56 protein-coding genes (2 of these 56 running past the window's edge) are annotated in these 55,947 nt (G+C 67.5%); 46 read left to right on the top strand and 10 right to left on the bottom strand.

The window, feature by feature from the left end; translation table 11 throughout:
• The 22 genes from HMPREF1868_RS05685 to HMPREF1868_RS05580 all read left to right on the top strand — a co-directional run.
• On the top strand, positions 1-831 hold the 3' portion of the coding sequence (locus HMPREF1868_RS05685; protein ID WP_062531186.1) for a deoxyguanosinetriphosphate triphosphohydrolase. It extends 237 nt beyond the left edge of the window; the window shows 831 of its 1,068 coding nt (coding positions 238-1,068); the start codon falls outside the window, past its left edge; the stop codon is at positions 829-831.
• Positions 832-885: 54 nt separating this feature from the next.
• Complete coding sequence (locus HMPREF1868_RS05680; RefSeq protein ID WP_062531183.1) at positions 886-1,521, top strand: TetR/AcrR family transcriptional regulator; 636 nt, start codon at positions 886-888, stop codon at positions 1,519-1,521.
• Between the two features lie 107 nt (positions 1,522-1,628).
• On the top strand, positions 1,629-3,440 hold the full coding sequence (locus HMPREF1868_RS05675; protein WP_062531180.1) for an ABC transporter ATP-binding protein: 1,812 nt from the start codon (positions 1,629-1,631) through the stop codon (positions 3,438-3,440).
• Positions 3,441-3,444: 4 nt separating this feature from the next.
• Complete coding sequence (locus HMPREF1868_RS05670; protein WP_062531178.1) at positions 3,445-5,184, top strand: ABC transporter ATP-binding protein; 1,740 nt, start codon at positions 3,445-3,447, stop codon at positions 5,182-5,184.
• Between the two features lie 154 nt (positions 5,185-5,338).
• Positions 5,339-5,680 (top strand): 50S ribosomal protein L19, encoded by a 342-nt coding sequence (rplS, locus tag HMPREF1868_RS05665; RefSeq protein ID WP_009279187.1) that lies wholly within the window; start codon positions 5,339-5,341, stop codon positions 5,678-5,680.
• An 86-nt stretch (positions 5,681-5,766) separates the two neighbouring features.
• A complete protein-coding gene (locus HMPREF1868_RS05660; protein ID WP_062531176.1) occupies positions 5,767-6,555 on the top strand; it encodes a ribonuclease HII in 789 nt (262 codons plus the stop codon).
• A gap of 181 nt (positions 6,556-6,736) precedes the next feature.
• On the top strand, positions 6,737-7,228 hold the full coding sequence (locus tag HMPREF1868_RS05655) for a YraN family protein (RefSeq protein ID WP_009279189.1): 492 nt from the start codon (positions 6,737-6,739) through the stop codon (positions 7,226-7,228).
• Positions 7,225-8,724 carry a YifB family Mg chelatase-like AAA ATPase gene (locus HMPREF1868_RS05650; protein WP_009279190.1) on the top strand — a complete coding sequence of 500 codons (1,500 nt, stop codon included), beginning with the start codon at positions 7,225-7,227 and terminating at the stop codon, positions 8,722-8,724. Before HMPREF1868_RS05655 ends, HMPREF1868_RS05650 begins: the two co-directional genes overlap by 4 nt.
• 11 nt (positions 8,725-8,735) lie before the next feature.
• Positions 8,736-9,629 carry a DNA-processing protein DprA gene (locus tag HMPREF1868_RS05645; protein WP_156439426.1) on the top strand — a complete coding sequence of 298 codons (894 nt, stop codon included), beginning with the start codon at positions 8,736-8,738 and terminating at the stop codon, positions 9,627-9,629.
• A 39-nt stretch (positions 9,630-9,668) separates the two neighbouring features.
• Positions 9,669-11,000, top strand: coding sequence for a methylenetetrahydrofolate--tRNA-(uracil(54)-C(5))-methyltransferase (FADH(2)-oxidizing) TrmFO (gene trmFO / locus HMPREF1868_RS05640; protein WP_062531172.1), 1,332 nt, complete (start codon positions 9,669-9,671; stop codon positions 10,998-11,000).
• On the top strand, positions 11,000-11,989 hold the full coding sequence (locus HMPREF1868_RS05635; RefSeq protein ID WP_082719559.1) for a tyrosine recombinase XerC: 990 nt from the start codon (positions 11,000-11,002) through the stop codon (positions 11,987-11,989). Before trmFO ends, HMPREF1868_RS05635 begins: the two co-directional genes overlap by 1 nt.
• A 229-nt stretch (positions 11,990-12,218) precedes the next feature.
• Positions 12,219-12,980 (top strand): 30S ribosomal protein S2, encoded by a 762-nt coding sequence (gene rpsB / locus HMPREF1868_RS05630; protein ID WP_009279194.1) that lies wholly within the window; start codon positions 12,219-12,221, stop codon positions 12,978-12,980.
• A gap of 45 nt (positions 12,981-13,025) precedes the next feature.
• Positions 13,026-13,898 carry a translation elongation factor Ts gene (gene tsf / locus HMPREF1868_RS05625; protein ID WP_062531170.1) on the top strand — a complete coding sequence of 291 codons (873 nt, stop codon included), beginning with the start codon at positions 13,026-13,028 and terminating at the stop codon, positions 13,896-13,898.
• 197 nt (positions 13,899-14,095) lie between these two features.
• Complete coding sequence (pyrH, locus tag HMPREF1868_RS05620; protein WP_062531168.1) at positions 14,096-14,815, top strand: UMP kinase; 720 nt, start codon at positions 14,096-14,098, stop codon at positions 14,813-14,815.
• An 11-nt stretch (positions 14,816-14,826) separates the two neighbouring features.
• On the top strand, positions 14,827-15,372 hold the full coding sequence (gene frr, locus HMPREF1868_RS05615) for a ribosome recycling factor (RefSeq protein WP_062531165.1): 546 nt from the start codon (positions 14,827-14,829) through the stop codon (positions 15,370-15,372).
• A 1-nt stretch (position 15,373) separates the two neighbouring features.
• Positions 15,374-16,159, top strand: a complete 786-nt coding sequence (locus HMPREF1868_RS05610; protein WP_062531163.1) for an isoprenyl transferase — start codon at positions 15,374-15,376, stop codon at positions 16,157-16,159.
• Entirely contained in the window at positions 16,156-17,127 is a 972-nt protein-coding gene (locus tag HMPREF1868_RS05605) for a phosphatidate cytidylyltransferase (RefSeq protein ID WP_062531159.1), read from the top strand. Before HMPREF1868_RS05610 ends, HMPREF1868_RS05605 begins: the two co-directional genes overlap by 4 nt.
• A complete protein-coding gene (gene dxr, locus HMPREF1868_RS05600; RefSeq protein ID WP_197414961.1) occupies positions 17,124-18,320 on the top strand; it encodes a 1-deoxy-D-xylulose-5-phosphate reductoisomerase in 1,197 nt (398 codons plus the stop codon). The genes HMPREF1868_RS05605 and dxr overlap by 4 nt, the downstream gene beginning before the upstream one ends.
• Positions 18,317-19,693 carry a site-2 protease family protein gene (locus tag HMPREF1868_RS05595; RefSeq protein WP_062531157.1) on the top strand — a complete coding sequence of 459 codons (1,377 nt, stop codon included), beginning with the start codon at positions 18,317-18,319 and terminating at the stop codon, positions 19,691-19,693. Before dxr ends, HMPREF1868_RS05595 begins: the two co-directional genes overlap by 4 nt.
• A gap of 10 nt (positions 19,694-19,703) precedes the next feature.
• A complete protein-coding gene (gene ispG / locus HMPREF1868_RS05590; RefSeq protein WP_082719558.1) occupies positions 19,704-20,837 on the top strand; it encodes a flavodoxin-dependent (E)-4-hydroxy-3-methylbut-2-enyl-diphosphate synthase in 1,134 nt (377 codons plus the stop codon).
• Positions 20,838-20,924: 87 nt separating this feature from the next.
• Positions 20,925-22,643, top strand: coding sequence for a proline--tRNA ligase (locus HMPREF1868_RS05585; RefSeq protein WP_082719557.1), 1,719 nt, complete (start codon positions 20,925-20,927; stop codon positions 22,641-22,643).
• A 28-nt stretch (positions 22,644-22,671) separates the two neighbouring features.
• Positions 22,672-23,706 (top strand): alpha-hydroxy-acid oxidizing protein, encoded by a 1,035-nt coding sequence (locus tag HMPREF1868_RS05580; protein ID WP_062531153.1) that lies wholly within the window; start codon positions 22,672-22,674, stop codon positions 23,704-23,706.
• A 138-nt stretch (positions 23,707-23,844) separates the two neighbouring features.
• On the opposite strand, the gene HMPREF1868_RS05575 is transcribed toward HMPREF1868_RS05580, so the two are convergent.
• From HMPREF1868_RS05575 to HMPREF1868_RS09590, 5 genes are all read right to left on the bottom strand, one after another.
• Entirely contained in the window at positions 23,845-24,630 is a 786-nt protein-coding gene (locus HMPREF1868_RS05575; protein WP_062531151.1) for a ZIP family metal transporter, read from the bottom strand.
• 111 nt (positions 24,631-24,741) lie between these two features.
• Positions 24,742-25,149, bottom strand: a complete 408-nt coding sequence (locus HMPREF1868_RS05570) for a hypothetical protein (protein ID WP_062531149.1) — start codon at positions 25,147-25,149, stop codon at positions 24,742-24,744.
• 212 nt (positions 25,150-25,361) lie between these two features.
• Positions 25,362-25,988, bottom strand: a complete 627-nt coding sequence (locus HMPREF1868_RS05565) for a hypothetical protein (protein WP_062531146.1) — start codon at positions 25,986-25,988, stop codon at positions 25,362-25,364.
• 37 nt (positions 25,989-26,025) lie between these two features.
• The gene (locus tag HMPREF1868_RS09885; protein WP_197414960.1) at positions 26,026-27,585 is read right to left on the bottom strand and encodes an N-acetylmuramoyl-L-alanine amidase; all 1,560 of its coding nucleotides are present in this window, start codon (positions 27,583-27,585) and stop codon (positions 26,026-26,028) included.
• Between the two features lie 48 nt (positions 27,586-27,633).
• Complete coding sequence (locus tag HMPREF1868_RS09590) at positions 27,634-28,689, bottom strand: glucosaminidase domain-containing protein (RefSeq protein WP_082719556.1); 1,056 nt, start codon at positions 28,687-28,689, stop codon at positions 27,634-27,636.
• A 510-nt stretch (positions 28,690-29,199) separates the two neighbouring features.
• Here HMPREF1868_RS09590 and HMPREF1868_RS05550 point away from each other — a divergent pair.
• The 11 genes from HMPREF1868_RS05550 (at position 29,200) to HMPREF1868_RS05500 (ending at position 41,450) form a co-directional block, all read left to right on the top strand.
• Positions 29,200-31,719 carry a ribonucleoside-diphosphate reductase subunit alpha gene (locus HMPREF1868_RS05550; protein WP_062531144.1) on the top strand — a complete coding sequence of 840 codons (2,520 nt, stop codon included), beginning with the start codon at positions 29,200-29,202 and terminating at the stop codon, positions 31,717-31,719.
• Positions 31,720-31,823: 104 nt separating this feature from the next.
• The gene (locus tag HMPREF1868_RS05545) at positions 31,824-32,882 is read left to right on the top strand and encodes a ribonucleotide-diphosphate reductase subunit beta (RefSeq protein ID WP_062531142.1); all 1,059 of its coding nucleotides are present in this window, start codon (positions 31,824-31,826) and stop codon (positions 32,880-32,882) included.
• A gap of 9 nt (positions 32,883-32,891) precedes the next feature.
• Positions 32,892-33,695 carry a nucleoside/nucleotide kinase family protein gene (locus HMPREF1868_RS05540; RefSeq protein WP_197414959.1) on the top strand — a complete coding sequence of 268 codons (804 nt, stop codon included), beginning with the start codon at positions 32,892-32,894 and terminating at the stop codon, positions 33,693-33,695.
• 375 nt (positions 33,696-34,070) lie between these two features.
• Positions 34,071-34,514 carry a MarR family winged helix-turn-helix transcriptional regulator gene (locus tag HMPREF1868_RS05535; RefSeq protein ID WP_009279213.1) on the top strand — a complete coding sequence of 148 codons (444 nt, stop codon included), beginning with the start codon at positions 34,071-34,073 and terminating at the stop codon, positions 34,512-34,514.
• Complete coding sequence (locus HMPREF1868_RS05530) at positions 34,511-35,386, top strand: dioxygenase family protein (protein ID WP_082719554.1); 876 nt, start codon at positions 34,511-34,513, stop codon at positions 35,384-35,386. The genes HMPREF1868_RS05535 and HMPREF1868_RS05530 overlap by 4 nt, the downstream gene beginning before the upstream one ends.
• Positions 35,387-35,546: 160 nt before the next feature.
• Positions 35,547-36,488 (top strand): magnesium transporter CorA family protein, encoded by a 942-nt coding sequence (locus HMPREF1868_RS05525; protein WP_062531138.1) that lies wholly within the window; start codon positions 35,547-35,549, stop codon positions 36,486-36,488.
• A gap of 186 nt (positions 36,489-36,674) precedes the next feature.
• Complete coding sequence (locus HMPREF1868_RS05520; protein WP_062531136.1) at positions 36,675-37,286, top strand: pyridoxamine 5'-phosphate oxidase family protein; 612 nt, start codon at positions 36,675-36,677, stop codon at positions 37,284-37,286.
• A 7-nt stretch (positions 37,287-37,293) separates the two neighbouring features.
• Positions 37,294-38,841 (top strand): ABC transporter permease/substrate-binding protein, encoded by a 1,548-nt coding sequence (locus HMPREF1868_RS05515; RefSeq protein WP_062531135.1) that lies wholly within the window; start codon positions 37,294-37,296, stop codon positions 38,839-38,841.
• Complete coding sequence (locus HMPREF1868_RS05510) at positions 38,838-39,587, top strand: ATP-binding cassette domain-containing protein (protein ID WP_062531133.1); 750 nt, start codon at positions 38,838-38,840, stop codon at positions 39,585-39,587. The genes HMPREF1868_RS05515 and HMPREF1868_RS05510 overlap by 4 nt, the downstream gene beginning before the upstream one ends.
• An 8-nt stretch (positions 39,588-39,595) precedes the next feature.
• Positions 39,596-40,573, top strand: a complete 978-nt coding sequence (locus HMPREF1868_RS05505) for an alcohol dehydrogenase catalytic domain-containing protein (RefSeq protein WP_231782268.1) — start codon at positions 39,596-39,598, stop codon at positions 40,571-40,573.
• Between the two features lie 85 nt (positions 40,574-40,658).
• On the top strand, positions 40,659-41,450 hold the full coding sequence (locus tag HMPREF1868_RS05500; RefSeq protein WP_062531129.1) for a DUF1295 domain-containing protein: 792 nt from the start codon (positions 40,659-40,661) through the stop codon (positions 41,448-41,450).
• 145 nt (positions 41,451-41,595) lie between these two features.
• On the opposite strand, the gene HMPREF1868_RS05495 is transcribed toward HMPREF1868_RS05500, so the two are convergent.
• A complete protein-coding gene (locus HMPREF1868_RS05495; RefSeq protein WP_062531127.1) occupies positions 41,596-42,234 on the bottom strand; it encodes an NAD(P)-dependent oxidoreductase in 639 nt (212 codons plus the stop codon).
• 159 nt (positions 42,235-42,393) lie between these two features.
• On the opposite strand from HMPREF1868_RS05495, the gene HMPREF1868_RS05490 reads away from it, so the two are divergent.
• Together HMPREF1868_RS05490 and HMPREF1868_RS05485 are read left to right on the top strand one after the other, a co-directional pair.
• Positions 42,394-42,777 (top strand): winged helix-turn-helix transcriptional regulator, encoded by a 384-nt coding sequence (locus HMPREF1868_RS05490; protein ID WP_231782267.1) that lies wholly within the window; start codon positions 42,394-42,396, stop codon positions 42,775-42,777.
• A gap of 159 nt (positions 42,778-42,936) precedes the next feature.
• The gene (locus HMPREF1868_RS05485) at positions 42,937-43,593 is read left to right on the top strand and encodes a cupin domain-containing protein (protein WP_062531125.1); all 657 of its coding nucleotides are present in this window, start codon (positions 42,937-42,939) and stop codon (positions 43,591-43,593) included.
• 272 nt (positions 43,594-43,865) lie between these two features.
• On the opposite strand, the gene HMPREF1868_RS05480 is transcribed toward HMPREF1868_RS05485, so the two are convergent.
• The 3 genes from HMPREF1868_RS05480 to yedE all read right to left on the bottom strand — a co-directional run bounded on the left by HMPREF1868_RS05480 (position 43,866) and on the right by yedE (position 45,492).
• Positions 43,866-44,129 (bottom strand): putative Se/S carrier protein, encoded by a 264-nt coding sequence (locus HMPREF1868_RS05480; protein ID WP_231782266.1) that lies wholly within the window; start codon positions 44,127-44,129, stop codon positions 43,866-43,868.
• A complete protein-coding gene (locus HMPREF1868_RS05475; RefSeq protein ID WP_062531123.1) occupies positions 44,130-44,333 on the bottom strand; it encodes a sulfurtransferase TusA family protein in 204 nt (67 codons plus the stop codon).
• Between the two features lie 73 nt (positions 44,334-44,406).
• Positions 44,407-45,492 carry a YedE family putative selenium transporter gene (gene yedE / locus HMPREF1868_RS05470; RefSeq protein ID WP_062531121.1) on the bottom strand — a complete coding sequence of 362 codons (1,086 nt, stop codon included), beginning with the start codon at positions 45,490-45,492 and terminating at the stop codon, positions 44,407-44,409.
• 136 nt (positions 45,493-45,628) lie between these two features.
• Between yedE and HMPREF1868_RS05465 the strand changes: the two genes are divergently transcribed.
• From HMPREF1868_RS05465 to HMPREF1868_RS05455, 3 genes are all read left to right on the top strand, one after another.
• The gene (locus tag HMPREF1868_RS05465) at positions 45,629-46,780 is read left to right on the top strand and encodes an aminotransferase class V-fold PLP-dependent enzyme (protein ID WP_062531119.1); all 1,152 of its coding nucleotides are present in this window, start codon (positions 45,629-45,631) and stop codon (positions 46,778-46,780) included.
• Positions 46,781-46,865: 85 nt separating this feature from the next.
• On the top strand, positions 46,866-47,435 hold the full coding sequence (locus HMPREF1868_RS05460; RefSeq protein ID WP_062531116.1) for a C-GCAxxG-C-C family protein: 570 nt from the start codon (positions 46,866-46,868) through the stop codon (positions 47,433-47,435).
• Positions 47,428-48,384: a TDT family transporter gene (locus HMPREF1868_RS05455; protein ID WP_062531114.1), complete on the top strand. Its 957-nt coding sequence runs from the start codon at positions 47,428-47,430 to the stop codon at positions 48,382-48,384. Before HMPREF1868_RS05460 ends, HMPREF1868_RS05455 begins: the two co-directional genes overlap by 8 nt.
• Positions 48,385-48,449: 65 nt before the next feature.
• On the opposite strand, the gene HMPREF1868_RS05450 is transcribed toward HMPREF1868_RS05455, so the two are convergent.
• Positions 48,450-48,692 (bottom strand): putative Se/S carrier protein, encoded by a 243-nt coding sequence (locus tag HMPREF1868_RS05450; protein WP_062531112.1) that lies wholly within the window; start codon positions 48,690-48,692, stop codon positions 48,450-48,452.
• A gap of 140 nt (positions 48,693-48,832) precedes the next feature.
• Here HMPREF1868_RS05450 and selD point away from each other — a divergent pair, with 140 nt between their 5' ends.
• From selD to HMPREF1868_RS05410, 8 genes are all read left to right on the top strand, one after another.
• Positions 48,833-49,882, top strand: a complete 1,050-nt coding sequence (selD, locus tag HMPREF1868_RS05445) for a selenide, water dikinase SelD (RefSeq protein WP_082719553.1) — start codon at positions 48,833-48,835, stop codon at positions 49,880-49,882.
• Between the two features lie 46 nt (positions 49,883-49,928).
• Entirely contained in the window at positions 49,929-50,555 is a 627-nt protein-coding gene (yedF, locus tag HMPREF1868_RS05440) for a sulfurtransferase-like selenium metabolism protein YedF (RefSeq protein WP_082719552.1), read from the top strand.
• Positions 50,556-50,631: 76 nt separating this feature from the next.
• Positions 50,632-51,768 carry an aminotransferase class V-fold PLP-dependent enzyme gene (locus HMPREF1868_RS05435; RefSeq protein WP_062531108.1) on the top strand — a complete coding sequence of 379 codons (1,137 nt, stop codon included), beginning with the start codon at positions 50,632-50,634 and terminating at the stop codon, positions 51,766-51,768.
• A gap of 195 nt (positions 51,769-51,963) precedes the next feature.
• Positions 51,964-52,344 (top strand): GntR family transcriptional regulator, encoded by a 381-nt coding sequence (locus HMPREF1868_RS05430; protein ID WP_009279228.1) that lies wholly within the window; start codon positions 51,964-51,966, stop codon positions 52,342-52,344.
• The gene (locus HMPREF1868_RS05425; protein WP_062531106.1) at positions 52,344-53,318 is read left to right on the top strand and encodes an ABC transporter ATP-binding protein; all 975 of its coding nucleotides are present in this window, start codon (positions 52,344-52,346) and stop codon (positions 53,316-53,318) included. The genes HMPREF1868_RS05430 and HMPREF1868_RS05425 overlap by 1 nt, the downstream gene beginning before the upstream one ends.
• Positions 53,318-54,022: an ABC-2 transporter permease gene (locus tag HMPREF1868_RS05420; RefSeq protein ID WP_062531104.1), complete on the top strand. Its 705-nt coding sequence runs from the start codon at positions 53,318-53,320 to the stop codon at positions 54,020-54,022. Before HMPREF1868_RS05425 ends, HMPREF1868_RS05420 begins: the two co-directional genes overlap by 1 nt.
• A 204-nt stretch (positions 54,023-54,226) precedes the next feature.
• The gene (gene brnQ, locus HMPREF1868_RS05415) at positions 54,227-55,570 is read left to right on the top strand and encodes a branched-chain amino acid transport system II carrier protein (RefSeq protein ID WP_082719551.1); all 1,344 of its coding nucleotides are present in this window, start codon (positions 54,227-54,229) and stop codon (positions 55,568-55,570) included.
• 303 nt (positions 55,571-55,873) lie between these two features.
• On the top strand, positions 55,874-55,947 hold the start of the coding sequence (locus HMPREF1868_RS05410; protein ID WP_062531101.1) for a Sau3AI family type II restriction endonuclease. 1,264 nt of this gene lie beyond the right edge of the window; the window shows 74 of its 1,338 coding nt (coding positions 1-74); the start codon lies at positions 55,874-55,876; its stop codon lies off the right edge, out of view.

Here is a 55,947-nt window from a genome sequence, read left to right as displayed (position 1 = left end):
ACGCACACTCTCGAGGTCGCCCAGATAGCGCGCGACATAGCCCGGCCACTCGGACTGAACGAGGACCTCACCGAGGCCATCGCCCTGGGACACGACCTCGGCCACACCCCCTTCGGACACACGGGCGAACGCGCCCTCTCTCGTGCCATGGCACTCCATCGCGGCATCGATCCCGAGAGCGCGGAGGGAAGGGCGCTCTTCGAGCACAACGCGCAGAGCGTTCGAATATTGGAGAGGCTCGAGAAGGGCGGCAGGGGACTCAATCTCTCGAGGGAGGTCCTTGACGGCATCCGCTGCCACAAGGGCGGCCTTCGCGCCGCGACGCTCGAGGGGCGGGTGGTCGCCCGTGCAGACCGCATCGCCTACGTGTGCCATGACATAGACGACGCCGAGCGCGCGGGACTGCTCTCGGAGGACATGCTCCCCGTGCGGTACCGCGACTGCCTGGGACACTGCTCCTCCGAGAGGATCGAGACCATGGTGCGCGACGCCGTGACGACCAGTGCCGGTGCAGACGACATACTCATGTCCGAGCCCGTGTGGCAGGCCATGATGGGTCTTCGCGAGTTCCTCTTTGAGAACCTCTACACGCGCGGCGACGCTAAGTACGAGGAGCCCAAGGCGAACCGCATGATCGGAGAGCTGTTCGACTACTTCATCGCTCACCTGGACGAGGTGCCCGCCGAGCACAGGGGGCTCGAGCCCGACCGACCGGACGTCGAGGTCGCCGACTTCGTGGCAGGCATGACCGACCGCTATGCCGTGCGCATATACGAGGAGCTCAAGGTTCCTCATGCCTGGAGGGCGCCTGAGCTCCATAGGGACCCGTAAACGGCGGGCGCATGGTACGATGCCCTGGACGCGGAATCTGCGGGGGAGGCGGGCATGGTCCAGGCGAGCGTGGATACATTCGAGACCACCCGCGCGAGGCTCCTTTCGGTCGCGCGGGACGCCTTCCTGCGCAATGGGTTCCTGGGCGTCTCCCTGCGTTCCATCGCGGCGCTGGCACAGGTCACGACCGGTGCGATCTATGGCTACTTCTCCAGCAAGGAAGACCTCTTCGACCACGTTGTGGCGCCATCCGGCGACGGCCTCTTCTCCCTCTACCAGGCTCTCATCGACGAGTTTCTCGCGTTTCCTCCCGAGATGCGCTCCTTCGACGCCATGCTCGACTTTGAGCTCGAGGCGCGTACCCGCATCGTCGACTTCATCTACGACCATCCCGAGGACTTCCTCATCATCGCCAGGGGATCCGCGGGCACGCGCTGGGAGGGTTACCTCGATCGCTTCGTAGAGGCGGAGAAGTCCAGCACCGTGGAGTACGAGGCGACAGCGGGCGGCCAACTGGAGGGGATCGACGGGATGCTGCTCGAGGTGCTTGCGCGCTACCTCGTCCAAGGCCTCTTCGAGCCCCTCCTGTGTGGGCTCTGCCGCGAGGACGCACAGGCCTTCGCAAGGAGGTTCGGACTCTTCTTCCATCACGGCTTCCAGGCTCTCATGGAACCCGGCCAGACGGCCTGACCTAGTCCCAATCGGACTTTTTTCGCCTGCTTCCCCCTTTGCCTCCCAATGAAATAACGTTGTTATAACCTAGAGATAGTCTTGGTTAACTTAAGTTGGGAGGAAGCATGGAAGAAAGGGATGCTCGGGATACCGACGCCGCCACGGCGCTCGCGTCGGCGAACCCCCTGGCTCGTCTCCTCGATTGGGCGGGTCCCGGCGGCAGGGCGCTCTACGCGCTCTCCGTCGTGCTCGCCGTCGTGGGGGTGGCGGGCAGCGTGCTGCCGTACTTCGCGGCAGGCCAGATGGTCGTGGGCGTTCTGGAGGGGGAGCGCGACCTGTCCTTCTACCTGGGCTGGTGCTCTCTCGCCGCGGCAAGCTACGCGGCGTACGTGGTCTTTCACTACGCCTCCACCTCCATATCCCACATGGCGACCTTCAAGACCATCTCGTCCATCCGCAGGCGCCTCGCGTCGAAGCTCGCGCACGTCCCCATGGGCTACGTCCTGGACACCCCCTCTGGGAAGCTCAAGAACGTCATGGTCGAGAAGGCCGATGGAATAGAGACCACCCTTGCCCACGTCGTGCCCGAGATGACGAGCGACCTGCTCGTCCCCGTGGTGGTAGTGGTCTACCTCTTCACGCTCGACTGGCGCCTCGCCCTCGTCTCCCTTGTGACCATCCCCGTTGGTGCTTTCGTGTACGGCCAGATGATGAGGGACTACGAGCAGTGGTACGGCAACACGGTGGCCACGGGCAACGAGATGTCGTCCGCCGCGGTGGAGTACGTCAACGGCATCGAGGTCATCAAGGCCTTCGGGCGTTCCGCGAGCTCCTACGAGAAGTTCTCGAAGGCCGTGTGGGCCTATGCCCACTCCTTCATAGACTGGATGGCGCACTGCCAGATCTGGTCGGACATGGGTCTGGCCATCATGCCCGCGACCCTCGTCGGCGTGCTGCCCGCAGGCTGCCTCCTCGTTGCGTCGGGCCAGGTCAGCACTTCCACGTTCGTGCTGTCCGCCATCCTCTCCGTGGGCATCTTCCCCCCGCTCTATGCTGCCATGAGCTTCATGGACGCGCTGGCGCAGGTGGGCACTACGGTCTCGCAGATAGCCGAGGTCCTCGACCAGCGCGACCAACAGAGGGCCGCGGCCCCCTGCGCACGGCTCGACGCGAGGGGGGCCGTCGGAATCGAGCTGAGGGGCGTGCGCTTCTCGTACGGCCGCAGCGAGGTGCTCCACGGCGTCGACCTCACGGTCCCTGCGGGCCAGGTCTGCGCGCTCGTGGGACCCAGCGGCTCGGGCAAGTCCACCATCGCCCGCCTCATGGCAGGCTTCTGGGATGCCGACGAGGGACAGGTCAGCCTCGGGGGCGTGCCGCTCGCCGAGCTCTCCGCAGACCAGCTCGCCCATGAGGTCGCCTACGTGTCCCAGGACAACTACCTCTTCGACGCAAGCGTCATGGACAACATCCGCATGGGACGGCCTGACGCCACTGACGACGAGGTCGTCGAGGCCGCGCGCAGCTGCGGCTGCCACGACTTCATCATGGGTCTCGACCAGGGCTACCAGACCATGGTGGGCGGCGGGGGAGGCCACCTGTCGGGTGGCGAGCGCCAGCGCATCTCCATCGCGCGCGCCATGCTGCACGACAGCCCGGTGGTCATCCTGGACGAGGCCACTGCCTACACCGATCCCGAGAGCGAGGCCCAGGTCGAGGAAGCTGTCTCCAGGCTCGTCGCGGGGCGCACGCTCGTCGTCGTCGCGCATCGCCTGTCCACCATCACCGACGCCGACCAGATCGTGGTCGTGAGCGATGGGCGCATCGAGGCGACGGGCACCCACCAGGGGCTCATGGGGTCCTGCGGGCTCTACCGCTCAATGTATCAGGCCCACATCGGAGCCCGTGACATCGCCGTCACCAGCTCGAGGGGGGAGTAGTCCCATGATCTCGACCATTCTCAAGTACTTTCGCTTCGGGGGAAGCCATGCCGGGCGCCTGCGGCGGGGCATGGCGTGGTCTCTCGCCAACTCCGTCTTCGAATCGCTGCAGATACTGGCCCTCGCCCTGGTGCTGTCGGCTGCGGCGACGCAGTCCCTCGGACCGTCTGTCGCCGTCTCGTCCTTCGTCGTCATGCTCGTCTCCATCGCGGGCAGCGCCGTCTGCGCCCATTTCAAGAGCGAGAACTTCTGCGACGGCAACTTCTCGATGTGTGCCGAGAAGCGCGCGGAGATAGGCGACCACATGCGCTACCTGCCCATGGGCTACTTCAACGCCAACAGCCTGGGCGAGATCGCCAGCACGATGACGAACACCCTCGACGACGTGCAGAACGTGGGCGGCCTCGTCTACACCAACGTCATCTCCGGCGTGACCCTCTCCGCCGTCATGGCCCTCATGCTCGCGGTCATGAACCCCCTCTGCGGGCTAGTCGCCATCGCCACCATCCTCGTGGTCCTGGCCGTCAACGCCATCATGCAGCGCGCGTCGCGGGCCGTGTCGGACAGGCGCGTGAGGAGCCAGCGCGCCATCGTGGGCGCGGTCCTCGAGTACGTCCAGGGCATCTCGGTCGTGCGCGCCTTCTCGCTCCTGGACGGGGCCGAGAGCAGGATTGACGGCGCGATAGCGGACTGCGAGCGTGCGAACCTCGCCCTGGAGCTGAGCTTCATCGCCTTCATGGTGCTCGAGGCCGTGGCGTGCAAGGCGGCGAGCATCCTGATGTGCCTCCTCTCCGTGAGCCTCTGGGTCTCTGGCGCCATGGAGACGGGGACCTGCCTCACCATGATCGTCGCGTCGTTCATCGTGTTCGCCAAGCTCGAGCTGGCGGGCTCCTATGCCAGCCTCCTGCGCCAGATCGACGTGAGCATGGACAAGGTCACGGGCCTGCTCGCCACTCCGCCGATGGACGAGGGGGCGGGCCTGAGCTCGGGCGATGGCTTTGGCATCGAGCTCGACGACGTTTCGTTCTCATACGGGGAGCGTACTGTCGTCGACCACGTGTCGCTCTCCATACCGGAGGGGACGTCCTGCGCCATCGTGGGTCCCAGCGGCAGCGGCAAGACGACCCTCTCGCAGCTCATGGCCCGCTTCTGGGACGTCGGGTCGGGCAGGGTCCTCGTGGGCGGGCGCGACGTGCGAGACTGGGAGGTCGACGCGCTGCTCTCCAACTTCTCCATGGTCTTCCAGGGTGTCTACCTCTTCGACGACACCATCGAGAACAACATCAAGTTCGGTCGTCCCGAGGCCACGCACGAGGAGGTCGTGGAGGCCGCGCGGCGCGCCTGCTGCGACGACTTCGTCGGGAGGCTCGCGGAGGGCTACGGGACCCGCATAGGGGAGGGCGGCGCGACCCTGTCGGGCGGCGAGCGCCAGCGACTGTCCATCGCCCGGGCCATCCTGAAGGACGCCCCCATCGTGGTTCTGGACGAGGCCACGGCGAACGTCGATCCCGAGAACGAGCTCGAGCTCCAGCGCGCCATTGCCGAGCTGAAGAGGGGGAAGACCGTCATCATGATCGCGCACCGGCTCAAGACCGTGCGCGACGCCGACCAGATCGTGGTCCTGGATGCCGGACGCGTGGTGCAGTGGGGCACGCACGAGAGCCTCATGCGGGAGGAGGGCATATACCGCGACTTCGTCGGCATGCGCGAGCGTGCCATCGGATGGAAGATAGCACGGGGCTAGACATGCCGGGCGTTGTGGTGAGTTTATGCCCCGGAGGGCGAGGGCCCCGAGACGTCCTTGCCCCCCTGCGAGGCATGGCATATAATCGCTCACCGTGTGTGTAAAGCTATGTGTCGCTGCTAAGGCCACGGCACCTCTAGAGACGAGGAAGAACATGGACTACATCCGCGCAATCGAGCGCCAGCAGATCCGCGAGGACATCCCTCAGGTGCTGGTCGGCGACAACGTCAAGGTGCACTACCGCATCAAGGAGGGCGACCGCGAGCGCGAGCAGGTCTTCCAGGGTGACGTCATCCGCCTGAGCGGCTCTGGCGCACGCGAGACCTTCACCGTTCGCAAGATCAGCTTCGGCATCGGCGTCGAGCGCACCTTCCCCCTCCACAGCCCCAAGATCGCCAAGCTCGAGGTCGTCCGTCACGGCGACGTCCACCGCGCGAAGCTCTACTACCTCCGCGACCGCGTGGGCAAGGCCGCGCGCATCCGCGAGAAGCGCTAGTCCGTCTGGATTTGCCTCTTCGGGCCGTTCCGTTTCCTCGGGGCGGCCCTTTTTCTTAGACCAGGCCTCGACCAGGGGAGACGACCATGTCATCCGCAAGCCATGCAGCCAGCGCCAGGGAGGTGACGGCGCTCCTGAACGACGCCGACGCCTCGGAGCTCGACGCACTCGTCGCGCGCTATGGCGAGGACCCGCGCAAGCAGGTGCGGCACGCGGTCTCCTCGGCCCTCAGGCGCAGGGACGCGGCCCTCAGGGAGCGCGAGCGCGTGGAGGAGATGTACCGCCTCCAGCGCGAGCTGGGGGGCGACGGCATGGTCCTGGGCGTGGACGAGGTGGGCAGGGGTTCCATCGCCGGCCCCCTCACCGTCGCCGCGGTGGCGCTTCCCGTGTTCCCCATGGTCTGGGGCATCAACGACTCGAAGCAGCTCTCTCCCGCGCGCCGGGAGGCGCTTGCCGCGCGCATCGCGGAGGTCGCCCTGGCCATCGGGATCGCCCACGTGGAGCCTGCGTCGATCGACGCCGTAGGGATGTCCGCCGCGCTGCGCATGGCCATGGCGCAGGCCATAGGGGATGCTGGGGTCGAGCCCGACTGCGTGCTCATAGACGGCAACCCGGTCCACGTGCATCCCCGCGAGAAGACCCTCGTCAAGGGGGACGCGCGCGTCGCCTGCATCGCCGCGGCGTCCATCGTCGCCAAGGTCACGCGTGACGGCATCATGGTCGCCTACGACCGCGTGTATCCCGGATACCACCTTGCCCGGTGCAAGGGCTACGGCTCTGCGGAGCACATCGCGGCCATAAGGGAGAAGGGCCTCTCTCCCATACACCGCGTCTCGTTCTGTGGAAACTTCCTGGAGACGCCCCCTCTCTTCTGACACCGCCTGTCGTTCTGGCGCCCACCTGCCATGCAGGCCTTCCTGCCGCCATCAGCGCACCCAGCCCGCGCTCATTGACTTTCCTATCTGTCACGCAGCTGACCGCAAGCTGCCGACGAGCTTCCCGCGAGCCTCCTCGGGGATGCTTGCCCTCCCATTGGACGAGCGGAGGGAGACGCACATGGACGACCAGAGGGGCTTCAGACAGGTCTTCGGGGCGGGGGTGCCGGACGGCGAGTTCCCCCTGGACGACGAGCTGTGCCCGGGCCTTTCGGATTCCGACGGCTGCCTGGACGAGGCAATCGACCCGCATGACCTGGGAGTGCTGGGCGAGCGCCTGGCGGCGGCCTACCTGCAGAGGCGGGGCTTCGAGCTCCTCGAAGCGAACTACCGCTGCCGCTTCGGCGAGGCGGACCTCATCGCCCAGATCGACGACGAGACCGTGCTCGTCGAGGTCAAGACGAGGCAGGTCCCCGCCGGCATGGAGGAGGGCATTCCCGAGCTCGCGGTGGACTTCCAGAAGCGCCAGCGCTACCGCAACATCGCGCTGAGCTACATGCTCCAGAATGGCGACGTCCGCTACATCCGCTTCGACGTGATCGCCATAAACGTGACGGGCACGCGCTGCGCCCACCTGCGACACCTCGTGGCCGCGTACGCATGGGACGAATGATGGCCGGGGACTCGCTCAAGGTGAGGAGCGCCTGCATCCGCGGCATCGAGGCGCAGCCCGTCACGGTGGAGGTGTCGCTCTCGGGTGGCATCCCGGGCTTCACGATGGTCGGCATGCCCGACTCGGCGGTGCTCGACTCGCGCTCGAGGGTGCGCTGTGCGCTCAGGGCCTGCGACTACAGCATGCCCCGGCTCCACATCACCGTGAACCTCGCCCCGGGGGAGATGAGGAAGACGGGCACGGGCCTCGACCTGCCCATAGCGGTGGCGATCCTCGCGGCTACCCGCCAGATACCCAGTGCCGGGCTCGAGGGCTGCCTCTTCGTGGGAGAGCTCGGCCTGGACGGCTGCGTCCGCCCGGTGAGGGGGCTCGCGGCCTACCAGGGGCTCGCCCAGGGGCTCGGGCTGGAGCTCGTCTTCTCCTCCTTGGGGCCCGAGCCCGCCGACCTCAGGGCGGGGATGAGGGGAATTAGGACCCTGGGCGAGCTGAGGTCGGGCGTGGCGCGGCTCTCGCCCGCGCCGACACCGCCTCCCGTGGTGGCGCCCGAGGCGCCGGGCGCGCCCGGGCCGGACTTCGCGGACGTGTACGACCAGGAGGAGGCCAAGCGTGCGATCGTCGTCTCTGCCGCAGGCGGCCACGGCATGCTCATGGTGGGCCCTCCCGGCGCGGGAAAGTCCATGCTCGCCCGTCGCGTCCCGGGGATACTTCCCCGTCTCACGCCCCAGGAGCGCAAGGAGGCGCTCCTCCTCACCTCGGTGGCCGGCCAGGACGTGGAGGGCATCTGCAGGGGAGAGAGGCCCTTCCGCGCACCGCACCACTCCATCTCGCTCGCGGGGCTCGTGGGAGGCGGGAGGCCCGTCATCCCCGGGGAGATCTCGCTCGCCCATCACGGGGTCCTCTTCCTGGACGAGCTCCCCGAGTTCGCCTCCAACGTGCTGCAGTCGCTCCGCCAGCCCATGGAGGAGGGGGTCGTCCGGCTCGTGCGGGTGGACGGCGTCTACAGCTTCCCCTGCGACTTCCTGCTCATGGCGGCGGCGAACCCCTGTCCCTGCGGCCATCTGGGAGACCCCGGCCATGTCTGCAGCTGCCCGCCCGGAAGGGTGGAGCGCTACCAGTCGAAGATAGGTGGCCCCCTCATGGACAGGATCGACCTCCACGTGGACGTGAGGCGCCCGGAGTCACGGAAGCTGATTCGCTGCGCCGAGGGGCTGAGCAGCGAGAGCATGAGGGAGCAGGTCCTGCGCGCCCGCGCCTTCAGGAGGGACCGCGAGGCGAGGATGCCGTCCGGGCCCGGCCAGACGCTCGTGGGCGCGCTCTCGTTCGAGCCGCGCGCCCAGGCCGCCCTCGAGGGCATGGCCTCCAGGCTCAACCTGGGAGGTCGTTCGATCGTCAAGCTGGCTCGGGTCGCGAGGACCATGGCGGACCTGGCCGAGCGCGCCTCCGTCTCGCGCGAGGACGTGCTCGAGGCGAGTGCCTACCGCTGTCACCTTGGATGATGGGAGGACGCATGGAAGAACGCTGGGAGCTTGCACGGGACGACGAGGGGTACCCTCCCGCCCTGCTCGACCTGCCAGACCCGCCCCAGAGGCTCTACGGGCTGGGGGACGCCGGCGCGCTGTCCAGGCCGTGCCTGTCGGTGATCGGGGCCAGGCGGGCCACGCCCTACGGCCTCGCCGCCGCTCGCCTGGCCGGCCGCGTCGCGGCGCAGAGCGACGTCGTGGTGGTGTCCGGCGGCGCCATGGGCTGCGACGCCGCGGCGGCGCGCGCCGCCCTCGACGCGGGAGGCCCCACGGTGGTGGTCTCGGGCTGCGGGGCGGACCTCGTCTATCCCAGCAGCTCGTCGGACGTGTTCGCGCGCGCCCCCAGGGAGGGTGGGGCCGTGGTCTCGCTCGAGCCCTGGGGCTCTCCGCCGCGGCGCTACGCCTTCCCCAAGAGGAACCGCGTCATCGCGGGGCTGTCTCGCTGCGTCTTCATCGCGGAGGCGGGGGAGAGGTCGGGGACGCTGGGCACCGCTCTCGTGGCCGACCAGATAGGCAGGGGCCTCTATGCCGTGCCGGGCAGCATCTTCTCCCCCGAGTCCGCCGGGGCCAACCAGCTCATCTCGGAGGGGGCGGGCATCATATGCTCCGAGCGTGACCTCGAGCTGCGCATATCCATGGACTACGGCGCGCTCAGGCTCGTGGGCGAGGAGCCGTCCCGCATCGAGGGCAGGCTCCTGTCCGCCCTGGTGGGGGAGCCCCTGCGTGCCGACGACCTCGCGCGCCATCTCGGGGAGCCGGTGACGGGCGTGCTCTGCGCCCTGGCGGACTACGAGTCGCGCGGCGTCGTGGAGCGCCTGAGGGACGGACGCTACAGCCTCTCGTCCGAAGCCTACCTCACGCAGGCTAGAATGGACGGATGATCGGGCTGCCGGCGGGTGCCGGCGAAGGGGGGTCGTGCGGTGGCAGACAGGGTCACGGTGGTCGGAGGGGGCCTGGCGGGAAGCGAGTGCGCGCTGCAGCTCGCACGGAGGGGGGTCGAGGTGACCCTCTGCGAGCAGCGTCCGCTCGCGAGCTCGCCGGCGCACCATGGCGACGGCTTCGCCGAGCTCGTCTGCTCCAACTCCCTCAAGTCCCTGCGCCACGACAGCGCCGCGGGCCTCCTCAAGGAGGAGCTCGACTCCATGGGCTCCGTCCTCCTGGGGCTCGCGCGCAGGGCGCAGGTCCCCGCCGGCGGCGCCCTCGCCGTGGACCGAGAGCGCTTCTCCGCCCTCGTGACGGAGGCGATCGAGTCCTCCCCCCTCATCACGGTGAGCAGGGGAGAGGTGCGCGACATCCCCGATGGGCCCTCCGTCATCGCCGCAGGCCCCCTCTGCTCCGACGCGCTCTTCCAGAGGCTCTGCGACGTGCTGGGCGGCGAGCACCTCTCGTTCTACGACGCGGCGGCACCCGTGGTGGACGCCGAGTCGCTCGACCGGGGCAAGGTCTTCTCGCAGTCCCGCTACGAGGAGGAGGGGAGGGGCGACTACCTCAACTGCCCCATGGGTCGCGAGGAGTACGAGGCCTTCTGGGAGGAGCTCGTCGCGGCGCGGTGCGTGCTCTCGCACGACTTCGAGCAGAGCGACCTCTTCAACGCCTGCCAGCCGGTCGAGGAGGTGGCGAGGACGGGCAGGGACTCGCTGCGCTTCGGGGCGCTCAAGCCGGTGGGACTCACGGACCCCTCGACGGGCAGGAGGCCCTGGGCCGCGGTGCAGCTCAGGGCGGAGAACGCCGAGGGGACCGCCTACAACCTCGTCGGCTTCCAGACCAACCTGACCTGGGGCGAGCAGAAGAGGGTCTTCCGCATGATCCCCGGGCTCGAGGGGGCCGAGTTCTTCCGCTATGGCGTGATGCACCGTAACTCCTTCGTCGACAGCCCGCGCGTGCTGGACGGCAGCTTTGCCATCCCGGGGACCAGCTGCAGGCTCGCGGGACAGATCACGGGGACCGAGGGCTACACCGAGGCCATCGCCTCGGGGCTCCTCGCCGCGCTCAACAGCTTCGCCGACCTCAGGGGCTACGAACGCGTGGGCCTTCCGCGCACGGGTGCCCTGGGCTCGCTCGTGAGCTACGCCACCGACCCAAAGACGAGTCCCTACCAGCCCATGCACGTCAACTTCGGCCTGGTTCCTCCCCTTGGGGGCGGCCGCATGAAGAAGAGGGAGCGCTACCAGGCATACGCGGACCGCGCCCGGTGCGACCTCGACGCCTACCTCGCGACGAGGCCCGAGCTCTTCGCGGGGGCTCTCTCGTAGTGGGCGGCCCCATCCCAGCCCGACAGACGGGAGGCGCCCCGCCGCCGCGGGCGGCCGAGGATCCGGCGGCGTCGCGCGACGCCGCCCAGGACCGCTTCGAACGGCTCGTGGGCGACTTCGTGTCGCAGTTGCGAGAGCTCAGGAACCTCTCGCCCCAGACCGCGCGGGGCTACGCGAGCGACCTCGGCTCCTTCGCCTCGTGGTGCCGCAGGGAGGGGGTCGACCCCCTCCGCGTGACCCATCGCGAGCTCCGCTCCTACATGGCCGAGCTCGCCCAGGCGCGCTATGCGGGCAGGACCGTCGCCCGCAGGCTCTCGGCCATCCGCGGCCTCTACCGCTGGCTCCTCAGGGAGGGCGAGGTGGAGCAGGACGTGGCCGCCGCCCTCGCGAGCCCAAGGCTCGCGCGCACGTTGCCCAAGACCATGTCCGACGAGGAGGTCTCACGCCTGCTCGACGTCTGCGAGGACGACGAGCTGGGCATGAGGGACCGTGCGTTCCTCGAGCTCCTCTATGCCACCGGCGCTCGCATATCCGAGGTGTCGGCGCTCGACCTGGGGGACGTGGACCTCGGGCAGGGACAGGCCAGGCTCTTCGGCAAGGGCTCGAAGGAGCGCATCGTCCCCGTCCACCGTCTTGCCGTGTCGCGGCTCGAGGAGTATCTCGAACGCTCCCGTCCGCTGCTTGCGGCAAGGGGACGGGGGGCGGCGGGAAAGGCGCTCTTCCTCTCGACCCGGGGCAGGCGCATGAGCGCCGACGCCCTGCGCACGACCTTTGAGCGCAGGGTCGCGCAGGCGGGGCTCGACGCCGGCCTCACCCCGCACGCGATGCGCCACAGCTTCGCGACCGAGCTCCTCAACGGCGGCGCGGACCTGAGGAGCGTGCAGGAGCTCCTGGGGCACAGCAGCCTCTCCACGACCCAGATCTACACGCACCTCTCGGCCCAGAGGCTCAAGGACGCCGCGAGGCAGGCCCATCCCAGGGGGGAGTAGCCTCGTCCGGTCCCGCGGGACCCCCGGTGGGCATCGTGTGTGCGAGCGCGCATTCCTGCTGGCATCCTTATGCCAGAGCTGGTACTATGACTTGCTGTCGTGTGCTCGCACGACATCCATATCACACGCGTGACGACTCGCAGGCCACGGTGCCCGGGACAACAGCCAAGTCCAGGGTGGCCCCAGCGGGGATGACCTCACGCGGAGGCCAAACCAATGGAGGTTAGACATGGCTGTCAAGATCAACATCCGCACTCTGCTCGAGGCCGGCTGCCACTACGGTCACCAGACGCGCCGCTGGAACCCCAAGATGAAGCCCTACATCTTCGGCGAGCGCAACGGCATCTACATCCTCGACCTCAAGCAGACCGTCATGGACGCCGACAAGGCGTACACCTTCCTCAAGGACACCGCCGCAAAGGGCGGCCGCGTCCTCTTCGTCGGCACCAAGAAGCAGGCCCAGGAGCCCATCGCGGCCCAGGCCGAGCGCTGCGGCATGCCCTTCATCAACCAGCGCTGGCTCGGCGGCATGCTCACCAACTTCGTGACCATGCGCTCCCGCATCGACCGCATGGAGGAGCTCGAGGCCATGGTGGAGGACGGCCGCATGGCCGCCCGCGGCAAGAAGGAGCAGGCCGTCCTGACCAAGGAGCTCGAGAAGCTCCAGCGCAACCTGGGTGGCGTCCGTGACATGAAGGCCCTACCCCAGGCGCTCTTCGTGGTCGACACCAAGCGCGAGGAGATCGCGATCCGCGAGGCCAACCGCCTGCACATCCCCGTGGTCGGCCTGCTCGACACCAACTCCGACCCCGACGTGATCGACTATGGCATCCCCGCCAACGACGACGCCATCCGCTCCGTCAACCTCATGTGCGAGCTCGTGGCCGACGCCGTCCTGGCTGGCTCCGGCAAGGAGCAGATCTCGGTCGAGGAGATGGCCTCTGGCGAGACCACCCCTGCCGTCGAGGTCGAGGCCCCCGCGGCCGAGTAGCACTTCCCTTTCCGCAGACTCACATCCCCAAAGGAGGGGCACAACATGGCACAGATCACCGCCGCTATGGTCAAGCAGCTGCGCGAGATGACCGACTCCCCCATGATGGAGTGCAAGAAGGCCCTCGTCGAGGCCGATGGCGACATCGAGAAGGCCGTCGACGTCCTGCGCAAGATGGGCGTCGCCAAGGCCGTCAAGCGCGCCGGCCGCGACACCAACGAGGGCACCATCGCCACCTACATCTCTGAGGACGGCAAGCTCGGCGCCATCCTCGAGCTCACCTGCGAGACCGACTTCGTGGGCACCAACCCCAAGTTCACCGGCTTCGCCGCCGACCTCGCCAAGGTCGTCGCAGAGAACGACCCCGCCGACGTCGAGGCGCTCAAGGCCTGCAAGATGGGTGACGCCACCGTCGCCGACGAGCTGACCGAGATGATCCACGTCATCGGCGAGAACATGAAGGTGGCCCGCTTCAAGCGTGTCTCCGTCGAGTCCGGCGCCCTTGCCAGCTACATCCACCTGGGAGGCAAGCTGGGCGACATCGTCTCCTTCGGCTTCGCCAACGACGCCACCGCCACTGCCGACGAGTTCAAGAGCTTCGCCCACGACGTCGCGATGCAGGTCGCTGCCTCCGCTCCCGTCGCCGCGCGCCGCGAGGACGTCCCCGCCGACGTCGTCGAGCACGAGAAGTCCATCTACATGGCCCAGGCCGCCGAGTCCGGCAAGCCCGAGTTCATCCAGGAGAAGATGGCCGTCGGCAAGCTCGAGAAGTTCTACAAGGAGTGCGTCCTCACCGAGCAGGAGTTCATCAAGGACTCCTCCACGACCATCGCCGAGCTCGCCAAGGGCGTCAGCAAGGCCGTGAGCGACGACGTGCAGATCCTGGGCTTCGAGCGCTTCGCCTTCGGCGAGGAGTAGGCCGGGAGACCTCCTGCCAGGACAGACGCGAACCTTGGGACCCGTGCCTCGGCGCGGGTCCCTTTTCTCATCAAGGTTCCCTCCGTTTCGCCGTCCCCGGCAGCCTGCGCCGCAGGTAGGGTCTTCCCCTCTGTTAGAATCAGTGGGGTCAGACGTCCGTCGGGCCCTAGCGATTGCCTGTCTCTGGAGGTCACATCTTGGATAACTACAAGTACAAGCGCGTGCTTCTCAAGCTCTCGGGCGAGGCGCTCATGGGCTCCAAGGACTTCGGCATCGACCCCGAGGTCCCACGGCTCATCGCCAAGGCGGTCAAGCCGGCCTATGACGCCGGCGTCCAGATCGCCATCGTCGTCGGTGGCGGCAACATCTTCCGCGGGCTCTCGGGTGCGGCGGCGGGCATGGACCGAGCCCAGGGCGACAACATGGGCATGCTCGCCACCGTCATCAACTCCCTCGCGCTCCAGGACACCTTCGAGCACAGCGGCATGATGTGCCGCGTCATGAGCGCCATCGAGATGCACCAGGTCTCCGAGACCTACATCCGCCGCCGTGCGATCCGCCACCTCGAGAAGGGGCGCATCACCATCTTCGCCGCCGGCACCGGCAACCCCTACTTCACCACCGACACCGCCGCGGCGCTGCGCGCCTGCGAGATCGGCGCCGAGGTCCTCATGAAGGCGACCAAGGTGGACGGCATCTACGACAGCGACCCCGTCAAGAACCCCGACGCGAAGCGCTTCGAGAGCATCAGCTACATGGAGGTCCTCAACCGCGGCCTGCAGGTCATGGACGCCACGGCAACCGCCCTCTGTCATGACAACCACATGCCCATCATGGTCTTCGACCTGCTGGGAGACGACGTGTTCGACCGCGCGCTCCGCGGCGAGAGCGTCGGCACGACCGTAGTAGACGAATAGGAGAGCCACACATGAGCGAGTACACCGACTTTGCCAGGAAGAACATGGACAAGTGCCTCGACGTCCTGAGGGGCAACTTCGCCAAGGTGCGCACCGGACGCGCGAACGCGCACGTCCTCGACGGCATCAAGGTCGACTACTACGGCCAGGCGACCCCCATCACGCAGCTCGCCGGCGTCAAGGTCCCCGAGGCCTCCATGCTCGTGGTCGAGCCCTGGGACAAGACCGCCCTCAAGTCCATCGAGAAGGCCATCGAGGCCTCCGACCTCGGCATCACCCCCTCCAACGACGGCATCTCCATCCGCCTGCCCTTCCCCAAGCCCACCGAGGAGCGCCGCCGCGAGCTCGTGAAGGACTGCAACAAGTACGCGGAGGAGGCAAAGATCGCCATCCGCAACGTGCGTCGCGACGCAAACACCCGCGCGGAGAGGGACGAGGAGCTCTCGGAGGACGATGTCGCGCGCGAGAAGAAGTCCATCCAGAAGGTGACCGACGGCTTCGTGGAGAAGGTCGAGGAGATGCTCAAGTCCAAGACCGCCGAGGTCATGGAGATCTAGCTTGAACATAGACCAGCAGAAGCTCGAGGAATACTACGCGGAGTCCCCGGAGGACGTCTCGCTGAGGGACGTCGACCTCTCGAGGGTGCCGCGCCACGTCTCAATCATCATGGACGGCAACGGCCGCTGGGCCCAGGCGCGCGGCCTCAGCCGCCCCGAGGGGCACGTGGCCGGCGTCGACTCCCTGCGCGAGGCCGTCACCACGAGCGTGAGGCTCGGCGTCGACGTGCTCTCGTGCTATGCCTTCTCCACGGAGAACTGGAAGAGGCCGCAGAGCGAGGTCGACCTCCTCATGCACCTCTTCGCGACGACGCTCGTCAGGGAGCTGCCGCTCTTCCACCAAGAGAACGTGCGCCTGCGCTTCTTCGGCGACCTCTCCGCCCTGCCCAAGGAGACCTTCGACGTCTTCCAACAGGGCCTCGATGAGACTGCGGACCACACGGGCATGACCTTCGCCCTGGCCGTCAACTACGGCTCGCGCGCCGAGATTGCCCGCGCCGCGCGAGAGGTCGCCCAGGAGGTGGAGCGGGGGAGCCTGCGCGCCGACGACGTGGACGAGGGGCTTCTCGCCTCGAGGCTCTACACCGAGGGCCTGCCCGACCCCGACCTCCTGATCAGGACCTCCGGCGAGCTCAGGCTCTCAAACTACCTGCTCTGGCAGCTCGCCTACACCGAGTTCTACGTGACCGACCTCTACTGGCCCGACTTCGACCGCTGGGAGTACCTCCGTGCCGTCAGGGCCTTCCAGTCGCGCAAGCGTCGCTTCGGGGGTGTGGAGGCCAAGTGAGCGGGGAAGAGGAACGGCGTCCCTCCTCGGATTCCCCCCAGGAGACGGCGCCTGGCACGACCGGCATAGAGCGGGCGATCAGCTGGCTCGAGCGCAAGCGTCGCTCGAAGGAGGACGCGCGCGTCGCCGGCGAGCTGAGGGGGCAGCTGGCCAGGGGGTGGACCGAGAAGGCCCTGACCCGCACCACCACCGGCGCCATCTACTTCGTCGTGATCGTGGCCGTCCTCTTCTGGGGGCGCGTTCCCACGACGGCGCTGGTCGCCTCGATGGCCTGGCTCTGCTGCTCGGAGTTCTTCCGCATGGCACGAATGGGCGGGCGCATGCCCAACGAGGTCTTTGGCCTCACGGCGTCCGTGCTCTTCCCGCTCGCGGCGCTCCTGCTCGGCACCGAGGGGCTCTTCCTGGTCCTGGTCCTGCTCCTCGTCGCCTGCGCCTTCTGGTACGTCGCGACGCCGCGCGCCAACATATCCGACGTGGCCCTCACGGCCTTCGGGCCGGTCTACACCTCGCTCACGTTCTCCTGCGTCGTGCTCATCCGTAGCACGGACCCCGGCTCCTCGGGAGGCCTCCTCACCTTCGGCGTCATGGGCTCCGTCTGGCTCAACGACGCCATGGCGTACTTCGTGGGGACGCGCTTCGGCAGGCACAAGCTCGCGCCGAGGATCTCCCCGCACAAGAGCTTCGAGGGCTTCTGGGGCGGCCTCGCCTCGAGCGTCCTCGTCTGGTGCCTCCTCGCCCTGCTCGGCGTGAGGGGCGTGACCTACCCCCTCGCCCTTGCCGGCGGCCTCCTGGTCGGCACCATCGCCGTAGTGGGAGACCTCTTCGAGTCGCGCATCAAGCGAGGCGTGGGCGTCAAGGACTCGGGCGACTTCATGCCCGGGCACGGCGGCCTCCTCGACCGCTCTGACTCCATGCTCTTCGGCTGCGTGACGGCCTACCTCGTCCTTCGTATGGGAGGAATCCTGTGAACATATTCGAGGACACGGCCCCGAGCTCCCCTCGGCGCTGGCCTCTGCGCGTCGCCGTCATGGGCGCCTCGGGATCCATCGGGACCCAAACCCTCGACGTGTGCCGCAAGCATCCCGACAAGCTGCGCGTGACCGCGCTCTCCGTCCACTCGTCCTGCGACCTGGTCGTCCGCGCCGCCCGCGAGTTCGGTGCCTCGCACGTGTACGTGAGCGACGAGGGCCACGCCCATGACGCGTCGCTCGAGGGCCTGCCTCGGGGCTGCGAGCTCCGCGTGGGCGGCCGCTCCCTCGAGGAGGTCGCCTGGCTCGACGACGTGGACGTGGTGGTGAACGCCCTCGTGGGCTTCGCCGGCATCCGCCTGGGGCACGAGTCGCTCAGGGCGCACAAGATCCTGACCTACGCGAACAAGGAGTCCCTCGTCGTGGGGGGCGACCTCCTCATGCCGCTCGCCCAGCCCGGCCGTCTCCTTCCCATAGACTCCGAGCACAGCGCCATCTACCAGTGCCTCGTGGGGGAGCGCAGGTGCGACGTCCACAAGGTCTGGCTCACCTGCTCGGGCGGTCCCTTCTTCGGCATGGGCCGCGACGAGCTGGCCAAGGTCACGGCGGCGGACGCCCTCAAGCACCCCACCTGGTCCATGGGGCCCAAGATCACCATCGACTCGGCCACTCTGATGAACAAGGGCCTCGAGGTCCTGGAGGCCCACCACCTCTTCGACGTCGACGTGGACGACGTCAACGTCCTGGTCCACCGCCAGAGCACGATCCATTCCATGGTCGAGTTCTCGGATGGCGTCGTGAAGGCCCAGCTCGGCCCCTCCGACATGCGCATTCCCATACAGTACGCCCTCAGCTACCCCGAGCGCTGGGAGACGCCCTCGGACCGCGTGGAGTACCGCGACCTTCCCGACCTCAGCTTCTCCCGTCCCGACGAGGGGGCCTTCGGCTGCCTGGGCCTCGCCCGTCGCGCGGGACGCGCGGGAGGCACGCTCCCCTGCGTCATGAACGCGGCCAACGAGGTCGCCAACCTCGCCTTCCGCAGGGACGAGTGCGGCTTCCTCGACATCGAGCGCGTGGTCCGCGAGGTCATGGACGCTGCCAGCGTCCAGCCCGTCCAGAGCGTCGAGCAGCTCGAGGAGGTCGACCGCGCGTCCCGCGCGTCCGCGCACCGCGTCCTGGAGGGCTTGCGATGAGCGCCGCCGTCGGGGTCCTCTCGTCCGCGTTCTGGGGCGTCCTCGTGCTCTCGCTCCTCGTGTTCGTCCACGAGGGGGGCCACTTCCTCGCCGCGCGCGCCTGCGGCATGCGCGTGACGGAGTTCTTCCTCGGCATGCCCAGCCGCTGGAGGCTCTCGTGGCGCTCGCCGCGCATCGGCTGCGAGTTCGGCGTGACCCCGCTCCTGCTGGGCGGCTACACGAGGATTTGCGGCATGGAGCCCCTGGAAGACGAGCTCCTGGCCCCCTGCCTCTCCCTGGTGCAGCGGCGGGGCAGGGGCAGCGCGAGGGAGGGGGCGGAGGAGCTGGCCATCGAGGAGGACCGCGCCTACGCCCTCCTGGGATCGCTCGCGGACCTCGCCGCCATCGCCCCCCTCTATGACCCGGAGCTGGGCGAGAGGCCCGGCCAGGCGGACTGGCCGCAGAGCTTCCAGACCCAGCGCCGCGACGCCATGCTCCTCACCCAGTTCGACCGCGGGCACGACTTCGAGGCGGCGGGCACGACGGGCGAGGGAGAGGCGCGTCCCGTCGACGACGCGGAGGCCTTCCTCGCAAGCGAGCTCTCCCGCACCTATCACGGCAAGGGGCTTCTCGCCCGCCTGGCCACGCTCGTCGCAGGCCCCCTCGTCAACCTTCTGCTGGCCTTCCTCGTCATCACCGTCGCCCTCTCGCTCGTGGGGGTCGAGGGCGTGGTGGACTCCAACCAGATCGCAGGGGTCACCGCGGGCTCCGCCGCCGAGGCCGTGGGCCTCAGGGGAGGCGACGCGATCGTGGACGTGGCGGGGACTCCCGTGAGCGACTGGAGGTCCCTCTCCGCCGCCTTGGACGCCGCCTTGGGAGCGAAGGAGGACTTCAGCCTGAGCTACCTGCGCGACGGGACGACCTCCACCGTCAGGGTCGAGGTCGGGGAGGGGCTGGGCAGCCTCGGTGTCCTCGCCCAGACCCAGCGTGTCAGGCTCGGGGTGGGCCAGTCCGCCCTGGCGGCCCTCTCGTATGGGCGCGCGGTCGCCCGCTTCGCGCTCGACCTCATCACGCCCGCCCGGACGATGCAGACCCTGCAGGGTACCTCCTCGGTGGTGGGCATATCGGCCATGGCGTCCCAGGCGGCCTCCTCGGGGGCCTATGACCTCGCCCTCTTCGTGGCCATGATCTCCATGTCGCTGGGCTTCATGAACCTCCTGCCCATCCCGCCGCTCGACGGGGGGAAGGTGCTCGTCGAGCTGGTGCAGGCCGCGCTCAGGCGCGAGCTCTCGTCCCGCGCGCAGACGGTCGTGGGCTACCTGGGCATCGCGGTGTTCCTCGTCATCTTCGTCTTCGCGCTCAAGAACGACATCACCCGCCTCGTCATAGGATAGGTGGCAAGCCATGGAAGAGAGAGTCACGGAAGGGCCGGCCGACACCACGGAAGGACGGGCTGGCGCCAAGCCGCGCGCCGCCCGCGAGCTCACGCGCCGGGTCATGGTGGGAGGGGTCCCCGTGGGAGGGGGTGCCCCCGTCTCGGTGCAGTCGATGTGCACCACGAAGACCTCGGACCCCGCCGCCACGCTGTCACAGATAGGGGGCCTCGCCGCCGAGGGCTGCGAGATCATCCGCGTGGCCATCCCCAACGCCGGCGCGCTCGACGGCTTCGGCGAGGTCTGCGCGATGAGCCCCCTTCCCGTCGTGGCGGACATCCACTTCGACCACAGGCTCGCCATCGAGGCCTGCAGGAGGGGTGCCGCGGCACTGCGCATCAACCCGGGAAACATCGGCTCCTTCGAGCGCGTGGACGCGGTGATCGAAGAGGCGGGTTCGGCGGGCATCCCCATTCGCATCGGCGTCAACGCGGGTTCTCTCGACCGCGAGGTCGACCAGAGGCGCGACCTCAGCCTGCCCCAGAAGCTCGTCGCCTCGGCGGAGGCCTTCGTGCGCCACTTCGAGGAGCGCGGCTTCAGGGACGTGGTCCTCTCCGCCAAGGCGCACTCCGTCCCCACGACGCTCGCCACCTACCGCGAGCTCTCGCGCAGGCTGCCCCACGTGCCGCTCCACGTGGGCGTGACCGAGGCCGGCACGCTCCGGCAGGGCACGGTCAAGAACTGCGCCGGCGTGGGGATCCTGCTCGAGCAGGGCATCGGCGACACGCTCAGGCTCTCGCTCACCGCGGACCCCGTCGAGGAGGTGCGCGTCGCCTGGGACCTACTCTCGGCCCTTGGCATGCGCAGGCTCCACCCCGAGCTCGTGTCCTGCCCCACCTGCGGCCGCTGCCAGGTGGACCTCATCGGCATGGCCGAGCGGGTCTCGGAGCGGCTCCAGGGGGTCGAGGCCCCCATCTCGGTCGCCGTCATGGGCTGCGTCGTGAACGGCCCCGGCGAGGCGCGCGACGCCGACCTGGGCGTCGCCTGCGGCAGGGGCCAGGGGCTCCTCTTCCAGAACGGCGAGCCCATCCGCAAGGTGCCCGAGGGCCAGATCGTCGACGAGCTCTTCCGAGAGATCGAGGAGCGCTACGGCAGCAAGGCTTAGGGACGTTGCCCCTCGTGGGGCGTATCATGTTCTGGTCGACTCGTCCGGACGCGTCCGGAGCAAGGGCAAGCAAGGAAGGAACGCAGGTTGAGAAGCTACGAGAAGATGTCGAGGCTGTACGCGCCCACCCTGAAGGAGGACCCGGCGGACGCCGAGCTGGCCAGCCATCGCCTACTCCTGCGCGCGGGCATGATACGCAAGGGTGCGGCGGGGCTCTACAGCTACCTCCCCCTGGCATGGAGGTCCCTCCGCAAGATCGAGGCCATCATCCGCGACGAGATGGAGGCCATCGGCGCACAGGAGATGCAGGCGCCCATCCTCACCGACGGCGAGCTCTGGCGCCAGTCCGGCCGCTGGGCCGCCTACGGCCCCGAGCTCATGCGCATCACCGACCGCCACGACCGCGGCTTCGCCCTGGGTCCCACCCACGAGGAGACCTTCACCGACCTCGTCCGCGACGAGCTGCGCTCCTACAAGCAGCTCCCCGTCACCCTGTACCAGATCCAGGACAAGTTCCGTGACGAGCTTCGGCCCCGCTTCGGCCTCATGCGCGGTCGCGAGTTCATCATGAAGGACGCCTACTCCTTCAGCGCGACCCAGGAGTCGCTGCAGGAGTGCTATGACCAGGAGAAGGCCGCCTACGCCAACGTCTGCGAGCGCTGCGGGCTGCGCGCCCTCCCCGTCGTAGCCGACTCCGGCCAGATCGGCGGGGACACCTCCGTCGAGTTCATGGCCCTGGCGGACGCCGGCGAGGCCGAGCTCGTGTACTGCGACGCCTGCGGCTTCGCCGCGGACACCGAGGCGGCCACGGCGCAGGTCCGCGTCCTCGAGGGTCCGGGGGACGGCGGGCTCCAGAAGGTCGCCACGCCCATCGAGGGCAACATCTCGGCCCTCGCGGCCTTCCTCGGCGTCGAGGAGGCGGCCTGCCGCAAGTCCGTCGCCCTCCAGGCGGAGGACGGGAGCCTGGTCCTGGCCGTCCTCCCCGGAGACCACGAGCTCAACGAGGTCAAGGCCGAGCACGCCTTCGGCCACTACCACATGATGGAGCCGGGGGACCTCGCCCGTGCGGGCCTGGTGGCGGGCTTCATGGGCCCCGTCGGCGTGGCCGAGGGCGTCCGCGTGGTGGCCGACGTCGCCCTGCGCGACTCCACAAGCTGGGTCGTCGGCGCCAACGAGGAGGGCCAGCACCTCCTGGGCGCGCGTCCCGGCCGCGACTTCGAGGTGGACGAGTGGCTCGACCTCGCGAGCGCCCAGGAGGGCGACGCCTGCCCGCGCTGCGGCGCGGCGCTCAAGTCTGCCCGCGGCATCGAGGTGAGCCAGGTCTTCCAGCTGGGCACCAAGTACTCCGAGGCGATGGGCGCCACCTTCGCGGACGAGGACGGCAGGGAGAGGCCCTTCCTCATGGGCTGCTATGGCATCGGCGTGTCGCGCACCCTGGCTGCCGTCGTCGAGCAGCACCACGACGAGCATGGCATCTGCTGGCCCGTCTCCGTCGCCCCCTACGAGGTCGAGGTCATCCCCCTGGACGTGCACGACGGGCTGGTCTGGCCCGTCGCAGACCGCCTTGCCGGCGAGCTCGTCGCCCGCGGGGTCGAGGTCGTGGTGGACGACCGCAAGGAGCGTCCCGGCGTCAAGTTCAACGACGCCGACCTGATGGGCTTCCCCTTCCAGGTGGTCTGCGGCAAGAAGGCCATCAAGAACGGCAACGTCGAGCTCAAGGTCCGCGAGACGGGCGAGCGCCGCGAGGTTCCCATCGAGGAGCTCGCCTCCGTCCTCGCGGGCATGGTCGAGGGGCGAAGGGCCTAGGGGAGAGCCGGTTCTGGGGGAGAGGGACATGGGCTACAGGGAGCTTGCCGCCGCCGCGCGCGGCCACATGGGACCGGTCTGCAAGGCCTGCCCGACCTGCAACGGCAGGGCCTGCGGAGGCGGCGTGCCGGGCCCCGGCGCCAAGGGTTCGGGAACCGTCGCCATCCGCAACTTCGAGGCGTGGGAGCGCTGGCGGCTCGTGATGGACACCCTCTATGCCAGCGACGGCAGCGACCCCGACCCATCCTGCGACTTCCTGGGCAGGCGCCTCTCGCTCCCCCTCATGGTGGCCCCGTTGGGAGACGTGCACCGCCACTACGGTGACGAGCTGGACGACCTGGACTACAACGGCATGGTCCTGCGTGCCGCCAAGGCCGAGGGGACTCTCGCCTGGACGGGCGACGGCCTCAGGCCCGAGGTGCACGAGCGCGCCTGTGGCCTCATAGCCGGCCTCGGCGGCGCGGGCATCCCCACCATCAAGCCCTGGTCGATGGGCGCGGTCCTCAAGAAGCTCGAGCCCGCCCTCGCGGCGCACCCCGCGGCGGTCGCCATGGACGTGGACGGCGCGGGGCTGCCCTTCCTCAGGGGTCAGCAGCCTCCCGCGGGTCCCAAGGACGTGGCCCAGCTCCGCGAGCTCGCGGACGCCTGCCACGGGGCGGGCGTCCCCTTCGTCGCGAAGGGCATCCTGGGCCCGCGCGGGGCGCTCAAGGCGCTCGAGGCGGGCGTCGACGCCATCGTGGTCTCGAACCACGGTGGTCGCGTCCTGGACGGGGTGCCCGCCACGGCGGAGGTGCTCCCGTCGGTCGTGGACGTCGTGGGAGGGGAGCTCTGCGTGCTGGTGGACGGCGGCATCAGAAGCGGCGCCGACCTCTTTCGCGCGCTCGCGCTGGGCGCGGACGCGGCGCTGGTCTGCCGCCCCGTGGCCGTCGCCGCCTTTGGAGGAGGGGAGGAGGGCGTGCGCGCGTACCTCGCCCAGCTCAGGGCGGAGCTCGTGGACGCCATGGCGATGTGCGGGGCGCGAGGCGTGGCGGAGGTCACGCGCGACATGCTCCTTGAGGTGTAGGGCCAAGGACCGCGTACCACCCGCCAAGCCCCGGGCATGCGACTGCCCCCGTAGCCTTAGGGCCACGGGGGCAGCTCTGCGAGGTGACGCCCTTCGGGTCGAGGCGGGACGTCCCTCTCGTCCGACGACGCCCCTTTCCTAGCCCAGGGCCACGTCCAGGGTCATCATGACGGTGAAGCCGAGGGCGAACATGAGCACGCCCACGTTGGAGTGCTCCCCCTCGCTCATCTCGGGGATGAGCTCCTCCACCACGACGTACATCATGGCTCCCGCGGCGAGGCTCAGGAGGTAGGGGAGGAGGGGCACGACCTGGCGCGCGGCCATGATGGTGAGGACGGCGCCGATGGGCTCGACCACGCCCGAGAGGAATCCTCCCAGGAAGGCGCGGCCCTTGCTGGCGCCCTCGGCGCGCAGCGGCAGCGAGATGATGGCGCCCTCGGGGAAGTTCTGGATGGCGATGCCCAGCGAGAGCGCGAGCGCGCCGGCGAGCGTTATGCCGGAGTTGCCGGTGAGCCAGCCCGCGTACACGACGCCGACGGCCATGCCCTCGGGGATGTTGTGGATGGTGACGGCGAGCACCATGAGGGTGGTGCGCTGCAGGCGGGTCCTGATGCCCTCCGGCTCGTCGTCCTTCGCTCCAAGGTGCAGGTGGGGGAGGATGCTGTCGAGCAGCAGCAGGAAGAGGGTCCCCGCCCAGAAGCCCACGAGGGCGGGCATGAAGGCGAAGCTGCCCAGGCTGGCGGAGTCGTCGATGGCGGGGATGATGAGGCTCCAGATGGAGGCCGCCACCATGACGCCGGCGGCGAAGCCGGTGAGCGCCCTCTGCACCTCCCGTCCCATCTGCCTGCGGGCGAAGAAGACCATGGCGGCGCCCAGCGTTGTTCCGGCGAAGGGGATGGCGAGCCCCTGTGCTACCTCTGGCATGTGAGTGCTCCTGACGGATGGCGCGTGCAAGACGAGCGGGGCCCGACGGACCCCGCTACAGGCTACCCCTCTGGAGTGGGCGCTATGCCTCGAATTGCGACTAATCTACTGCTATTTTGCCTTCTTCTTCCTGCTGCCGATGCGCTCGAGCGCCGCGGTGTCGCGGCCGGTGGAATAGAGCACGAGCGCTGCCGTCATGACGAGCATGATGAGCAGCAGGTGCAGGGGGAGGCGCGGCGCCTTCTGGGGCGGGACCACCACGACGAAGGAGCAGAAGAGGCTCACAAGCAGCGAGATGGAGGCCGCGTCGCGCACGCGCTGCCCCACGGCGACGCCGCCCAGCATCGTGAGGCAGTGGATGCCCAGCACGATGGAGCTGGCGGACCCCACCGCAAACGCCCATCGGGCCGCGAGCAGCGGCGTCTGGGTGAGCGAGAGGACGGCCAGGAAGAGACCCATGGCGCCCAGTGCGATGGCGGCGATGGCGACGTACTTGATCTTGTTGAGGTTTGCGCTCATGTGACCTCCGGAGCGGTCGGGAAATACGGACTCGAGCTGCAAGTGTACTAGCCGAGGGGAAGGCTGGGGTCCGAGCCGGGGCCCCAAACGGGCGGACGGTAGCAGTAGGGGCCGCACAGCCCATTCCTGGTTTGCGCGGCCCCTCGACGCGAGCAGGCCTTTCGCGGAATCGCGCGCAGGCTTCCCTTGGTTTGCGCGCGAGCGCTAGGGGGCTAGTCCCTCTGGGTCTCCTTGTCGTAGGTCGGGAGGTCGGGGTCCATCGCGGCGGCGACGACCTCGTCGTGGTTGTTCCTCTCCTCGCCGGTCGTGGCGTCGGTGTAGCTCACGTAGGCCACGCCCTCGTCCATGAGGAGCCTCACGTCCTTGGCGTTTGCGAGGTCAACGCCCCTGACGAGGAAGTAGCTGTCGGGACCGACGCCGAGTCTGAGGTCGTAGCTGCCGGCCCCCTGGACCGATTCGTAGGCGAGGGTCTTGGTGTCGCCGTCCGCGAGGTCGACCCCGTCGAAGCTGTTCGTCGCGTCGAAGTCCTGGGCGGCGGCGTCCTTGACGGCGACGGAGCTGATGTCGAAGCCGAGGGAGTTGGTGAGAGACACGAGCGTGTCTCCCTTGCCCATGTCTGCCGTGACGGTGGCTTGGGTGTCCTTGCCCTCGTCGCCGGTAGCCGAGCCGTCTTTTCCGTCCGTCGCTTTGGAGTCCTTGGATTCCGTCTGCTGGGCGTCACTTTCGGCGGGCGTCGTAGGCTGCTGCTGGTCGCAGCCTGCGAGTGTCAGGGGGCTCAGGGCCAACAGTCCCACCAGGGCGATGCTGGCGGCGCGGGGCGCGAGCACGTACCTTCTCATCCGTGTCCTCCTTGGGCGTTTGGTCTGGGCTGGTCGATCAGAAGCCGGCCTGCGCGGCCTCGTAGAGGCCCTTGGCGAGGGCGCGGGCAACCTTGTCGCGGTTTGCCATGTACTGGCGCATGTCGTAGGGGTTCGTGACGAAGCAGATCTCGAGCAGGGTCGCGGGAAGGCCGTCGTTGCGACCGCTCACCACGGCGATGACTGCGCTCCGTGCGCCCCTGTTGCGCAGGCCCGTGGAGGTGAGCTGCGCGTGCATGATGGACTGGAGCCGAGCGGAACGTGGGTTGGGCGTTTCCGAGTGGCGGTAGCTCTCGTAGCCGGTGGCGCGCGAGTCCTCGCTGGCGTTGAAATGGATTGAGACCAGCGAGGTGCAGCCGCGGCTCTTGGCGTCTGCCTGGCGTCCGGAGTAGTCAACGAGTGACGGACCGGCATCCCCATTGTTGTAGACGCGTAGGCCATAGAGCTCGCGGGCGTACTTTGCGACCCTCGCGGTGAGGTCGTGGGTCAGGTCTGCCTCGTCGTATCCGTTGCCCTGTGCGCCTGGGTCCCACTTGGTCGGCCTGTTGCTCTGCCAACCGTGCCCGGCATCCAGATAGATGTAGCTCGTCTCCTTGGGATCGATGGCGTAGCCGGCCGCCAGTGCGTACCAGCCGATGCCCTCGGCGCGCCAGCCCAGCCTGACCAGGCTGTCGTTCTCTTCCTCGCTGGTCGTGAAGTTGTGAGCGCCCGCCTTGGCGTTGGGGTTGTACTGGCGCAGCAGCGCGACGGTCTCGCCGGAGTCCGAGTACCAGCCTATGCCCTCGTCGTGCCATCCCAGCCTGACGAGGTCGTCGCGCTCTTCGACGCTGGTGGTGTAGTGGTGGTCGCCCGCGTTGGGGTTGTAGAGGCGATAGACCGGGACGTTTGAGGTCTCTGGCGCGACCCAGCCGACGGATTCGAGCCTCCATCCCAGGGAGCGCAGGTTCGCCACCTCCTCCGCGTTGCTGGTGTAGAAGTGCTCGCCCGAGTTGGGGTTGTAGAGGCGCATCATCTCGATCGACTTGACGGATGCGGTCTTGGCGAGCTTGCGAAGCTGCAGGGGCGCCTCGTCGCGCACGACCTGCGGCTTGCTCGCCACGAGCTCGTCTACGTTCGTGGTCTTGGAGAGCTCCTCGAGCTCGGCCATGGTCGAGCCGCTGCCGTCATCAGCGCCATCGCCGGAGGCGGGCGTCTGCCCGGCGGCCTTGGTGGCGGGCTCCGCTTTGGTCGCCTCCTGCTGGTCGGTCTTTGCCCCGTCGCCTGCGGGCGCGGAGCCTACCTCGGCGTCCGTTGCCTGTGCCTCGTTCTCGTCGGCAGGGGCGGGCGACTTGGCTTCCTCGGGGAGAGGCGCCTCCTGGGCGGGAAGCGCAAGCTCCTGCGGAGCCGCAGCCTCACCCGCGTCCTCCGCATCCAGCATGGGCGCGGACGTCTCCGCCTGCTCGGCCGTGGTTTTCCCAGCTACCACGTTCTGTCCCTCCGTGGGCGTGACGCCCGCCCAGGCGGGCGTCACGCCCATGCCCAGCACGGCCGTGAGTGCCAGGGCGAGGAGGGCCCTTCTTCTCTTCTTGCTCAGTTCCATCTAACCATCCGTTTCGTCGTCGGCGCCGGCAGTCCTGGCGTCGAGCCGCTAAGCCTTGTAGTTGGCGAGCTCGTTCATGAGCGAGGCGATCTGTCCGCCGTAGGTCTTGGAAACCGCCCACCTTCCGCCCAGGTCATACACGGTGGGCGCCACGCCGCGACTCTCCTGGACCAGGCCAAAGCGCGGGTCGACCTGCGCGTTGACGAGGGGTTCTGTCGAGGCATAGGCCTTGAGGTGCTGTACCTGGGCGCGAAGCCCCTCTCGCACGTTGGCGAAGTAGGCGCCCCTCACGCCGTCCCCCGTGGTGCCGATGCCGGCGTAGTTGTACTGCTCGGGAATCACGTCCCCGCCATAGCGCAACCAGCCGGTCTCGATCATGGACTGGCAGAAGACGACCTCGGCACGCACGCCCTCGGCGGCGGCCTCCTCGCAGAGAATCCTCGTGAAGTCCTCGATCGTGGCCGCCCCTCCCTTCGCTTCGATGCTCGTGGGATAGCTGCCGCCCTTGGACTTGAACCAGGACGCCATCCTCTGCGGTGACACGTCGCTCACCCCCATGATGGCCCCGTCGACGGCGGGCTTCCCCTCGGCCACGGCGTACCAAGCCACGCCCTCGGCGTTCCAGCCGGCATTGACCAGGTTGTCATTCTCGGCGCTGCTGGTCGTGAAGTTGTGCGCGCCCGCCTTTGCGTTGGGGTTGTACTGGCGCAGGACGGCGACGGACTTGTTGTCGCTGGAGTACCAGCCCACTCCCTCGTCGTTCCAGCCCTTCTCGACCAGGACGTCCCTCTCCTCGACGCTTGTCGTGTAGTGGTGGTCGCCCGCGTTGGGGTTGTAGAGGCGATAGACCGGCGTCGAAGACTTCTGGGGCGCCACCCAGCCGGAGCCCTCGTGGCGCCATCCCAGGCTGACGAGCCCGCTGGCCTCGGAGGTGTCTGCGGTGTAGAAGTGCTCGCCCGAGTTGGGGTTGTAGAGGCGCTGCATGTCGATGGAGGCGCCGGAGTTCTGCGCGAGGGCGGGGGAGGCCGCTGCCATCCCGATTGCGAGCGCGAGGCAGGCGGATGCCGCCGCAAGCGCGACGCTTGTGCCGGGGGCATGCTTCATGGCGATGTCCTTTCGATAGGCTTAGGCTGAACATTCTAGCAGCGGCATGGTCGAATACCCTTGACCTGCGCTTTTGTGCGTAAGAGCCACACGTATTTTTCAGTTGTGTGGATATGCCGATTGTGTACGACTCCGCATGGCACGGGGCGGGGTCGCACATCGCATATGTCACGCACAAGCTGCTCGTGGTCTGCGCGCCAATTCCCAACGACCTGGTGTTATGCGCCTTTCCCGCGCAAGCCACATGCCATTTGCGCGAGAGGCTGCCGCAACGGGCCGTGCGGACGCGCACCAACGCGCGACCCGAACTAGCCTCCCATATCGCGGCGCGTTCGTCCTGGCAGGCCCCTAGCTGCTCTTTGAATTGCTGTTTTCACCAACATATTGTGCGTGGCACAAAATCAGCAACGAGATGTTGCATGCGTTCGCATGTCCTGGGGCCAAGATATGCTATTGTCACCGGGTCAATTAATCGCGCGCCCCATTTGCGCCGCAACAACGGGAGCAACGATGCAGATAGTCAAGAGAAACGGCTCGACGGAGGAATACGACCCCTCCAAGGTCGGCCGCGCCATCCAGAAGGCCTTCGCCGCCACGTCGGCCCAGCTCGCCGGGGGCGAGCTCGAGGCCCTCGTCACCGCGGTCGAAGCCCGCATGGCCGAGGAGGGCGCCACCACGGTCGAGCAGGTCCAGGACCTCGTCGAGGAGGCGCTCATGCGCGAGGGGCACTTCGCGCAGGCCAAGGCCTACATCCTGTACCGCTCCCGCCGCAGCGAGCTTCGCCAGCAGCGCCGGGAGATCGTGCGGCTCGTGGGTGACGAGGGCCTCTCGCCCGTGATCGCCCGCATCCAGCACGACTTCCTGGACGAGGAGTACGCCACGGCGTCGCTCCTCGGCCGCTTCCGCGGCTTTCTCACCGACGAGCTCGATACCGACGGCCGCCTTGACGCCCTGATGCGCGCCGCGGTGGAGCTCACCAGCAAGGACGCCCCCAAGTGGAGCTACGTCGCCGCACGCATCCTCGCCTACGGACACCACCGCAGGGTCGCGGCCCTCATGGCGGGTCGCTCCGTGGGCTCCTTCTATGACAAGCTGCGCCTTCTCACCGACCTCGGGCTCTATGGCGAATACATCCTCGAGGGCTATACCAGGGCAGAGATAGACGAGGCCCAGGCGCTCATCGACGACTCCCGTGACGACCTCTTCGACTACGCGGGCATGGACCTGGTCCTGCGCCGCTACGTCATCCGCTCCTTCGAGGGGGAGGCGCTGGAGACCCCGCAGGAGATGTTCCTGGGCATCGCCCTGCACCTGGCCCTGCGCGAGGACCCCGGCGTCCGGCTTGGGTGGGTCGCCCGCTTCTACGACATGCTGAGCCAGCTCAAGGTAACCATGGCCACGCCCACGCTCTCCAACGCGCGGCGTCCCCAGCACCAGCTCTCGAGCTGTTTCATCGACACGGTGCCCGACTCCCTCGAGGGCATCTACCGCTCGGTCGACAACTTCGCACAGGTCTCGAAGTATGGCGGCGGCATGGGCATGTACCTGGGCAAGGTGCGCGCGGCGGGCGGCTCGATTCGCGGCTACAAGGGCGCCGCGGGCGGTGTCGTACGCTGGATCCGCGTGATCAACGACACCGCCGTGGCGGTGGACCAGCTGGGCGTGCGCTCGGGCGCCGTCGCGGTCTACCTCGATGCCTGGCATCGCGACCTGCCCGAGTTCCTACAGCTGCGCACCAACAACGGCGACGAACGCATGAAGGCCCACGACGTCTTCCCCGCGGTCTGCTATCCCGACCTCTTCTGGAGGATGGCCAAGGAGGACATGTCGCAGGAGTGGCACCTCATGGACCCGCATGACGTCCTGACCGTCAAGGGCTATGCCATCGAGGACTACTTCGGCGACGAGTGGGAGAGGCGCTACCTCGACTGCGTGGCGGACCCCCGCATCCCCAAGCGCAGCATGCCCATCCGCGAGGTCGTGCGCCTGATCCTGCGCTCCGCGGTGGAGACGGGCACGCCCTTCGCCTTCATGCGCGACACGGTGAACCGGGCCAACCCCAACCCGCACGCGGGCATGATCTACTGCTCCAACCTCTGCTGCGAGATCGCCCAGAACACCTCCGCCATGAAGTCCGTCTCGCGCGAGGTCGTCACCTCGGACGGAGACACCGTGGTGGTGAGCACCACGCGTCCGGGGGACTTCGTGGTCTGCAACCTCGCGTCCCTCTCGCTCGGCCGCATCGACGTGGAGGACGACGCCGAGCTCGGGCAGACCGTGCGCTCCGTGGTGCGCGCGCTCGACAACGTGATCGACCTCAACTTCTACGCGCTGCCCTATGCGAGGATCACCAACCACCGCTACCGCTCCATCGGCTTGGGCGTGAGCGGATACCACCACATGCTGGCCAAGCGCCACATCAAGTGGGAGAGCGAGGAGCACCTGGAGTTCGTGGACGACGTCTTCGAGCGCATCAACCGCCACGCCATCGAGGCCTCGAGCGACCTCGCGGCGGAGAAGGGCGCCTACGAGCTCTTCGAGGGCTCCGACTGGCAGACCGGCGCCTACTTCGACAAGCGCGGCTACGTCGGAGGCGAGTGGGACGTGCTGCGCGCCCGCGTGGCCGGGCAGGGCATGCGCAACGCCTACCTCCTGGCCGTCGCCCCCACCAGCTCGACCTCGATCCTCTCGGGAACCACGGCGGGCCTGGACCCCATCATGAGGCGCTTCTTCCTCGAGGAGAAGAAGGGCATGATGCTGCCGCGCATCGCCCCCGAGCTCAGCGTGGGCACCTACTGGTACTACAAGCCCGCCCACCTCATCGACCAGAGCTGGTCGGTGCGCGCGGCGGGCGTGAGGCAGCGCCACATCGACCAGGCGCAGTCCATGAACCTCTACATCACCAACGAGTTCACCATGAGGCAGGTGCTCGCCCTCTACGTCGAGGCCTGGGAGCGCGGCGTCAAGACCGTCTACTACGTGCGCTCCAAGTCCCTCGAGGTGGAGGAGTGCGAGAGCTGCTCGTCGTAGTGGGCGCGCCCCGTCAGACTCACGGGTCGCCCGGGGCGTATATTCTTGCCGTGCCGCTTCGCTACGCCAGCATCGCTTCGTCACGCCAAACAGAAAGGCAGGCCATGGCCATAGAGAAGTCCAGCGCCCTCGTGCGCAAGGCGCTCTTCAATCCCCAGGGGGACATCGAGGTCCGCGACCGCCGCATGATCGGCGGCAACACCACCAACCTCAACGACTTCAACAACATGCGCTACGGCTGGGTGAGCGACTGGTACCGCCAGGCCATGAACAACTTCTGGGTCCCGGAGGAGATCAACCTGGCCCAGGACGTGAAGGACTACCCGCGCCTCAGCGAGGCAGAGCGCAGCGCCTACGACAAGATACTGAGCTTCCTGGTGTTCCTGGACTCCCTCCAGAGCGCCAACCTCCCCAACGTGAGCGCGTACGTCACGGCAAACGAGGTCAACCTCTGCCTGGGCATCCAGACCTTCCAGGAGTGCGTGCACTCCCAGAGCTACTCCTACATGCTCGACACGATCTGCTCGCCCGAGAAGCGCAACCAGATCCTCTACCAGTGGCGCGACGACGAGCACCTTCTGAGGCGCAACACCTTCATCGGCGACAACTACAACGAGTTCGTCGAGCACCAGGACGCGCGTGCCTTCCTGCACGTGGTCATGGCCAACTACATCCTCGAGGGCGTGTACTTCTACTCGGGCTTCATGTTCTTCTACAACCTGGCTCGCAACGGCAAGATGCCCGGCAGCGCCCAGGAGATCCGCTACATCAACCGCGACGAGAACACCCATCTCTGGCTCTTCCGCAACATCATCGGCGAGCTCCAGAAGGAGGAGCCGCAGCTCTTCGACGAGCGGATTGTCGCGGAGCTGCGCGCCATGCTCGAGGAGGGCGTGCGCCAGGAGGTCGCCTGGGGCCGCTACGTCATCGGCGACCAGATTCCCGGCCTCACGGGCGACATGGTGGAAGGCTACGTGCGCTACCTGGGCAACCTCCGCTGGAACGCCCTGGGCTACGGCTACCTCTTCGAGGATGCGCGCCACGAGCCGGAGGACATGGCCTGGGTCAGGCAGTACTCCAACGCCAACATGGTGAAGACGGACTTCTTCGAGGCCCGCTCCACGGCCTACGCAAAGTCCACCGCCCTGGTCGACGACCTGTAGGGGATGTCGTTGCTCTCGCTAGAGTCACAAGGGGGGAAGGGCGGTCTTCGGGTCGAGCTGCCGTCACAAGGGGGGAAGGGCGGTCCTCGAGTCGAGCTGCCCCTCCTCATAAACGACCAGGAGGTTCTCGCGAGTTATGCGCGCGAGGACGTGGAGGGTCTCTTCCTGCCCTTCCTGCGTGAGCTGACCTCGCTTCGCGACGAGGCGCGGGCAGGCGGCAAGCGGGTCGTGGCCTTCCTGGCAGCGCCTCCCGGCGCGGGCAAGTCCACGCTCGCGAGCTTCCTCCAAGGGCTCTCGTGCGGGCGAGAGGGGCTGGCTCCCCTGCAGGCGCTGGGAATGGACGGCTTCCACCGGCCCAACGTCTGGCTCGACGCCCACCACCTGGGGGACGACCCTGCTGCCCCCACACTGAGGAGCGTGAAGGGCGCGCCACAGACCTTCGACGTCGAGGCGCTCGCCGCAGCGCTCGCACGCCTACGTGCGGGTGAGGCCCTGCGCTGGCCCAGCTACAGCCGGGCGACCCACGACGTCTGTGCGGAGGGGCCCTGGGTCGAGAGCGAGGTCGTGCTCGTGGAGGGCAACTACCTGCTGCTGGACGAGCCTGGCTGGAGGGGGCTGCGCGAGCTCTGCGACGTCTCCGTCATGCTGCGGGAGGACTCTGAGGTCCTACACCGGCGGCTCGTCGCGCGCAAGGTGGCCGGCGGCTCCACGCCCGAGGAGGCGGAGGCGCACTACCAGAGGAGCGACAGCAGGAACGTCGAGCTCGTGCTGGGCCACAGCCTCCCCGCCGACCACACCTGGCATCTGGGCTGACCACTCGCTCGACCCCGGCGCCGCTCTTCTCGACGCGCTCCCCAGCTCCTGCTTCCGCACCCAGCTCCCGCCCCCAGCTCCTGCTCCCAGCTCCGTTCTCTATGCCTTTCTCTGAAATTGCCCTAACAAAAGGCCAGTTGACGCCTCGACGAAGTCAGAGAGTTGCATAGAGAACGGGGGAGAGGCGCGTCAGAGTCAGGAAGTTGCATAGAGAACGGGGAGAAGGGCGGCAATTCTCCCTTTAAACAACTAGTTAGGTATAAATTGCCGCGTTCGGGGGAGAAGGACACCAGTCGACAAGAGAAGAACACCGGTCGACAAGAGAAGGACACCAGCCAACGGAATCCGGCCAGTCCGAAGGGAGCGTGACCATCCATGCCAAGCGCCGACGACTACCTCTTCGCTGCCCTGAGCAGGGCCCGCAACCGCATCTTCCGCGAGAGCGCGGCGGAGGTCCGTCCCTCCGGCCTCACACTCACCCAGTTCGAGGTACTCGAGGCGCTGGACGCGCACGGTCCCCTCTCCATGGGCGGGATCCAGGCGGCCATCTTCGGCACCCAGGGCAACGTCCCCCTCGTGGCGCGCAACCTCGAGCGCGACGGACTGGTGAGCCTGGGCCGTTCCGACACGGACGCACGCGTGCACATGGTGAGCCTCACCGAGGCGGGCCGCACCCTCGTGCGCGCGACCTACCCACGGGTGATGGGGGCCATCGGCAGGCGGTTCTCTGCATTGGACGAAGGCGAGAAGCGCCAGCTCTGGCTGCTTCTGAGCAAGGTGGCCCGTGACGACGGTCGCGGGCAGAGGGAGGAATCATGACAGCACGAAACGAGGCCACGCCCAACGGTGCGGCGGAGGCCACGCCCAACGCGGCCACGACCGAGCCCGCTGCGTACACCGGACGCAGAAGGATGCCCGCCATCTTCGTGGGCCACGGCGACCCCATGATCGCCCTGCGTCACGACGAGCTCACGGAGGGCATGTCACAGCTGGGCCGGAGGGTGGTCGAGGAGTTTGGCACGCCCAGGGCCATCCTCATGGCGTCCGCGCACTGGTACACGCATGGAAGCTGGGTCCAAAGCGCCGAGAGGCCCCGCCAGATCTATGACATGTACGGCTTCCCTGACGAGCTCTATGCCCTCAAGTACGAGCCCTCGGGCCATCGCGCGCTCACCGACGCCGTCCTTGCCACCAAGGGCATCGAGGTCGCGGCGAGCGACAACTGGGGCATCGACCACGGGACCTGGGCGCCCCTCGTCCACATGTTCCCGGGGGCAAAGATCCCCGTCGTCCAGATCTCCGTCAACGGCGACGAGGACGCCCGCTACGCCTACCGGCTGGGCCAGGGTCTTGCCCACCTCCGCGACGAGGGCTACCTCGTCATGGGCTCCGGCAACGTGGTCCACAACCTCTACGAGGCCGACTGGCACAACCCCGGCGGCACGCCCCAGGCCCAGCGTTTCGAGGCCCGCGTCACCGCGGCCGTCGAGGGGCGCGACGACGACGCGGTCCTCTCGTACGCAAGCCTCCCCGACGCGGACTACGCCGTTCCCACGCCGGACCACTTCCTCCCGCTGCCCTTCGTAATGGGTGCCGCAGAGGGCGAGAGCCCCCTGGTGTTCAACCACAAGATCAACCTGGGGTCCATGGCCATGACGGGCTACGCCTTCGGCATGGGTGGGCAGGGGTAGCCCTCGGACGGACACGACTGGCCTTGAGCGAACGAGAATGGCCGGCTGCTCGCTCGCGGCCGACCGCCGCGCCCCCTGTCGGAGCATCTCCGGTCGGGGGCGCGTCCTGTGCTAGGCTCGACTGGATGCAGGGCCAGGCCGTGAGTCCGGGGGAGGAAGCGTGATCGAGGCATATCGCACCGAGAATCGCGTGACCTCCCGCGTGGAAGACATGGGGGACGGCGCGTGGGTCCGCCTCTGCGCGCCCACGCTCGACGAGGTCGACCTCGTCGCTAGGACCTTCGGCCTCGAGCGCGACGACGTCCTCGCTGCCACCGACCCCGAGGAGAAGGCGCGCGTCGAGTACGAGGACGACTCCCTGCTCATCCTCGTCGACGTCCCCTCGGCGGGGGAGACCCACGGCGAGCGCGCCCGCAACACCGTGCCCCTCTGCATCATCCTCACCAAGTCCAACGTGATCACCATCTGCTCCGAGCGCTTCGCGCTCCTGGACGACTTCTCGTCCGGCAAGGTGAGGGGCTTCTCCACCTGGAGGCACAGTCGCTTCGTCTGCACCATCCTCCTGCGCCTGGGCGTCTTCTACCAGCAGGTCCTGGCAGACATCGACCGTCGTCGCCTCGCGCTCGAGGGCCGCATGGACCGCTCCATCAGCGAGGCCGACCTCTTCTCCCTCCATGGGCTCGAGTCCTCGCTGGTGTACCTCTCCACCTCCCTGCAGGGAAACGCCAACGCCCTGGGAAGGCTCAGGCGCTGCCCGCGGCTCTTGCGCCACGAGGGTCTGGACGAACTCCTCGAGGACGCCATCGTGGAGCACCAGCAGGCACTCGAGATGGCCCAGATCTACCGTAACGTGATCGACGGCACGCGCGACCTCATGTCGTCCGTCATGGACCTGCGCCTCAACGACGTGATGCGACGCCTCACGGTGATAACGGTCGTCCTCTCTATCCCCACCATCGTCTCGGGCTTCTATGGCATGAACGTGAGCGACGAGTGGATGCCGCTCGCCAACGTGACGCATGGCTTCACCATAATCTGCGTCGTCACAGCCCTCGTCTGCGTGCTCATCATGTGGCTGCTCAAGAAGAGGCGCGTCTTCTAGGCGCGTTGCAGGTCCGTCACGACCTGGACCGTCACGCCGAAGGTCCCTCTCCATGGGTTTCGCCGGCTCCGCCGCCCTCGACGCGACCGATCCTCTCTCTCATGCTTACCCAAAGGTGCCTACTTCCCGCCACGACGTGCAGGCAGGAGAATCGTACCCAGGGGAGGACCTTGGAACGGGGGAGAGATGCAGGCCACGGAGCTGCTTCAGATGCTGAGGGACATGCGGGACGTCTGCTTCGCGACGGTGGACGAGAGGGGACTTCCACAGGTTCGCGTCATAGATGTGATGCTCGTGGAGGACGGCAGGCTCTACTTCTGCACCGCGCGCGGCAAGGACTTCCATGCTCAGCTGCTGCGCTTCCCGCAGGTGGCGATAGCCGGCCTCAACGGACAGTGGCAGTCCGTACGCCTCAGCGGCGAGGCGAAGCGCCTTCCCGATGCCCTCCAGAGGCAGACGATAGACCGCATCTTCGAGCAGAACCCCTCCATGGAGGGCGTGTATCCTGGCGAGAGTCGCTACGTCCTCGAGGCATTCTTCCTCGACTCCGGCGAGCTGGAGCTCTTCGACTTGGGTCGCGAGCCCGTCTTCAGGCAGAGCTTGGCCCTGGGCGGCGGCGCCGTGCGTGAGAGGGGCTTCCAAATCACGGACGCCTGCATGGGCTGTGGCAGCTGCCAAAGGCCGTGTCCCCAGAAGTGCATCGAGGCGGGGGAGCCCTTCCTCATCCGCCAGGAGGCCTGCCTGCGTTGCGGCCGCTGCTTCGAGCTCTGCCCCGTCTCGGCCATCGAACGCAGATAGGAGCAGCATGATCGCGTCCATGTGGAGCCTGCTCGCGGAGCGTCGCGACTTCTTCGCCCAACTGGCACTCGAGCACCTCGCGATATCCGGCGTTGCCATCGCGGTGGCGCTCGTCCTGGGCGGCCTCTTCGGTGGCCTCATGGCGGAGCACCAGCGCATGGCGAAGCCCTCGCTCGCCCTGGTCAACTTCCTCTACACCATCCCCTCCATCTCCCTCTTGGGCTTCCTCATCCCCTTCTCGGGAGTGGGCAACGTCACGGCGGTCATCACCCTCACCATGTATGCGCTGCTCCCCATGGTGCGGGCGACCTACACCGGTCTCAGCAACATAGACCCCACGCTCATCGAGGCGGCCCGCGGCATGGGCTCGACCGACGGGCAGACCATGCGGCGCGTAAAGCTGCCCCTCGCCCTGCCCTACGTGATGAGTGGCATACGCAGCATGGCGACCATGACCATCGCCCTGGCGGGCATCGCCTCGTTCATCGGAGCGGGTGGGCTCGGCGTGGCCATCTACCGGGGCATCACCACCAACAACGCCGCCATGACGATGGACGGCAGCCTGCTTACGGCCCTGCTCGCCCTGCTCGTCGACATGGTGCTGGGCTTCGTGGAGCGCAGGGTGGGCATGCGCGGCACCGAGGGGAGGGCGACCAACAGGAGGATGGCCGCCACCTTTGCCGCCGTCGTGGTCGTCGGAGCGCTCGTGGGCGTCGTGCGCGCGTTGGCTCCTGCCACGAGCCCCGCCATTCGCGTCGCCACGAAGCCCATGACCGAGCAATACGTCATGGGATACATGCTCAAGGACCTCATCGAGCATGACAGCGGCCTCACCGTCGAGCTCACCGAAGGCGTGGGCGGCGGCACCTCCAATATCGAGCCCGCCATGGAGTCCGGTGAGTTTGACATCTACCCCGAGTACACGGGCACCGCCTGGAACGCCGTGCTCAAGAAGGAGGGAGCCTACTCCGAGGGGCTCTTCGACCAGCTGCGGCAGGAATACGCGGACAGGCTCGGCTTCGAGTGGCTGGGCATGTACGGCTTCAACGACACCTATGGCCTGGTGGTGCGCAGGGAGGTCGCCGAGCGCTATGGCATCAGCAGCTACTCCGACCTCGCGCACGTTGCCGGTCAGCTGAGGTTGGGGGCAGAGTACGACTTCTTCGAGCGCGAGGACGGCTACCGGGCGCTGTGCGACGACTATGGCATGAGCTTCGGTAAGACCATGGACCTGGACATAGGCCTCAAGTACCAGGCGCTCGCCGAGGGCCAGATAGACGCCATGGTCGTGTTCACCACGGACGGCCAGCTGAGCACGTCCGACGCCGTGGTCCTCGTGGACGACAGACGCTTCTTCTCCTCCTACCTCTGCGGAAACGTGGTGCGCAGCCAGGTGCTGGAGGAGCACCCCGAGCTTCGCCAGATCCTCTCGAAGCTCGACGACACCATCACGGACGAGGACATGTCGGCCATGAACCACGCGGTCGAGGGCGAGGGCAGGGAGCCCGAGGACGTCGCCCGCGAGTTCCTCGAGAGGAAGGGCCTGCTGCAATGAGCGAGCTTGTCGAAGAGAGGGACGTCGCCATACGCTTCGAGCACGTCAGCAAGGAGTACGAGGGAAAGGTCGTGGTCGACGACGTCTCCCTGGACATAGGCCGTGGGGAGTTCGTCTGTCTCATCGGATCGTCGGGCGGCGGCAAGACCACTCTCCTCAAGATGGTCAACGGCCTGGTCGAGCCGAGCTCTGGCAACGTCATCGTGGACGGTCGCAACGTGCGCGGACAGGACCTCGTTCTTCTCAGGCGCAACATTGGCTACGCCATCCAGGGCAGCGTGCTCTTTCCCCACATGAACGTGGAGGAGAACATCTCCTACGTCCCCCGCCTGTGGAACGGGGATGACCGCGAGCGGACGAGGGGGGCTGTCCGCAAGTGGATGGCCATCGTAGGCCTCGACGAGGGGCTGCTGGACCGCTACCCCGACGAGCTCTCGGGTGGGCAGCAGCAGCGCGTGGGCATAGCGCGCGCCCTTGCGGCCTCGCCGGACATCCTGCTCATGGACGAGCCCTTCGGAGCGGTGGATGCCATCACGCGCTCCCAGCTTCAACGCGAGCTGAGGCGCATCTTCGACGAGACGGGCATCACCGTCGTCTTCGTGACGCATGACATAGGTGAGGCCCTGCGCCTCGCGACGCGAATCGCGGTGGTAGACGGAGGCGTGCTGCAGCAATATGACGAGCCCGACGAGCTCGTGAGGCATCCCGCCACCGACTTCGTTCGCCAGCTGGTCGCGAGCAGATAGGGGGACCCATGAGGGTGCCAGACACGATGAGGGCGATCGTCATTCGCAAGCCGGGAGGACCGGAGAGGCTGGTGGAGGAGGAGCTTCCGGTTCCGGAGCCGCGTCCAGGCTGGTCACTCGTGCACGTCATGGCCCGTGGCCTCAACCACTCCGAGGTCTTCACGCGCAAGGGGCTCTCGCCCTCGGTGCGCTTCCCTCGCGTGCTGGGCATCGAGTGCGTGGGCGAGGTCGCCATCAGCACGGATGAGGTCCGCCTGCCCGTGGGCCAACGCGTCGTCTCCCTCATGGGCGAGATGGGACGCGCCTTTGACGGCAGCTACGCCGAGTATGCGCTCATCCCCAACGACCAGGCCTATCCCGTGGAGTCGTCGCTTCCCTGGGAACTGCTTGCCGCGATACCCGAAACCTACTACACCGCCTTCGGGTCGCTTGGAAACCTGCGCCTGGAGGATGGGCAGACCGTGCTCGTCAGGGGCGCGACGAGTGGGGTGGGCATCGCGTTCGCGCGTCTCGCGCGGGCGGCGCTTCCGCATCTGCGGCTCCTGGGGAGCACGAGGACGACGACGAGGATGGCAGCTCTGCTCGAGGAGGGCTTCGATGAGGCCGTGCTCGATGAGGGTGGGCGCCTGCGCCTGGAGGGTCGTCCGCTCGACCGTGTGCTCGAGCTCATAGGTCCCGCGACGCTCCAGGACAGCTGCCTGCACCTGCGCGGGGGTGGCATCGTCTGCAGCACGGGCCAGCTCGGCGGCGTGTGGTACATGGACGGCTTCGACCCCATCGTCGACCTTCCGCCCAACGGCTACCTCACGAGCTTCTATTCGGGCAACGTGGACCAGGGCCGCCTGGACGAGCTTCTCTCCTTCGTGGAGGTCCACAAGCTGGACGTTGCACCTGTGCGCGTATTCACGCTCTTCCACATGGCCGAGGCCCACTCCTTCCTCGAGGGCGAGAGGGGCTTTGGGAAGGTCGTCGTGGTGAACGACTAGGAACGGAAGGCGTCCGGGACTCGCACGCCAGCAGAAGGGGCATACTGTTTCGACGTCAGGTCAAAAATCGTCGGAAGTGTGTCGCATGGGCTTTCTGCTGCTGTTCCTGCTCGCGCTCGTCGTGAGCTCCATCGGGTTCCGCAAGTTCGTCTGGTTCATCTCGCTGGGTTACGGCTTCTCCATCGCTGCCCTGGGCGTGGCGCTGCTCGTGAGCTTTGGCCCCGCGGCCAACCCCGTCTCGCTCCTCATGTGCCTGCTCCTCGTGGCCTATGGCCTCAGGCTGGGCGTCTACCTGCTGCTGCGGGAGCGTCGCAGTGCCGCCTACAACAAGGTCATGGCGACGCAGGCCAACGACGGGTCCGGCCTGTCAAGGCCCGTTCAGGCGCTCGTCTGGGCGACGGTGGCCCTCATGTACGTCTGCCAGGTCTCTCCCGTGCTCTTCCGCCTGCAGGCGCGCGCGGGCTTCGACGCCCTGACCGTCGTGGGCGCGGCAGTCATGCTCGTGGGCATCGTGCTGGAGTCCGCCGCGGACCTCCAAAAGAGCGCCCAGAAGCGCCTGGACCCCCGCCGCTTCTGCGACAAGGGCCTCTTCTCCTTCGTGCGCTGCCCCAACTACCTGGGAGAGCTCCTCTGCTGGACGGGCGTCTTCGTGTCGGGCGTGACGGCCCTCCATGGCCCCTGGCAGTGGCTTGCGGCAATCGCGGGCTACCTCGCCATCGCCTACGTGATGTTCGGCGGCGCCCGCCGGCTCGAGATCCGCCAGAACAAGAACTACGGCGACGACCCAGAGTACCAGGCCTACGTGAGGCGCGTGCCCATCATCCTGCCCTTCGTCCCGCTCTACAGCGTCGAGCGCTACGAGTGGCTCAAGGGCTAGCCTGGCCTCCGTGCAAACTGCGCCACGTGCAAAATACGCCACGTGCAAACGACCAGCCCTGGGGCTCCGTCATGTAGCGATGCCCAGGGCTGGTCGTTCAATCCGTCCGCGCGGTTCCGGGCTCAGACGTCCGGTCGCGGGCGGCTCACTTGCGCACGAACGAGATGCGCTGCCGGATGTGGTCGCCCGACTCGATCTCGTCCACGAGGCCCAGGGCGAAGTCGGCATAGCTGATGGTGGACTCGCCGCGCCCGTTGAGCGTCAGCTCCTCCCCGCCCAGGATGTAGGAGCCGGTGCGCTCGCCGTCGGCCTGGAAGTCGCCCGCGGGCGAGATGAAGGTCCATCTCACGTCGTCGCGCCCGCGGATCTCGTCCAGGGTCTTGACCTGGGCCAGGGCCGTGGGCTTGAAGGCGTCGGGGAAGTCCGGCGTCTGATAGAGCTGCACCTTGTGCTCGTGGTCCACGTAGAGGGAGCCCGCGCCTCCCACGACGACCAGGCGCACGTCGGTGCCGCTCAGGAGGTCGAGCAGGTGCTTGAGGGTGGTCGAGTGCAGGGGCAGGGTCTCGGGCGTGTGGGCGCCGAAGGCGTCCACGACCGCGTCGAAGCCTGCGAGGTCCTCGGCCGTGAGGTCGAAGATGTCGCGCTTGACGTAGGTCTGCGCGTCTCCGCTGTTGTGGTCCCTGCGGCCGAAGGCGGTGACGTCCCAACCGCGACCCATGGCCTCGGTGATGACCTTGCGCGCCACGCGGCCGTCCGCCGCCACGACTGCGATGTTCTTCTTCATGGTCCATATCTCCCGTCTGGCGTGATGCCCGTTTTCCTTCTTGCGTGCCCTATGCCAGGATGTCTGCAATTAATCGGTAAGTAGGAACCTTTACGTATCATAGGTTACAATAAGTAACTAATAGTCTTTACGTGCACAGACAAGAAGGGAGAATCTTTCATGATCGCAACAATGCAGGAGCCCTACGTGGAACATCGCAACGACGTCCGTCCGCGTCTGGAGGACCTTCCTGCCTGTCCCGTCGAGACTACGGCCCAGCTCATAGGCAGCAAGTGGCGCCTGCTCATCCTGCGCGACCTTCTGGGGGGCTCCCGTCGCTTCGGGGAGCTGCGGCGTTCCGTGGGAGACATCTCCCAGAAGGTGCTCACCACCAACCTGCGCGACATGGAGGAGCACGGGCTCGTGGTGCGCCGCGTGTACCCTGAGGTCCCGCCGCGCGTCGAGTACGGCCTCACGGAACTGGGGCGGAGCCTGGGGCCAGTCATCGATGCCATGCGAGGCTGGGGCGAGGCATACCGAGGGCGCGCGTCCGGGCTGAGTTAGCTGCCGGCGTGACTGCCGCGATAGGGCTTGGCCCGCGCCCCGCGCGCCCGGGCTAAGTGCGAAAAATATGCCCCTGTCAGCGTATCATTTGGCGCGAAACGGGCAGACTCCCAGCGTGCGGAAAGACCAGGGAGCCAAGTCATATGGGAGCTGAGGCACATGGACATAGAGGCAGGTAGGACCTTCTCGCTTGCGAAGGAACTCGTGGCCCCTCCGGGATGCACGGTCTCCTCCAAGCTCGCACGGTCCGACGGTGCGCCCTTGGGCTTCGCCCTCGCGGCGGGCACGGACATCAGCGCAGAAAGCTATACGACGCCCAAGCTGGTGCTCGTGCAGGGCGGCTCGCTCGAGCTCTATGTCAGTGGGGGAGAGGCGACCACCCTCGGGGCCGGCGAGCTCGCCGTCACCCCCGTCGACGTGCCCGTGGGCGTGCGGACGGGGGTCGGGTGCGGGTACGTAGAGGTGAACGTAGGAAGGGAAGCGCGGATGAACGAGGTGCTCAAGGCGGGGGAGGTCCTCAGGCTGGCCGACCTCCTGCCCTACCAGAACGGGTCGATCGTGAACATGGACCTCGCGCACAACGCGGGGATGAAGCTCGCCCTCATGAGCTTCGATGCGGGCCAGGGGCTCAGCGAGCATTCCGCTCCGGGAGAGGCCATCGTCTTTGCCTTGGACGGCGAGGCGACCATCGGCTACGAGGGAGAGGAGCACCTCATCCACGCCGGAGAGAACTTCAAGTTCGACGCGGGCGGACGCCACTACGTGCGCGCGGACAAGCGCTTCAAGATGGCGCTGCTCCTGACTCTGGAGCAGTAGGGGAGATTCCGCCCCTGTACATGTTGCGGCCCGGCCAAGCGAGGATCCTCTCGCCTGGCCGGGCCGCATTGCAGTAGATGGGTCTTCGCCGTGGGTGCGGTGGTTCTTTGTCGCGGCTCGTGGGTGCGGTTTGTGGGTGCGGCTCGTGGGTGGATCTTGCCTTCGTGGACACAGGCGAGACGATCTGGCGCCAATTCCGTCCACGTCTGCAAGATGGGGGGCGTCGTAAGGCCCGGGCATGCCACCAGGACCCAGACGTGTCGCCGTGCAGCCTAGCCCTCGTGCCTCCAGACGACGTCGAAGCCTCCGTCCGCCTCGCGCGCCACGAGCTCGAGCTCGTCCTCCTTGGCTCCCACCGGGAGCAGCTCCTCGGCGGTGCCGGGGACGTAGCTCGCGCAGGTGCCGCAGCTGCTGCTGAGCGAGCGCGGCACGGGCATGAGCTCCACCTCCCATCCCGCCTTCTGGCAGAGGCCGCGGAAGCGCATGGCCGCGAAGTGCGAGACGAAGGTGACGACGAGGCGCATCTGGGCGGCCATCTAGCGCTTGATCGAGATGCGCCAGCCGTCCTCGGCGTCGGCGACCTCGACGGCGCAACCCTGGCTGCGGGCGAAGCGCGAGACGTTCTCACGCGGGGCGGGGCTGTCGACCAGCACCTCGAGCTCCGCCTCGTCGCGCAGGGCGTTGCGGGTGAGTACGACGGGCTCGGGGCAGGAAAGCCCGCGTGCGTCAATGGTCTTCATGGTTCTCCTATCTTAGGCTGTGACCCGGTCGGAGCTGTGTCGCGACCGGGCGCGCTGGCACGTGCTGCGTGGGTTACTCGCTGCGCGAGAGGCTGTTGGCATAGGCGATCGCCAGGACCACGACGATGCCCAGGACCGTGGCGACCATGCCGTTGAAGGTGGGGCCGGAGCCGCTGGAGGCGAGGCCGAAGTTGTGGCAGAAGGCGGCGCCGGCGACGAGGCCCAGGATGGTGATGGTGCTGTCGGAGTTGCCCTCGCCCGAGAGGACCGTCTGGCGCAGGGGGCAGCCGCCCAGGAGCACGCAGGAGAGGCCCAGCAGGAAGGTGCCGAGGGCGTTCCAGAGCGCGTCGGTGTGGGCGATGGGCTGGTCGGCGAAGCCGAGCTTGAAGAAGGTGCCGGGGGTCACGCCGGTGAGCACGAGGTTGGTCAACAGGGCGGCGACGAAGACGGCGACGAAGCCCAGGATGAGCTTGCTGTCGCGGAAGAGGATCAGGTCGCGGATGCCGCCCACCATGCAGAGACGGGTGCGCTGGGCGATCGCGCCTACCACGAGACCGGCGACGAGGCTGATGCCCACAGCGGCGTGCAGGGCGCCGGGGCCCTTGCCGGCCTCGGTGAAGTGGATGAACTCGGGCGCGGCGATGAGCAGCACCAGGAGCACGACGGCGATGACGGGCATGACGGAGCCCTCGACGACGCCCATCTTGTGCGACCGTGCCAGGCTGTAGCCGCGGTTGAGGAACACGACGCCGCAGGCGATGCCCAGCGCGAACCCCACGACGCCCCAGATGGCGTTGAGGTCGCCGCCGGCGAGGCGCAGGATCATGCGGAAGGGGCAGCCCAGGAATACGAGGGCGCCGACCATCGCGAAGAAGCCCAGCACGAAGCGGGTGACGGGGGCGCTTCCACCCTTGGGGGCGAACTCCTTGTTCGCGACTGCCATGACCGTGCTGCCCAGGATCAGGCCGATGATCTCGGGGCGGATGTACTGGACCGCGGCCGCTGAGTCGAGGCCCAAGGCGCCTGCGGTGTCGCGCATGAAGCAGGCGATGCAGAAGCCCATGTTGCCGGGGTTGCCGAAGTACACGAGGAGCGACGCGATGACGCCGATCACCGCGCCTCCCACAACGATCGCCGTCTTCTCACTCTTTGCGTCCACGTTCGTCTCCTTTCCGTCGTCTTCTCACGAGCGTTGTCTTTATAGACGAATAACGATTTTTTACCGTATGCTGACAATGTTTGAGTTTGCTGAACCTTTTCCGCCAGCGTCACGCGTACAGGGGTGAACGGAAGACATGGGCATCTACCTCGACAACGGGAGCACGACCTTCCCCAAGCCACCCTGTGTGGCCCAGGCGGTGTACGACTACCTCGCCCACGTGGGCACCAACGTGGGACGCGGAGCCTACCAGGATGCCTATGGCACCGAGCAGGTCGTCTTCGAGACGCGCGAGCGACTCTGCAGGCTCTTCGGCGGCTCGGACTGCGCCAACGTGGTCTTCTCCAAGAACGTGACGGAGTCCCTCAACGTCCTGCTCAAGGGCTACCTGCGACCCGGGGACCACGTGATCGTCTCGTCCATGGAGCACAACGCCGTCATGCGCCCCCTGCGCCAGCTGGAGCGATGTGGCGCGAGCTTCACCCGCGCACGCTGCGACGCCGAGGGTGCGCTTGACCTCGGCTCCCTCGAGTCCTGCCTCACGCCGGCCACCCGGGCCGTGGTCATGACGCACGCGAGCAACGTCTGCGGCACCGTCATGCCCGCGCACGAGCTGGGCGCCTTCTGCCGGGAGCACGGCATCCGCTTCTTCCTCGACAGCGCGCAGACCGCGGGCGTGCTCCCCATAGACGTGGGCGAGCTGCACGCGGACGCCGTGGCCTTCACCGGCCACAAGGGCCTCATGGGTCCCCAGGGCATAGGCGGGCTCGTGCTGGCCGAGGGGCTGGGCCTGGAGCTCGAGCCCCTCGTCTCTGGCGGCACGGGGAGCGTCAGCCACAGCGAGGAGCTCCCCGACTTCCTTCCCGACCGCCTGGAGGCGGGCACCCAGAACCTGCCGGGCATCTTTGGCCTGCATGCCGCCCTGGGCTGGATCGCAAAGACGGGCATCGACGTTATCCATCGGCACGAGATGGCGCTCGCGGAACGCTTCATGGAGGGACTGGCCCCCCTGGAGGAGAGGGGCGTCGCAAGGCTGGTCGGAAGGCGTGGCAGCGAGGGGCGCACCGCCGTCGTGTCCATCCAGACGCCTGGCGACGACGAGGCGACCGTCGCAAAAAAGTTGGATTCCGACTATGGAATCATGGTCCGCGTGGGGTTACACTGCGCCCCGTCCGCGCACAAGACATTGGGGACCTACCCCAGCGGCACCATTCGCTTCTCGTTCGGCTACTTCAACACGGCCGAAGAGGTGGATGCCGCGCTAGAGGCGCTTCGAGACATCTTGTAGCTGACATGCGAACCCGGTGAATCCCAGCCCCTCGGGCCTAGGTGACGCATAGCCATACAGAGCGTTCAAGGAGAGGAGCTTCATCATGGCTACGAACGTCAGGATCAACATGCAGGAGGTGAGCCCCCACGAGGTCCAGCGCCTGGCGGAGGGCTACTACAAGGGCGGCTACTTCTGCGACGAGGCAGTCATGTGCGCCATTCGCGACTGCTTCAAGCTCGACGTGTCCGAGCAGGTCATCACCATGGTCTCGGGCATGTCGGTGGGCGTGGGCAAGTCCGGCTGCATGTGCGGCGCGGCCAACGGGGGCGTTGCCGCCCTCGGCCTGCTCTACGGGCGCACCGAGCAGAACGGCCCGCAGGACCCCAAGGTCGTCAGGTGCATGAGCCTCACCCACGAGCTCCACGACTGGTTCCGCGACAACAACGGCAAGCATGCCCTTTGCTGCCGCGTCCTCACTCGCGAGTTCGACATGGGCAAGGGCGGCCACAAGGAGCAGTGCATCTACTACACCGGACTCTGCGCCTGGAAGGTTGCCAGCATCGTCTGCCGCGAGGAGGGCGTGACCAACCTCGACGGCGAGGGAAGCGAGCCCTTCGAGCGCCAGAAGATCGAGGACGTCGTCGCCATCAAGAAGGAGGCCACTGTTGCTTAGGAGGGTTCCCCTGCCGCTCTCCGGTGTGATGCTGGGGCTGGTCGGCCTGGGAAACCTGCTCCAGAGCTATGGCGAGCCCATCCGCATGGTCTGCGGGATCCTCGCCACCGTGATGGGAATCGTCCTGGTGGCGAAGGTCGCGCTGTACCCCGAGGACTTCAGGCGCGACATGGCCAACCCCATGCTCGCCAGCATCGCGGGCACCTTCCCCATGGCGCTCCTGCTGCTCGCGGGCTACGCCAAGCCGGTGCTTGAGCCCCTGGGCTACCTCCTCTGGTACCTGGGCCTCGCCCTGCACCTGGCGCTCATCGTGTGGTTCACCGCCCGCTACGTGCTGCACTTCCAGCTGAAGCAGGTCTTCCCCAGCTGGTACATCGTCTATGTGGGCATCGTCGCGGCATCGATCACCGCCCCCGCCATGGGCAGGGCCGACGTGGGGACGGTCGCCTTCTGGTTCGGCGTCGTCACCTTCGTGCTCGTCTCCGTCGCGGTGGCACTGCGCTACCTCCGCGTGGGTGAGCCGCCGGTCCCCGCTCGTCCGGTGCTGTGCATCTGCACGGCTCCCGCGAGCCTCTGCGTCGTGGGCTACGTGCAGTCCGTGACTCCCAAGAGCGTGGGCTTCCTCGTCCTCATGGAGGTCGTCGCCAGCGTAATCTTCCTGGGCGTGCTCACCCAGCTGCCCCGCCTGCTCGCGGCGAGGAAGTTCGCCCCCAGCTTCGCGACATACACCTTCCCCCTCGTCATCACGGCGACGGCCCTGAAGCAGACCATGGCCTGCCTGGCCAAGATCGGCTCGCCCGCGCCCTGGCTGCAGCTGCCCGTCCTGGTCGAGACCGTCATCGCCACGCTGCTCCTCGTCTACGCCCTCGTGCGATACGTCATGTTCGTCCTCTCGGCGGACGAGGCAGGGGACGGCGAGGGACAGAAGGAGGCCCCGGCGAAGACCTAGGTGCGGTGCAGCATCGCCGCCGCAGGCGTTCGGCCGGGACGGCCCGCAGCGGATGGTCCTCTCGCCTAGACCATGATGCGGTGCAGGGAGCTGGGGCTGAGCCCCAGCTCCCGCATCTCGTCCATGACCAGTGCCTCGTCGGCGGGGTCCGCCTTCCAGACCATGCCACAGCCGGCGGATATCTGGGGCGGCATGGGGATGAGCCTGCCCGGCACGCCGTCGCGCCTGCAGGCGGCCTCCATCGCCATCGCGTCGGTCGTGCGGTCGAACGCTACTATGAGGGTATCCCTGGGAGCGGAGAGGGGCATGTCGTTCCTTCCTGTGCCGGCCTGGGGTGAGGTTCCGTGGACGGGTGCCCCAGGGGGGCCGTGGTCCAGGACATTCTACGCGCGGGAGCCTTTGGCGGCGGACATGCCGCCCCGCGCACGAGCAGGGGGAGGAGGTGGCCATGACGGCAAAGAAGGTCCAGCTCACCAAGATGACCAAGGCGGCCGGTTGAGCGGCCAAGATGGCACCTGGTGCCCTCGCTCAGGTTCTGAGCGACCTACCCAACACGTTCAACCCACGGCTGCTCATCGGCTTTGACAGCTCGGACGACGCCTGCGTGTACAAGGTGAGCGACGACACGGCGCTCATCAGCACGGTGGACTTCTTCCCGCCGATGGTCGACGACCCGTACCTCTTCGGCCAGATCGCCGCCGCGAACGCGCTCTCGGACGTCTATGCCATGGGAGGCACGCCCACCCTGGCCATGAACCTGCTCTGCTTCCCCAACTGCCTCGACGTGAGCGTCGCGGAGGAGATCCTGAGGGGCGGGGCGGACAAGGCCAAGGAGGCGGGCTGCACCATCGCGGGCGGCCACACCATCACGGACGACGAGCCCAAGTACGGCATGTGCGTCATGGGCTTCGCGCGTCCCGACGAGGTGCTGGCCAACGGCGGCGCGCGCCCGGGCGATGCCCTCGTGCTCACCAAGCGCGTGGGCTCGGGGCTCCTCAACACGGCCGTCAAGGGCGAGCTGCTCGAGCAGTCGGAGCTCGGCGACCTCTATCGCGAGATGAGCACCCTCAACAAGTACGCGGCCGAGGTCGCGCGCGACTTCGACGTGCACGGCTGCACCGACGTGACGGGCTTCGGCCTGGCGGGCCACCTCTGCGAGATGGCCGAGGGCGCGGGCGTCACGGTGCGCCTGAGCTACTCGGCGGTCCCGCTCTTCGACAGCGCGGCCGACATGGCTCGCATGGGCATAGTCCCCGGCGGGGCCTACCGCAACGAGGACTACTTCGGGGACCGCGTGAAGGTGGACGAGGGACTTGCCGAGGAGGTTCCCGAGGTCGTCTTCGACCCGCAGTCCTCCGGCGGCCTGATGTTCGCCTTGCCGCCCGAGCAGGCTGACGAGCTGGTGGCGCGCATCCGCGCGACCGGTGTCTCGGCGGCACGCGTGGGAGAGTTCGTGGCCCGCGGCGAGGGGGAGCCCTTCGTCAGGGTCGTCGCGTAGCCGTCACAATCGACTGGGACGGAGGTCCCAAGAAGGGAAGCATCACATGAGCAATGAAATCATCGACGTCAACGCCATCGGCGACGCCTGCCCCATCCCCGTGGTCAAGACCATGAAGGCCGTGGCCGCTGCGGCCGAGGGCGCGACCGTCGTGACCTCCGTCGACAACCTCACCTCCGTCAAGAACCTCCAGAAGTTCGCGGGCGAGAAGGGCCTCTCCTCATCGGTCAAGGACGGGGGAGACGGCAGCTGGCAGGTGAGCATCCAGGTGGGCGCCGGCAGCGCCGAGGCCGTCAAGGACGTCGACCCCGCAGACTACGCCTGCTGCACCCCCGGCAACGGCGTGGTCGTTGCCATCACGGCGGACCACATGGGGGAGGGCGACGACGAGCTGGGCCGCACCCTCATGAAGGGCTTCATCTACGCCCTCACCCAGCAGGAGGTCCTCCCCAAGTGCGTCCTGTTCTACAACGGCGGCGTCAAGCTCACCACCGAGGGCTCCGACTCCATCGAGGACATCAAGGCCCTCGTAGATGCCGGCGTCGAGGTCCTGAGCTGCGGCACCTGCCTCAACTTCTATGGCATCGCCGAGAAGCTCCAGGTGGGCGATGTTACCAACATGTACGTCATCGCCCAGCGCCAGATGGAGGCCTCGCACGTGGTCAGGCCCTAGCCAGGCGCGCAACGAGCAGTCGTCGCCCCGCTCGCGGTCCATCCGGGGGCGGGGCGACCCGTATGAGGAGGAAGCCGTGATCTACCTGGACAACGCCGCCACCACCATGCGCAAGCCCCAGGTCGTGGTGGATGCCGTGGTCGAGGCCCTGCAGAGCATGGGCAACGCATCTCGCGGCACGAGCGAGGCCTCGCTCGTTGCCACGAGGGCGGACTACGTGGCGCGCGAGCGCCTGGCCAGGCTCTTCGGCTGCCCATGGGCCGACCACGTGGCCTTCTGCTCCAACTCCACCGAAGCCCTCAACCTTGCCCTCATGGGCCTGGTGCGTCCCGGAGACCACGTGGTGAGCACCGACCTCGAGCACAACTCCGTGCTGAGGCCCCTCTACCGCCTGCGCGACGAGCGCGGGGTGCGCCTGGATTTCGCCGGGGCGGACGGGCAGGGACGGCTCGACTACGAGGCCCTCGAGCGTCTGGTGGTCGACGGAACTCGCCTCGTCGCCGTGACGCACGGCTCCAACGTCACGGGCAACATGGTGGACGTCAGGCGCGTGGCCGACGTGGCCCACGCCCACGGCGCCCTGGTGGTCCTCGACGCCTCCCAGACCGCGGGCGCGCACGACGTCGACATGGGCAGGCTCGGTGCCGACGTGGTCTGCTTCACCGGGCACAAGGGGCTCATGGGACCCCAGGGCACGGGCGGCCTCTGCCTCGCGGAGGGCGTCGACATGGCTCCCCTCAAGGTGGGCGGGACGGGCGTCAAGTCCTTCCTCGAGACGCAGCCCGACGAGTACCCCACCCGCCTGGAGGCTGGCACGCTCAACAGCCACGGCATCGCGGGCCTCTCCGCCGCGCTGGGATGGCTGGAGGAGGTGGGCGTCGACGAGGTCCGCGCCCACGAGGACGCCCTGATGCGCCGCTTCTGGGCTGGCGTCCGCGACGTGGCCGGCGTCCGCGTCTACGGCGACTTCGAGCAGGCCGAGCGCTGCGCCATCGTCGCCCTCAACGTCCGCGACTACAGCTCCTCCGCCGTCTCGGACGAGCTCTCTCAGCGTTGGGGCGTCGCCACCCGGCCGGGGGCGCACTGTGCCCCGCGCATGCATCGCGCCCTGGGCACCGTCGAGCAGGGCGTGGTCCGCTTCAGCTTCTCGTACTTCAACACGGAGGACGAGGTGGACGTCGCCGCCGCTGCGGTGAGGGAACTTGCTGCGTAGGTTCTGGCGCCCCTCTCACTTGGTCGTTCAGAACTCGCCCCAGGTGACAGAAAGTCGTCATCTGGGGCGAGTTGTGTACGGGTTGCACCCCGCATGGGTCCGCTGGCGAGAGGACCTACTCCAAAATCGCCCTTGATTTTCTCTGCTCATACTGTATATGTTGTATATATACAGTATGAGCAGAGAGGAGACAGGATGGAGGTTGTGCTCTCCAACTCCTCGGGAACGCCCATCTACGAGCAGATAGCCACGCAGGTCAGGTCCCAGATCGTCCAGGGCTCGCTCGAGCCGGGGGAGGCCCTGCCCTCCATACGCAGCCTGGCCACCAGCCTCAGGATCAGCGCCATCACGACCAAGCGAGCCTACGCGGAGCTGGAGGCCCAGGGCCTCGTGGAGACCGTGCCCGGCAAGGGGTGCTTCGTCGCGGGCGTGGATCCCGAGCTGCTGCGCGAGGAGCGCCTGAGGTCCGTCGAGGAGGCGCTTGCCCTCGCCGCCGCACGGGCGCGCGAGGCGGGAATCGGGTCGGACGAGCTGCACGAGATGCTCGACCTCGTGCTGGAGGAGGGTGGTCGCTGATGTCTGGACACATGGGACGCAAGCTGGCGCTGGGCACCCTGGACCTGAGCGGGGAACCCTCGGACCTCAGGGTGAGGGGGCTCTGCAAGTCCTACGAGGGCTTCGAGCTGAGGGACATCGACCTCGACCTGCCTCGCGGGTCGGTGATGGGCCTGGTGGGGCAGAATGGTGCGGGCAAGACCACCATCATGCGCGCGATCACGGGGGGCCTCGCCCCCGATGCAGGCGAGGTGGAGCTCTTCGGGCATCCCGTTTCGCAGATGGGTCCCGGCGAGCTTCGCGAGGCGAAGGGGGCGATCGACTATGTGAGCTCGACCTGCCCCTATCCGGGCGAGCTCAGCGTGGCACAGGTGGCGACCATGCACGCCCTCGCCTACGAGCGCTTCGACTGGAGGCTCTTCCAGGAGCTGTCCGAGCGCATGGGGCTCCTGCCGCACGATGAGCGCCCGCACCGCTCGCACGCGGCCCGCAAGCGCGTGCGCGAGCTCTCGCGCGGCATGGGCATGAAGCTGCAGCTGGCCTGCGCCCTCGCCACGGGGGCGCGCGTCCTGGTCCTGGACGAGCCAACGGCGGGGCTCGACCCCATCGTGCGCGAGGAGGTCCTGGGCATCCTGCGAGAGTGGATGGAGCCGGGAGACCGCTCCGCGCTGATCTCGAGCCACATCACGAGTGACCTCGAGCACGTCGCCGACTACCTCCTCATGGTGGACGACGGAAGGGTCGTGTTCCAGTGCGAGAGGGACCTCGTGGACGACGTGATGGGCATCGCCCGCTTGAGGGAGGCGGAGCTGGAGCGCGTGCGCGAGGACGGCCTCCTCGCCGGGAGCGGCGCTCGCGTCCTGAGGCGCGACCTGTCCTATGACCTGCTGGTTCCCGACCGCGCGGAGTTCCTGCGCTCCTACCCACAGCTCGCCTGCGACGCGGCGGACATCGACGAGCTCATGCTGCTCGTCGTCAGGGGGGAGGAGTTCTGATGGTGTCTCTGCTGTACGTGGATTTCTGCCTCATGGCGCGGAGGCTTCGCCAGGTGCTGTGGGTGACGGCGGTGGCCGTCTTCGTCCCGTTCCTGATCAACTACGTCTCGGGCAGGGAGACGACCGTCTCGATCGACCAGATAGTCGCCTTCCCCATCATCGCGCTCTGCATCGCGATGTACTTTGCCCTCAGCTGGGCCTTCAACGCCGACGAGGCGAGCGGCTGGGAGCAGGGCAGGCTGGCGCTTCCCGTCACGAGGCGGGACGTGGTGCGCTCGCGCTACCTCTTCCTGCCCCTCTTCGGCCTGGTCGTGCTACTCTTCGTCGCCCTTCTGGCACTGCTCTGCGCCAGGCTGCTCCCCCTGCTCATGCCGCGGGTCTCGGGGGAGCTCGGCCTTGGGAGCCTCTTCGGCTTCCTGCTGCTTGCATACCTGGTGCTGCACCTGCTCTTCAGCCTGCAGCTGCCCTTCCTCTTCGCCTGGGGGACTGCCAGGGCGAGGGCGATTGTCGTCCTGCCCTGCCTGGTTCCCTCACTCCTGGCCTTGCTTCCGAATGAGACGCTGCAGGGCATGGGAGCGGGGCTGACGGGGGTCGTTGGCGCGCTCGGATGGTGGCTCGCCCCCATCGGCGTCCTTGCCTGCGTCGTGGTCTACCTGCTCTCCATGCAGATTTCCTGCAGGCTCTACCAGGGGAGGGAGCTGTAGGGGAGGGGGATGTCGTGCGGACAGGTTGATGCCTGCATCAAGGTGCGGAAAAATTGGTGTGTGCTACGGGGTGGACCTACCGGATTTCCGGTTGGTTCGCCCCGTAGCGCGCGAATGCCATCGAGAGAGTCTCGGAATGGATGCAAGAAACACGCTATTCTTATACACCGTGTACCTTCTGAGTGGCCAATCGAAAGGACCGCCATGGCGAAGAGAGACCAGCTGGCATCTGACAGGGGCCTGAGCGCGCTGGGGGCTCGCGACGGCCTGGTCGTGGGCGTCACGCTCTTCTCGATGTTCTTCGGCGCCGGCAACCTGATCCTGGCGCCGCTCCTGGGCGTGCGTGCGGGCTCACAGACTCCCGAGGCCCTTCTGGGCTTTATCGTATCTGCCGTGGGGCTCCCTGTCCTCACCATCGCGGCAATCGCGCTCTCTGGCACGGTCGGCAAGCTCGCCGACCGCATCCACCCGATCTTCTCGAAGGTCTTCGCGGCGGCGACCTACCTGGCCATCGGTCCCTTCCTTGCCATTCCGCGCACGGCCACGACCTCGTTCGAGATGGTCCGACCCCTCCTTCCCGAGGGAACCCCCGCGTCCGCTGCCCTCGTGGTCTTCTCGCTCGCGTTCTTCGTCGCGGCATACCTCCTCGCCATGCACCCCAACCGCCTGACCGAGCTCATGGGCAAGGTCTCTGGCCCCACGCTCATCGTCCTCGTGGTACTTCTCGTCGCCTCGACCATCGTGTCACCCCCGGGCACGCCCGCGGCCGCAGCAAGCGCCCCCTACGATGGCGTCGCGGGTGTGGCGGGCTTCGTCTATGGCTACCAGACCATGGACGTGCTGGCCGCCCTGGCTTTTGGCTACGTCATCGCCATGAACGTGAGGGAGCTCGGCGTGCGGAGTCCCGAGGGCATAGCGCGACAGGTGGTGCGCTCCGGTATCATCGCGGGAGTCTGCATGGCGGCAATCTACTGCGGCTTCGGATACCTTGGAGCATCCATGGGGTCCGTGGTACCTGACGCGACCAATGGAGCCGAGGTCATCGCCGCCGCAGCAGCGATGGAGTTCGGGGGTGCCGGGAGCGTTCTTGTGGCGGCGATCTTCCTCCTCGCTTGCCTCAACGTGTGCATCGGGCTCATCTGCTCCATCAGCGAGTACTTCTCGACGGAATACGAGCTCATGCCCTACAGACGCTGGGCCCTGGCCATCGCTGCCCTCTCGTGCCTGCTCGCGAACGTGGGACTCACGACCATACTTGAGTACTCGGTGCCTCTGCTCTCTGCCCTGTACCCCATCGCCATCGTGCTCGTGATCATGGGGCTGGTCCAGAGGGGTAAAGGCCACGGCGAGGTGGTTGCTTGGAAGCTCTGCATCACGTTCTGTGGCGTGGACAGCGTGATCGTGGCCCTTCGCGATGGCTTCGCGAAGGGCGTGGCGCTGCCGTTTGACCTTCTGCCCCTGGCCGGCCTGGGGATGGGATGGATACTGCCGGCGATTTTGGGCTTCGTTGTCGGCCTCCTCGCAGAGCGCCTGTTCCGCCGCGCCTAGGCTTACGGGGCTCGTGGACGGGATTTGCGTTTGTGTCGACTTTGAACCCCTGTAGGTTCTTTGTCTGGACGGAAAACACGTTTGTGTAAAGAAAAAGTTGTGTTGAAGTCGCTAGGGTCGCTGCCATAACCTACACAAACGCGTTTTCCGTCCATTTTTGGTCTGAATTCATCTCCGAATCCAGCACTATCGAACTTTTCGTCCACGTTGGAGGCGTCTGCTTCTTCGTGCCGAATTTCTGGCCTGGCATACCTCTCTCCAACTAGACTGAATTTTACTTGGCTGAATCTTGGAGGAGCACAGATGACGAAGTCACTGCCGTACGATCCCAAAAGTATTGAATCGATCATCGAGTATGCGGTTCGGCTCGAGGGACA

It is taken from the genome of Olsenella sp. DNF00959 (assembly GCF_001553055.1).
Lineage (GTDB): Bacteria > Actinomycetota > Coriobacteriia > Coriobacteriales > Atopobiaceae > Olsenella_I > Olsenella_I phocaeensis.
The sequence above is the reverse complement of the archived record's forward strand: the minus strand, read 5'-3'. Positions and strand labels throughout refer to the sequence as shown.

Excerpts from the sequence above, each read along its gene's own strand:
- HMPREF1868_RS05515 (WP_062531135.1), top strand. The coding sequence starts at position 37,294 with ATGATCGCGTCCATGTGGAGCCTGCTCGCGGAGCGTCGCGACTTCTTC.
- HMPREF1868_RS05425 (WP_062531106.1), top strand. The coding sequence starts at position 52,344 with ATGTCTGGACACATGGGACGCAAGCTGGCGCTGGGCACCCTGGACCTG.
- HMPREF1868_RS05420 (WP_062531104.1), top strand. The coding sequence starts at position 53,318 with ATGGTGTCTCTGCTGTACGTGGATTTCTGCCTCATGGCGCGGAGGCTT.
- HMPREF1868_RS05500 (WP_062531129.1), top strand. The coding sequence starts at position 40,659 with ATGGGCTTTCTGCTGCTGTTCCTGCTCGCGCTCGTCGTGAGCTCCATC.
- HMPREF1868_RS05535 (WP_009279213.1), top strand. The coding sequence starts at position 34,071 with ATGCCAAGCGCCGACGACTACCTCTTCGCTGCCCTGAGCAGGGCCCGC.
- HMPREF1868_RS05580 (WP_062531153.1), top strand. The coding sequence starts at position 22,672 with ATGGGCTACAGGGAGCTTGCCGCCGCCGCGCGCGGCCACATGGGACCG.
- HMPREF1868_RS05570 (WP_062531149.1), bottom strand. The coding sequence starts at position 25,149 with ATGAGCGCAAACCTCAACAAGATCAAGTACGTCGCCATCGCCGCCATC.
- HMPREF1868_RS05575 (WP_062531151.1), bottom strand. The coding sequence starts at position 24,630 with ATGCCAGAGGTAGCACAGGGGCTCGCCATCCCCTTCGCCGGAACAACG.
- HMPREF1868_RS05495 (WP_062531127.1), bottom strand. The coding sequence starts at position 42,234 with ATGAAGAAGAACATCGCAGTCGTGGCGGCGGACGGCCGCGTGGCGCGC.
- HMPREF1868_RS05655 (WP_009279189.1), top strand. The coding sequence starts at position 6,737 with ATGGACGACCAGAGGGGCTTCAGACAGGTCTTCGGGGCGGGGGTGCCG.
- ispG (WP_082719558.1), top strand. The coding sequence starts at position 19,704 with ATGGAAGAGAGAGTCACGGAAGGGCCGGCCGACACCACGGAAGGACGG.
- HMPREF1868_RS05520 (WP_062531136.1), top strand. The coding sequence starts at position 36,675 with ATGCAGGCCACGGAGCTGCTTCAGATGCTGAGGGACATGCGGGACGTC.
- HMPREF1868_RS05680 (WP_062531183.1), top strand. The coding sequence starts at position 886 with ATGGTCCAGGCGAGCGTGGATACATTCGAGACCACCCGCGCGAGGCTC.
- HMPREF1868_RS05475 (WP_062531123.1), bottom strand. The coding sequence starts at position 44,333 with ATGAAGACCATTGACGCACGCGGGCTTTCCTGCCCCGAGCCCGTCGTA.
- rpsB (WP_009279194.1), top strand. The coding sequence starts at position 12,219 with ATGGCTGTCAAGATCAACATCCGCACTCTGCTCGAGGCCGGCTGCCAC.
- HMPREF1868_RS05675 (WP_062531180.1), top strand. The coding sequence starts at position 1,629 with ATGGAAGAAAGGGATGCTCGGGATACCGACGCCGCCACGGCGCTCGCG.
- HMPREF1868_RS05545 (WP_062531142.1), top strand. The coding sequence starts at position 31,824 with ATGGCCATAGAGAAGTCCAGCGCCCTCGTGCGCAAGGCGCTCTTCAAT.
- HMPREF1868_RS05465 (WP_062531119.1), top strand. The coding sequence starts at position 45,629 with ATGGGCATCTACCTCGACAACGGGAGCACGACCTTCCCCAAGCCACCC.
- HMPREF1868_RS05510 (WP_062531133.1), top strand. The coding sequence starts at position 38,838 with ATGAGCGAGCTTGTCGAAGAGAGGGACGTCGCCATACGCTTCGAGCAC.
- brnQ (WP_082719551.1), top strand. The coding sequence starts at position 54,227 with ATGGCGAAGAGAGACCAGCTGGCATCTGACAGGGGCCTGAGCGCGCTG.
- HMPREF1868_RS05550 (WP_062531144.1), top strand. The coding sequence starts at position 29,200 with ATGCAGATAGTCAAGAGAAACGGCTCGACGGAGGAATACGACCCCTCC.
- HMPREF1868_RS05485 (WP_062531125.1), top strand. The coding sequence starts at position 42,937 with ATGGACATAGAGGCAGGTAGGACCTTCTCGCTTGCGAAGGAACTCGTG.
- rplS (WP_009279187.1), top strand. The coding sequence starts at position 5,339 with ATGGACTACATCCGCGCAATCGAGCGCCAGCAGATCCGCGAGGACATC.
- HMPREF1868_RS09885 (WP_197414960.1), bottom strand. The coding sequence starts at position 27,585 with ATGGAACTGAGCAAGAAGAGAAGAAGGGCCCTCCTCGCCCTGGCACTC.
- HMPREF1868_RS05490 (WP_231782267.1), top strand. The coding sequence starts at position 42,394 with ATGATCGCAACAATGCAGGAGCCCTACGTGGAACATCGCAACGACGTC.
- HMPREF1868_RS05565 (WP_062531146.1), bottom strand. The coding sequence starts at position 25,988 with ATGAGAAGGTACGTGCTCGCGCCCCGCGCCGCCAGCATCGCCCTGGTG.
- HMPREF1868_RS05480 (WP_231782266.1), bottom strand. The coding sequence starts at position 44,129 with ATGGCCGCCCAGATGCGCCTCGTCGTCACCTTCGTCTCGCACTTCGCG.
- HMPREF1868_RS05505 (WP_231782268.1), top strand. The coding sequence starts at position 39,596 with ATGAGGGTGCCAGACACGATGAGGGCGATCGTCATTCGCAAGCCGGGA.
- yedF (WP_082719552.1), top strand. The coding sequence starts at position 49,929 with ATGAGCAATGAAATCATCGACGTCAACGCCATCGGCGACGCCTGCCCC.
- HMPREF1868_RS05595 (WP_062531157.1), top strand. The coding sequence starts at position 18,317 with ATGAGCGCCGCCGTCGGGGTCCTCTCGTCCGCGTTCTGGGGCGTCCTC.
- HMPREF1868_RS09590 (WP_082719556.1), bottom strand. The coding sequence starts at position 28,689 with ATGAAGCATGCCCCCGGCACAAGCGTCGCGCTTGCGGCGGCATCCGCC.
- frr (WP_062531165.1), top strand. The coding sequence starts at position 14,827 with ATGAGCGAGTACACCGACTTTGCCAGGAAGAACATGGACAAGTGCCTC.
- HMPREF1868_RS05650 (WP_009279190.1), top strand. The coding sequence starts at position 7,225 with ATGATGGCCGGGGACTCGCTCAAGGTGAGGAGCGCCTGCATCCGCGGC.
- tsf (WP_062531170.1), top strand. The coding sequence starts at position 13,026 with ATGGCACAGATCACCGCCGCTATGGTCAAGCAGCTGCGCGAGATGACC.
- HMPREF1868_RS05430 (WP_009279228.1), top strand. The coding sequence starts at position 51,964 with ATGGAGGTTGTGCTCTCCAACTCCTCGGGAACGCCCATCTACGAGCAG.
- HMPREF1868_RS05530 (WP_082719554.1), top strand. The coding sequence starts at position 34,511 with ATGACAGCACGAAACGAGGCCACGCCCAACGGTGCGGCGGAGGCCACG.
- HMPREF1868_RS05660 (WP_062531176.1), top strand. The coding sequence starts at position 5,767 with ATGTCATCCGCAAGCCATGCAGCCAGCGCCAGGGAGGTGACGGCGCTC.
- HMPREF1868_RS05460 (WP_062531116.1), top strand. The coding sequence starts at position 46,866 with ATGGCTACGAACGTCAGGATCAACATGCAGGAGGTGAGCCCCCACGAG.
- HMPREF1868_RS05670 (WP_062531178.1), top strand. The coding sequence starts at position 3,445 with ATGATCTCGACCATTCTCAAGTACTTTCGCTTCGGGGGAAGCCATGCC.
- HMPREF1868_RS05450 (WP_062531112.1), bottom strand. The coding sequence starts at position 48,692 with ATGCCCCTCTCCGCTCCCAGGGATACCCTCATAGTAGCGTTCGACCGC.
- HMPREF1868_RS05645 (WP_156439426.1), top strand. The coding sequence starts at position 8,736 with ATGGAAGAACGCTGGGAGCTTGCACGGGACGACGAGGGGTACCCTCCC.